The organism is Altererythrobacter sp. TH136 (genome assembly GCF_007065885.1).
Lineage (GTDB): Bacteria > Pseudomonadota > Alphaproteobacteria > Sphingomonadales > Sphingomonadaceae > Tsuneonella.
In genome coordinates this window covers 2,466,775-2,519,856 of the sequence record NZ_CP041409.1, presented here as the reverse complement: position 1 = coordinate 2,519,856, position 53,082 = coordinate 2,466,775, and the positions used below count along the sequence as shown (strand labels likewise).

General features: G+C 67.1%; 61 protein-coding genes (2 of these 61 cut by a window edge). 33 read left to right on the top strand and 28 right to left on the bottom strand.

Annotated features, from left to right (window positions below; all coding sequences use genetic code 11):
• A protein-coding gene (locus tag C0V74_RS12345; RefSeq protein WP_143252025.1) for an ionic transporter y4hA crosses the window boundary here: on the top strand, positions 1–668 show its 3' portion. Its footprint begins 406 nt before the window's first position; 668 of the gene's 1,074 nt are visible here — the last part of the coding sequence; the start codon falls outside the window, past its left edge; the stop codon is at positions 666–668.
• 52 nt (positions 669–720) lie between these two features.
• On the opposite strand, the gene C0V74_RS12340 is transcribed toward C0V74_RS12345, so the two are convergent.
• From C0V74_RS12340 to coxB, 4 genes are all read right to left on the bottom strand, one after another.
• Complete coding sequence (locus tag C0V74_RS12340) at positions 721–1,026, bottom strand: hypothetical protein (protein WP_143252024.1); 306 nt, start codon at positions 1,024–1,026, stop codon at positions 721–723.
• Positions 1,027–1,527: 501 nt separating this feature from the next.
• Positions 1,528–2,499: an alpha/beta hydrolase gene (locus C0V74_RS12335; RefSeq protein ID WP_168194207.1), complete on the bottom strand. Its 972-nt coding sequence runs from the start codon at positions 2,497–2,499 to the stop codon at positions 1,528–1,530.
• A gap of 73 nt (positions 2,500–2,572) precedes the next feature.
• Positions 2,573–4,309: a cytochrome c oxidase subunit I gene (gene ctaD, locus C0V74_RS12330; protein ID WP_143252023.1), complete on the bottom strand. Its 1,737-nt coding sequence runs from the start codon at positions 4,307–4,309 to the stop codon at positions 2,573–2,575.
• 30 nt (positions 4,310–4,339) lie between these two features.
• Positions 4,340–5,476, bottom strand: a complete 1,137-nt coding sequence (gene coxB, locus C0V74_RS12325) for a cytochrome c oxidase subunit II (protein WP_143252022.1) — start codon at positions 5,474–5,476, stop codon at positions 4,340–4,342.
• Between the two features lie 185 nt (positions 5,477–5,661).
• Between coxB and pyrE the strand changes: the two genes are divergently transcribed.
• The 7 genes from pyrE to ruvX are packed head-to-tail and all read left to right on the top strand — an operon-like array spanning position 5,662 to position 10,964.
• Complete coding sequence (gene pyrE / locus C0V74_RS12320) at positions 5,662–6,243, top strand: orotate phosphoribosyltransferase (protein WP_143252021.1); 582 nt, start codon at positions 5,662–5,664, stop codon at positions 6,241–6,243.
• Entirely contained in the window at positions 6,240–6,968 is a 729-nt protein-coding gene (locus C0V74_RS12315) for a pyridoxine 5'-phosphate synthase (RefSeq protein WP_143252020.1), read from the top strand. The genes pyrE and C0V74_RS12315 overlap by 4 nt, the downstream gene beginning before the upstream one ends.
• A gap of 10 nt (positions 6,969–6,978) precedes the next feature.
• Positions 6,979–7,380: a holo-ACP synthase gene (gene acpS, locus C0V74_RS12310; RefSeq protein WP_143252019.1), complete on the top strand. Its 402-nt coding sequence runs from the start codon at positions 6,979–6,981 to the stop codon at positions 7,378–7,380.
• Between the two features lie 38 nt (positions 7,381–7,418).
• Positions 7,419–8,276, top strand: a complete 858-nt coding sequence (gene lepB / locus C0V74_RS12305; protein ID WP_207974409.1) for a signal peptidase I — start codon at positions 7,419–7,421, stop codon at positions 8,274–8,276.
• Positions 8,273–9,358: an AI-2E family transporter gene (locus C0V74_RS12300; protein WP_143252018.1), complete on the top strand. Its 1,086-nt coding sequence runs from the start codon at positions 8,273–8,275 to the stop codon at positions 9,356–9,358. Before lepB ends, C0V74_RS12300 begins: the two co-directional genes overlap by 4 nt.
• Positions 9,358–10,497: a DUF3089 domain-containing protein gene (locus tag C0V74_RS12295; protein WP_143252017.1), complete on the top strand. Its 1,140-nt coding sequence runs from the start codon at positions 9,358–9,360 to the stop codon at positions 10,495–10,497. Before C0V74_RS12300 ends, C0V74_RS12295 begins: the two co-directional genes overlap by 1 nt.
• Positions 10,479–10,964 (top strand): Holliday junction resolvase RuvX, encoded by a 486-nt coding sequence (gene ruvX / locus C0V74_RS12290; RefSeq protein ID WP_143252016.1) that lies wholly within the window; start codon positions 10,479–10,481, stop codon positions 10,962–10,964. The genes C0V74_RS12295 and ruvX overlap by 19 nt, the downstream gene beginning before the upstream one ends.
• Here ruvX and ribB read toward each other — a convergent pair.
• The 7 genes from ribB to C0V74_RS12255 form a co-directional block, all read right to left on the bottom strand.
• Positions 10,961–12,244, bottom strand: a complete 1,284-nt coding sequence (ribB, locus tag C0V74_RS12285; RefSeq protein WP_143252015.1) for a 3,4-dihydroxy-2-butanone-4-phosphate synthase — start codon at positions 12,242–12,244, stop codon at positions 10,961–10,963. The genes ruvX and ribB overlap by 4 nt on opposite strands.
• 30 nt (positions 12,245–12,274) lie before the next feature.
• Positions 12,275–12,988, bottom strand: coding sequence for an NAD(P)H-binding protein (locus C0V74_RS12280; RefSeq protein ID WP_246845013.1), 714 nt, complete (start codon positions 12,986–12,988; stop codon positions 12,275–12,277).
• The gene (locus C0V74_RS12275; protein WP_143252014.1) at positions 12,969–14,129 is read right to left on the bottom strand and encodes a deoxyguanosinetriphosphate triphosphohydrolase; all 1,161 of its coding nucleotides are present in this window, start codon (positions 14,127–14,129) and stop codon (positions 12,969–12,971) included. The genes C0V74_RS12280 and C0V74_RS12275 overlap by 20 nt, the downstream gene beginning before the upstream one ends.
• 70 nt (positions 14,130–14,199) lie before the next feature.
• Positions 14,200–14,898 carry an amino acid racemase gene (locus C0V74_RS12270; protein ID WP_143252013.1) on the bottom strand — a complete coding sequence of 233 codons (699 nt, stop codon included), beginning with the start codon at positions 14,896–14,898 and terminating at the stop codon, positions 14,200–14,202.
• Between the two features lie 61 nt (positions 14,899–14,959).
• Positions 14,960–15,952 carry an alpha/beta hydrolase gene (locus C0V74_RS12265; protein ID WP_246844885.1) on the bottom strand — a complete coding sequence of 331 codons (993 nt, stop codon included), beginning with the start codon at positions 15,950–15,952 and terminating at the stop codon, positions 14,960–14,962.
• Complete coding sequence (locus C0V74_RS12260) at positions 15,949–16,953, bottom strand: SO2930 family diheme c-type cytochrome (RefSeq protein ID WP_143252012.1); 1,005 nt, start codon at positions 16,951–16,953, stop codon at positions 15,949–15,951. Before C0V74_RS12260 ends, C0V74_RS12265 begins: the two co-directional genes overlap by 4 nt.
• Positions 16,950–18,164 carry a parallel beta-helix domain-containing protein gene (locus tag C0V74_RS12255; protein ID WP_143252011.1) on the bottom strand — a complete coding sequence of 405 codons (1,215 nt, stop codon included), beginning with the start codon at positions 18,162–18,164 and terminating at the stop codon, positions 16,950–16,952. The genes C0V74_RS12260 and C0V74_RS12255 overlap by 4 nt, the downstream gene beginning before the upstream one ends.
• A 108-nt stretch (positions 18,165–18,272) precedes the next feature.
• On the opposite strand from C0V74_RS12255, the gene C0V74_RS12250 reads away from it, so the two are divergent.
• Positions 18,273–18,629, top strand: coding sequence for a hypothetical protein (locus tag C0V74_RS12250; RefSeq protein ID WP_143252010.1), 357 nt, complete (start codon positions 18,273–18,275; stop codon positions 18,627–18,629).
• Here the strand turns inward: C0V74_RS12250 and C0V74_RS12245 are convergent.
• From C0V74_RS12245 to C0V74_RS12220, 6 genes are read right to left on the bottom strand one after another with little or no spacing between them, the layout of a single operon-like run.
• Entirely contained in the window at positions 18,626–18,946 is a 321-nt protein-coding gene (locus C0V74_RS12245) for a hypothetical protein (RefSeq protein ID WP_131624901.1), read from the bottom strand. The two genes, C0V74_RS12250 and C0V74_RS12245, sit on opposite strands and share 4 nt — an antisense overlap.
• Complete coding sequence (locus C0V74_RS12240; protein WP_246844884.1) at positions 18,946–20,496, bottom strand: NAD(P)(+) transhydrogenase (Re/Si-specific) subunit beta; 1,551 nt, start codon at positions 20,494–20,496, stop codon at positions 18,946–18,948. The genes C0V74_RS12245 and C0V74_RS12240 overlap by 1 nt, the downstream gene beginning before the upstream one ends.
• Before the next feature lies 1 nt (position 20,497).
• Positions 20,498–20,779: an NAD(P) transhydrogenase subunit alpha gene (locus tag C0V74_RS12235; protein ID WP_131624900.1), complete on the bottom strand. Its 282-nt coding sequence runs from the start codon at positions 20,777–20,779 to the stop codon at positions 20,498–20,500.
• Entirely contained in the window at positions 20,779–21,153 is a 375-nt protein-coding gene (locus C0V74_RS12230; RefSeq protein WP_143252009.1) for a hypothetical protein, read from the bottom strand. The genes C0V74_RS12235 and C0V74_RS12230 overlap by 1 nt, the downstream gene beginning before the upstream one ends.
• Positions 21,150–22,280: an NAD(P) transhydrogenase subunit alpha gene (locus tag C0V74_RS12225; protein ID WP_246844883.1), complete on the bottom strand. Its 1,131-nt coding sequence runs from the start codon at positions 22,278–22,280 to the stop codon at positions 21,150–21,152. The genes C0V74_RS12230 and C0V74_RS12225 overlap by 4 nt, the downstream gene beginning before the upstream one ends.
• 11 nt (positions 22,281–22,291) lie before the next feature.
• A complete protein-coding gene (locus tag C0V74_RS12220) occupies positions 22,292–22,417 on the bottom strand; it encodes an aa3-type cytochrome c oxidase subunit IV (protein ID WP_131624897.1) in 126 nt (41 codons plus the stop codon).
• 147 nt (positions 22,418–22,564) lie between these two features.
• On the opposite strand from C0V74_RS12220, the gene C0V74_RS12215 reads away from it, so the two are divergent.
• Genes C0V74_RS12215 through C0V74_RS12205 form a run of 3 tightly spaced genes read left to right on the top strand, consistent with a single transcriptional unit; the run spans position 22,565 to position 25,337 of the window.
• On the top strand, positions 22,565–23,983 hold the full coding sequence (locus C0V74_RS12215; RefSeq protein WP_143252007.1) for a sigma-54 dependent transcriptional regulator: 1,419 nt from the start codon (positions 22,565–22,567) through the stop codon (positions 23,981–23,983).
• Positions 23,984–24,003: 20 nt separating this feature from the next.
• Positions 24,004–24,765 carry an SDR family oxidoreductase gene (locus C0V74_RS12210; RefSeq protein WP_143252006.1) on the top strand — a complete coding sequence of 254 codons (762 nt, stop codon included), beginning with the start codon at positions 24,004–24,006 and terminating at the stop codon, positions 24,763–24,765.
• A 56-nt stretch (positions 24,766–24,821) separates the two neighbouring features.
• Positions 24,822–25,337: a hemerythrin domain-containing protein gene (locus C0V74_RS12205; protein WP_143252005.1), complete on the top strand. Its 516-nt coding sequence runs from the start codon at positions 24,822–24,824 to the stop codon at positions 25,335–25,337.
• Here the strand turns inward: C0V74_RS12205 and folP are convergent.
• The 3 genes from folP to C0V74_RS12190 form a co-directional block, all read right to left on the bottom strand.
• On the bottom strand, positions 25,334–26,446 hold the full coding sequence (folP, locus tag C0V74_RS12200; RefSeq protein WP_143252004.1) for a dihydropteroate synthase: 1,113 nt from the start codon (positions 26,444–26,446) through the stop codon (positions 25,334–25,336). The genes C0V74_RS12205 and folP overlap by 4 nt on opposite strands.
• Before the next feature lie 21 nt (positions 26,447–26,467).
• Positions 26,468–27,607, bottom strand: a complete 1,140-nt coding sequence (locus C0V74_RS12195; protein WP_143252003.1) for a site-specific DNA-methyltransferase — start codon at positions 27,605–27,607, stop codon at positions 26,468–26,470.
• Positions 27,608–27,746: 139 nt separating this feature from the next.
• Entirely contained in the window at positions 27,747–28,418 is a 672-nt protein-coding gene (locus C0V74_RS12190) for a ribonuclease HII (RefSeq protein ID WP_143252002.1), read from the bottom strand.
• On the opposite strand from C0V74_RS12190, the gene C0V74_RS12185 reads away from it, so the two are divergent.
• The 6 genes from C0V74_RS12185 to C0V74_RS12160 all read left to right on the top strand — a co-directional run bounded on the left by C0V74_RS12185 (position 28,417) and on the right by C0V74_RS12160 (position 33,182).
• On the top strand, positions 28,417–29,613 hold the full coding sequence (locus tag C0V74_RS12185) for a PQQ-dependent sugar dehydrogenase (protein WP_143252001.1): 1,197 nt from the start codon (positions 28,417–28,419) through the stop codon (positions 29,611–29,613). The two genes, C0V74_RS12190 and C0V74_RS12185, sit on opposite strands and share 2 nt — an antisense overlap.
• A 48-nt stretch (positions 29,614–29,661) precedes the next feature.
• Complete coding sequence (locus C0V74_RS12180) at positions 29,662–30,201, top strand: N-acetyltransferase (protein WP_143252000.1); 540 nt, start codon at positions 29,662–29,664, stop codon at positions 30,199–30,201.
• A gap of 24 nt (positions 30,202–30,225) precedes the next feature.
• Entirely contained in the window at positions 30,226–30,771 is a 546-nt protein-coding gene (locus C0V74_RS12175) for a DUF1285 domain-containing protein (RefSeq protein WP_143251999.1), read from the top strand.
• Positions 30,768–31,367: a CoA pyrophosphatase gene (locus tag C0V74_RS12170; protein WP_143251998.1), complete on the top strand. Its 600-nt coding sequence runs from the start codon at positions 30,768–30,770 to the stop codon at positions 31,365–31,367. Before C0V74_RS12175 ends, C0V74_RS12170 begins: the two co-directional genes overlap by 4 nt.
• A complete protein-coding gene (locus C0V74_RS12165) occupies positions 31,360–32,538 on the top strand; it encodes a CCA tRNA nucleotidyltransferase (protein WP_143251997.1) in 1,179 nt (392 codons plus the stop codon). Before C0V74_RS12170 ends, C0V74_RS12165 begins: the two co-directional genes overlap by 8 nt.
• Positions 32,539–32,660: 122 nt before the next feature.
• Positions 32,661–33,182: a hypothetical protein gene (locus tag C0V74_RS12160; RefSeq protein ID WP_143251996.1), complete on the top strand. Its 522-nt coding sequence runs from the start codon at positions 32,661–32,663 to the stop codon at positions 33,180–33,182.
• 82 nt (positions 33,183–33,264) lie between these two features.
• Here the strand turns inward: C0V74_RS12160 and parC are convergent, their stop codons facing one another.
• Positions 33,265–35,565: a DNA topoisomerase IV subunit A gene (parC, locus tag C0V74_RS12155; RefSeq protein WP_143251995.1), complete on the bottom strand. Its 2,301-nt coding sequence runs from the start codon at positions 35,563–35,565 to the stop codon at positions 33,265–33,267.
• Positions 35,566–35,656: 91 nt separating this feature from the next.
• Between parC and C0V74_RS12150 the strand changes: the two genes are divergently transcribed.
• Together C0V74_RS12150 and C0V74_RS12955 are read left to right on the top strand one after the other, a co-directional pair.
• On the top strand, positions 35,657–36,202 hold the full coding sequence (locus C0V74_RS12150; RefSeq protein WP_143251994.1) for a type 1 glutamine amidotransferase domain-containing protein: 546 nt from the start codon (positions 35,657–35,659) through the stop codon (positions 36,200–36,202).
• A gap of 78 nt (positions 36,203–36,280) precedes the next feature.
• Positions 36,281–36,442 carry a hypothetical protein gene (locus C0V74_RS12955; protein WP_168194206.1) on the top strand — a complete coding sequence of 54 codons (162 nt, stop codon included), beginning with the start codon at positions 36,281–36,283 and terminating at the stop codon, positions 36,440–36,442.
• Here C0V74_RS12955 and C0V74_RS12145 read toward each other — a convergent pair.
• Genes C0V74_RS12145 through C0V74_RS12135 form a run of 3 tightly spaced genes read right to left on the bottom strand, consistent with a single transcriptional unit; the run spans position 36,439 to position 38,939 of the window.
• Positions 36,439–36,771 carry a 2Fe-2S iron-sulfur cluster-binding protein gene (locus C0V74_RS12145; protein ID WP_143251993.1) on the bottom strand — a complete coding sequence of 111 codons (333 nt, stop codon included), beginning with the start codon at positions 36,769–36,771 and terminating at the stop codon, positions 36,439–36,441. The genes C0V74_RS12955 and C0V74_RS12145 overlap by 4 nt on opposite strands.
• Positions 36,768–37,835, bottom strand: a complete 1,068-nt coding sequence (locus tag C0V74_RS12140) for a cysteine desulfurase family protein (protein WP_143251992.1) — start codon at positions 37,833–37,835, stop codon at positions 36,768–36,770. The genes C0V74_RS12145 and C0V74_RS12140 overlap by 4 nt, the downstream gene beginning before the upstream one ends.
• 9 nt (positions 37,836–37,844) lie before the next feature.
• Positions 37,845–38,939, bottom strand: coding sequence for an aminotransferase class V-fold PLP-dependent enzyme (locus tag C0V74_RS12135; RefSeq protein WP_143251991.1), 1,095 nt, complete (start codon positions 38,937–38,939; stop codon positions 37,845–37,847).
• A 91-nt stretch (positions 38,940–39,030) separates the two neighbouring features.
• Between C0V74_RS12135 and C0V74_RS12130 the strand changes: the two genes are divergently transcribed.
• Positions 39,031–39,687, top strand: coding sequence for an alpha/beta hydrolase (locus C0V74_RS12130; RefSeq protein WP_131624879.1), 657 nt, complete (start codon positions 39,031–39,033; stop codon positions 39,685–39,687).
• A 126-nt stretch (positions 39,688–39,813) separates the two neighbouring features.
• A complete protein-coding gene (locus tag C0V74_RS12125) occupies positions 39,814–40,503 on the top strand; it encodes a TonB family protein (RefSeq protein WP_143251990.1) in 690 nt (229 codons plus the stop codon).
• Positions 40,504–40,506: 3 nt separating this feature from the next.
• On the opposite strand, the gene C0V74_RS12120 is transcribed toward C0V74_RS12125, so the two are convergent.
• Positions 40,507–40,713 carry a hypothetical protein gene (locus C0V74_RS12120; protein ID WP_210413416.1) on the bottom strand — a complete coding sequence of 69 codons (207 nt, stop codon included), beginning with the start codon at positions 40,711–40,713 and terminating at the stop codon, positions 40,507–40,509.
• Between the two features lie 106 nt (positions 40,714–40,819).
• Here C0V74_RS12120 and C0V74_RS12115 point away from each other — a divergent pair, with 106 nt between their 5' ends.
• The 3 genes from C0V74_RS12115 (at position 40,820) to C0V74_RS12105 (ending at position 43,428) form a co-directional block, all read left to right on the top strand.
• Complete coding sequence (locus tag C0V74_RS12115; protein WP_131624877.1) at positions 40,820–41,236, top strand: DUF3597 domain-containing protein; 417 nt, start codon at positions 40,820–40,822, stop codon at positions 41,234–41,236.
• Positions 41,237–41,300: 64 nt separating this feature from the next.
• Positions 41,301–43,124, top strand: coding sequence for a DUF885 domain-containing protein (locus C0V74_RS12110; protein WP_143251989.1), 1,824 nt, complete (start codon positions 41,301–41,303; stop codon positions 43,122–43,124).
• 55 nt (positions 43,125–43,179) lie between these two features.
• Positions 43,180–43,428, top strand: a complete 249-nt coding sequence (locus C0V74_RS12105) for a hypothetical protein (protein WP_143251988.1) — start codon at positions 43,180–43,182, stop codon at positions 43,426–43,428.
• Between the two features lie 78 nt (positions 43,429–43,506).
• Here the strand turns inward: C0V74_RS12105 and C0V74_RS12100 are convergent, their stop codons facing one another.
• Positions 43,507–45,114, bottom strand: a complete 1,608-nt coding sequence (locus C0V74_RS12100; protein WP_143251987.1) for a phosphoenolpyruvate carboxykinase — start codon at positions 45,112–45,114, stop codon at positions 43,507–43,509.
• A 204-nt stretch (positions 45,115–45,318) separates the two neighbouring features.
• Between C0V74_RS12100 and C0V74_RS12095 the strand changes: the two genes are divergently transcribed.
• The 7 genes from C0V74_RS12095 to C0V74_RS12065 all read left to right on the top strand — a co-directional run bounded on the left by C0V74_RS12095 (position 45,319) and on the right by C0V74_RS12065 (position 50,709).
• A complete protein-coding gene (locus C0V74_RS12095) occupies positions 45,319–46,086 on the top strand; it encodes a response regulator transcription factor (RefSeq protein WP_143251986.1) in 768 nt (255 codons plus the stop codon).
• Between the two features lie 5 nt (positions 46,087–46,091).
• Entirely contained in the window at positions 46,092–47,663 is a 1,572-nt protein-coding gene (locus C0V74_RS12090) for a HAMP domain-containing sensor histidine kinase (RefSeq protein WP_143251985.1), read from the top strand.
• 10 nt (positions 47,664–47,673) lie between these two features.
• Positions 47,674–48,132, top strand: coding sequence for a serine kinase (locus C0V74_RS12085; protein ID WP_143251984.1), 459 nt, complete (start codon positions 47,674–47,676; stop codon positions 48,130–48,132).
• Positions 48,129–49,058, top strand: a complete 930-nt coding sequence (gene rapZ / locus C0V74_RS12080) for an RNase adapter RapZ (RefSeq protein ID WP_143251983.1) — start codon at positions 48,129–48,131, stop codon at positions 49,056–49,058. The genes C0V74_RS12085 and rapZ overlap by 4 nt, the downstream gene beginning before the upstream one ends.
• Before the next feature lie 109 nt (positions 49,059–49,167).
• Complete coding sequence (locus C0V74_RS12075) at positions 49,168–49,593, top strand: PTS sugar transporter subunit IIA (RefSeq protein WP_131624869.1); 426 nt, start codon at positions 49,168–49,170, stop codon at positions 49,591–49,593.
• Positions 49,590–49,868, top strand: coding sequence for an HPr family phosphocarrier protein (locus tag C0V74_RS12070; RefSeq protein WP_131624868.1), 279 nt, complete (start codon positions 49,590–49,592; stop codon positions 49,866–49,868). The genes C0V74_RS12075 and C0V74_RS12070 overlap by 4 nt, the downstream gene beginning before the upstream one ends.
• Positions 49,869–49,884: 16 nt before the next feature.
• On the top strand, positions 49,885–50,709 hold the full coding sequence (locus tag C0V74_RS12065) for an RNA methyltransferase (RefSeq protein ID WP_143251982.1): 825 nt from the start codon (positions 49,885–49,887) through the stop codon (positions 50,707–50,709).
• Here C0V74_RS12065 and C0V74_RS12060 read toward each other — a convergent pair.
• Both C0V74_RS12060 and C0V74_RS12055 read right to left on the bottom strand, forming a co-directional pair.
• Positions 50,706–51,434, bottom strand: a complete 729-nt coding sequence (locus C0V74_RS12060) for a hypothetical protein (RefSeq protein ID WP_143251981.1) — start codon at positions 51,432–51,434, stop codon at positions 50,706–50,708. The genes C0V74_RS12065 and C0V74_RS12060 overlap by 4 nt on opposite strands.
• Before the next feature lie 37 nt (positions 51,435–51,471).
• Entirely contained in the window at positions 51,472–52,857 is a 1,386-nt protein-coding gene (locus tag C0V74_RS12055; protein ID WP_143251980.1) for a DNA recombination protein RmuC, read from the bottom strand.
• A 92-nt stretch (positions 52,858–52,949) separates the two neighbouring features.
• Here C0V74_RS12055 and C0V74_RS12050 point away from each other — a divergent pair, with 92 nt between their 5' ends.
• Positions 52,950–53,082: the beginning of a four-helix bundle copper-binding protein gene (locus C0V74_RS12050; protein WP_143251979.1), read on the top strand. The gene runs 308 nt beyond the window's last position; 133 of the gene's 441 nt are visible here — the first part of the coding sequence; the start codon lies at positions 52,950–52,952; its stop codon lies off the right edge, out of view.

The window sequence follows — 53,082 nt, the reverse complement described above, 5'->3', positions numbered from 1 at the left end:
GCGCGCTCACTGTGCTCACGCTGGTCCTGCCGAACTTCACGCTGAGCGAAGCGGGTCCGGTCTACTCGACGTCGCAGCTCGCGTTCGTCGCCGTCGTCTCCTTCCTGCTCTACGCGACGTTTGTCGGCGTTCAGACTGTGCGGCACCGGGACTATTTCCTGCCGGACAAGGCGGTGGTGGCAGATCAGGAGATTCACGCCGCGCCGCCGTCCAACGCGCGCACGGCCGCGTCGGGGATGCTGCTGGTCCTGTGTCTCGGCGCGGTGGTCCTGCTGGCAAAGACGCTTGCCCCGGCGATCGAGGGCGCGGTGTCCGCGGCAGGCGCGCCGCGGGCGATCGTGGGCGTCATCATCGCCGCGCTGGTCTTGTTGCCGGAGGGCGTGGCGGCCTTGCGTGCGGCCCTGGCGAACCGTTTGCAGACGAGCCTCAATCTGGGCCTCGGTTCCGCGCTGGCGACGATCGGGCTCACCATTCCCGCGGTCGCGGCATTGTCGCTGCTGATGGGCCTTCCGATCGCGCTCGGCCTCGACACCAAGAGTGTCGTGTTGCTGTTGTTGACGTTGATCGTGTCCACGCTCACGCTCGGGACCGGGCGCACGACGGTGCTGCAAGGCGCGGTGCACCTGGTGATCTTCGCTGTCTATCTGTTCACGACAATCGTTCCCTGAGCAGCGGGCAGGCGCCCCGGCCGAAACCGGGGCGCCCCCAAGTCAGCCGCTGTCAGGCGGTCGCGTAGAAGGCGAAATACACGATGACGGCTGCTGCGATGGCGATGGCTATAGCAGCGACCGCGTAATCCTTCGTCCGGAAGCCATCGATGTGTTCAGCCCGGAACGCCGCGTAGCGTGCATGGATGCTCTCCTTGCTCGCCAGGCTGGCGACGTCGAACGCGCTTGCTTCCCTAGTGAACCACCGCTTCAAATCCTCGACCTCCGCTTCGGTGGTGTCGGGATAGCGCGCGATAAGGCTTTCGACATAGTCGAAGCGATCGGTGCCTGGCAGGGCACCGGTTGATGGTTTTTGCATGTCAATTCCTGGATCTTGGACGTGTGATGCTCCCGAAAGAGCGGACGATCAGGATTGAACAGGAGGCGCGCGGGGTGATGCTACGTGAAGGCGTGGCGGGGGTGCCGGAGGGCCGGTTTGCCGCGGCGGCAGCGGCGCTTTGGCCGCCACCGGGCTGTCGTACCCCACTGCGGCAAAGCGAGCGGGCGCCACCGCCAACAAAGGAACGGGCGCGGGGCTCGTTACCTCGGCGCTGTCGCGGCGGACTGGCAGAGCGACGTCGTAAGTGGCGGCGCTGAACGCCGAACCATGACCCCTCTGGATCGGCAGATCGCCTGCGGGCGCGGTCTGGAACAGGACCACACCAAGCATAAGCGCCAGAAACACGCGGAACTGGCGCTGGAGGAGGGAACTTGCCGTCACGAGCTTTGCTGTACCATACGTTCGGCTTAACGACACCTTAGGCCTCAAATGGCGGATCAGGCGCGCTGCGATGGGCGCCGGTCCCTAAGGGCCGTTCGGTTACAACCGCCCCAGCCAGTCCAGCAGCAGTCGGTTGACCTCTGCCGGTCGCTCCTGCTGGGTCCAGTGGCCGACGCCGGGTAGCACGTGACCCTCGACCCGGGGGGCGAACACCCGCATCAGTGCCACCGGATCGGCGACCGCGCCGAACAGCGTGGTGGCGGGATCGCGGTCGCCGCCGATGAACAGGCACGGCTGCTCGATCCGCTTCCCGGCCCAGCCTTGCAGCCATTCGTAATCCCGCTCGTGATTGCGATAGCGGTTGAGCGGCCCGCGAAAGCCGCTCTGGCTGAATTCGCGGCCGTAGAACTGGATGTCCTCGGTGGTCAGCCAGGCAACCGGCTGCGGATCGGGCAAGCCGTCGAGAAATTTCGCGCCGAGCGGCTTGTCGTAGTAGTCACCGTGGGGAACGTCGCCGCTGATCGAATACATCATCCGCTGGACGAAATGCTCGGGATCGGCCTCCGCCTCGGCCTCGGCGATGCCGGGCTCCTGGAAGTATTCCTGGTAGAAGAACTTGCCCTTGGACGTGAAGTGTTCGCGGAACACCTCCGTGAACGGGCGGTTGGGCACCCCGGCGAACGGCACCGACAGGCCAGCCACCGCGGACACCCGATCGGGGTTGGTGAGCGCGGTGTTCCAGACGATCGGCGCGCCCCAGTCGTGACCCACCAAGATCACCTGCTCGCCCGGCCGCAGCGCTTCGGCGAGTCCCATCAGGTCGGCCGCGATAGCTTGCAGGGTGTAATCCTCGACCAGCGGCGGCTTGTCAGAACCGCCATAGCCGCGGACGTCGATCGCGCAGGCGGTGAAGCCGGCTTGAGCGACAGGACCAAGCTGGTGGCGCCAGGAATACCAGCTTTCCGGAAAGCCGTGGACGAAGATCACCAGCGGACCGGAGGCTGATCCCCCCTCCTCGATGGCACACCGCAGGGACGCGTGGCCGGTATCGATCTGGCGCATCTCGGGCATTCGGTTCCTCCTTCAACGCAAACGGCCGGCCCTCGAGGTGAGGACCGGCCGCATGTTTCTTCCGCCGAAAGGCTCAGGCCGTGGCCGGGGCGCCGTCGGTGCGCCCGTCGCGGGGCATGTGGTTGTGATAATCGTGGTCGTCCTCGATCACCGGCAGCGTTTCGAACTGGTGGTACGGCGGCGGGCTGGACAGCGTCCACTCCAGCGTCGTGGCGCCTTCGCCCCAGTAGTTCGCCGCCGCCTTCTTGCCCGCGATGAACGCATACGCGATGTTCACGAAGAAGAAGATCATCGACCCCGCCATGATCATGTAGCCGATCGTGCTGACGTTGTTCCAGTACGTGAACGCTTCCACATAATCCGGGTAGCGGCGCGGCATGCCGTTCAGCCCCAGGAAGTGCTGCGGGAAGAAGATCACGTTCACGCCGATGAAGAAGCCCCAGAAGTGCAGGTGCGCGAGCAGTTCGGAATGCATCCGTCCGCTCATCTTCGGGAACCAGTAGTAGAAGCCGGCGAAGAGCGAGAACACCGCGCCCATCGACAGCACGTAGTGGAAGTGCGCGACCACGAAATACGTATCGTGCACCACGTCGTCGACGCCGCCGTTGGCGAGGTACACGCCGGTCACGCCGCCGACGGTAAACAGGAAGATGAAGCCGATCGACCACACCAGCGGGCTCTTGAACTCGATCGAACCGCCCCACATCGTGGCGATCCAGCTGAAGATCTTCACGCCGGTGGGCACCGCGATGACCATGGTGGCCGCGGTGAAGTACATCTTCTCGTTCACGCTGAGGCCGGTGGTGTACATGTGGTGCGCCCACACGACGAACCCGACCACGCCGATCGCGACCATCGCGTAAGCCATGCCGAGGTAGCCGAACACCGGCTTGCGGCTGAACGTCGCGACGATCTGGCTGATCATGCCGAAGCCCGGCAGGATCATGATGTACACTTCCGGGTGGCCGAAGAACCAGAACAGGTGCTGGTAGAGCACGGGATCGCCGCCGCCGCTCGCGTCGAAGAACGTCGTGCCGAAGTTGCGGTCGGTGATCAGCATCGTGATCGCCGCGGCCAGCACCGGCAGCGCCAGCAACAGGAGGAACGCGGTCACCAGCACCGACCACACGAACAGCGGCATCTTGTGCAGGGTCATGCCCGGCGCGCGCATGTTGAAGATCGTGGTGATGAAGTTGATCGCGCCCATGATCGACGCGGCACCGGCAAGGTGCAGCGAGAAGATCGCGAAATCGACTGCCGGGCCGACCGACCCGCTCGTCGACAGCGGCGCATAGACCGTCCAGCCGGTGCCCGCGCCAAGGCCGGTCGCGTCACCGGGTACGAACAGCGAGAAGCACAGCGAGACAAACCCTGCGACCGTCAGCCAGAAGCTGATGTTGTTCATGCGCGGGAATGCCATGTCCGGCGCGCCGATCATCAGCGGCACGAACCAGTTGCCGAAGCCGCCGATCATCGCCGGCATGACCATGAAGAACACCATGATCAGCCCGTGCGCGGTGATCAGCACGTTCCACGCGTGGAGGTTCGCCTCGAAGCTGGCCTCGCCGCCCCACATGCTCACCCAGCTGCCGAGCACCTGGATGCCCGGCTCGGCCAATTCGGCCCGCATCACGCCTGAAATCGCGCCACCGATGATCCCCGCCATGATGGCGAAGATCAGGTACATCGTGCCGATGTCCTTGTGGTTGGTCGACATGAACCAGCGCGCGAAGAAACCCGGCTTGTGGTCCGCATCGTGATGCGCGTGCTCATCGTGGTGAGCCTGGAAGTGGTCGGCGGTAGTGGCCATGATCAGGTCTTTCGAACGTACGTAGCTAAATCAGGCGGCGGGCGCAGCGGGGGTGGCGGCGGCGGCCGGAGCCGCGCTCGAGCCGGCAGCCGGCTGCTGGGCCGAGCTTTCGGGTTGCTGCGTCGGCGCGACCGCGGGAGCCGCCGGCGTTTCCGCCGGGCCGACAGTGCCGCCCTGCGACCGCAGCCACGCTTCGAACTGCGGCCGCGGGACTGCTTCGATCGCGATCGGCATGTAGGCATGCTTCGCGCCGCACAGTTCCGAACACTGGCCGTAATAGATGCCGGGCTCTTCGATCATCAGGCGCCGTTCGTTGAGTCGCCCGGGCACCGCGTCGATCTTGAACCACAGGCTCGGCACGGCGAACGAGTGGATGACGTCGGCCGCGGTCGTCTGAAGGCGGATCCATTCGCCGACCGGCACGACCATGCGGTTGTCGACCGCCAGCTGGCCCGGTTCGCCGCGACGCTTCGCCTCGTCTTCCGGCAGCATGTTCGAGATCACTTCGAACCCGCCGTTATCGGGATAGCTGTAGCCCCAGTACCACTGGTACCCGGTGGCCTTGATCGTCAGCGCGTTCTTGGGTGCGGTTTCGTACTGGGCCGAGATCAGGCTGATCGACGGGATCGCGATGCCCACCAGGATCAGCACCGGCAGCAGGGTCCACAGCACTTCGATGAAGGTGTTATGGGTGGTGCGCGAGGGGACCGGATTGCGGCCCCGGCGGAACCGCCACATCACGTAAAGCAGCAGGCCCAGCACGAACAGGCTGATGATCGCCATCAACCAGACGAGCACGTTGTGCAGCTTGGTCGCCTGGCGGCCGGTGGGCGAATACTGCTGCTGGAGGTCCAGCGCGCCGGCCGACGGCTGGCCCTTGATCCATTCCGGTCCCAGCGGCTTGTAGGCGCCGGCACCCGGAGCGACAGTCTCACTCGACGCATCGACCTTGTCATCGACCGCGCCTGCCGCGGCGGCTCCAAGCTGGTCGGCGGCGGGTGCCGCCTCAGTGGCCGAAGCCGGAGGGCTGGCGATCGCCGCCGGCGTGGCGGCCGTCGTTACGGTGGCGGGGGCCGCTTGCGCCGAAGCGACCTGCGGCGACAACGCCAGCAACAGCGCAGCCCCCATCGCGCTCAACATACGGGCGGTCGAATTGCCGAGATTCATCGGTGCGAAGCTTTCCGTCTAGCCTGTTGCATGCCTGGTTTCCCACCCCTCAAAAAACAGGCCGGAAACACCCCACTGACGGGGGTTTGGGCGGGCCTATACGCGCGCTTGCCCCATCCCTCAAGCGCTTCTAGGGAGATTTTCGACCGCCTTTCCCCACCCCTTGAGCCAGCAGCGAACCGCCGATGACCGACGAAGACGTGCTGCACGAATTCCGCAGCTCCGAAGCTCTGCTCGAAGGGCACTTCCTGCTGTCGAGCGGACGCCACAGCGCGCATTACCTTCAGTGCGCGCGGGTGCTGATGGACCCGGCGCGCGCCGACCGGCTGGCCCGCGCGCTGGCGCAGAAGCTGCCGCGGGAGCTGCGGGGGGCGATCGACGCGGTCGTCAGCCCGGCGATGGGCGGCCTGATCATCGGCCACGAGATGGGCCGCGCGCTCGGCAAGGACGCCATGTTCCTGGAACGGCCCGAAGGCACGTTCGAACTGCGCCGCGGGTTTCGCCTGCAGCCCGGCGCCAAGGTCCTGATGGTGGAAGACGTGGTCACGACCGGCCTGTCCAGCCGCGAGGCCATCGCCGCGGTCGCGCGCGAAGGGGGCGAGGTGCTGGCCGAAGCGGCGCTGGTCGACCGCTCGAACGGCTCGGTCGATCTGGGCGTGCCGTTCTTTCCGCTGATCGCACTCAACTTCCCGACGTATGCCGATGATGAAGTGCCCGCCGAACTCGCGGCGGTACCGGTGACCAAGCCGGGGAGCCGCAAGGCGTGAGCGCGCGGCTCCGCCTCGGGGTCAATATCGACCACGTGGCGACCATCCGTAACGCGCGCGGAGGGGATCATCCCGATCCGGTGCGCGCGGCTCAGATCGTCGCGGCATGCGGCGGAGACGGCATCACCGCGCACCTGCGCGAAGACCGGCGCCATATTCGCGACGACGATCTGCAGCGAATCCAGGACGCGACCGACCTGCCGCTCAACCTGGAGATGGCGGCGACCGACGAGATGCTGGAGATCGCGCTCCGCCACCGGCCGCACGCCGCGTGCATCGTGCCCGAGCGGCGGGAGGAACGCACCACCGAGGGCGGACTGGACGCCGCAGGCCAGCACAATCGACTCGCGCCGATCGTGGCCCGACTGAGCGATGCGGGCATCCGTGTCAGCCTGTTCATCGCCCCGGAAGAGCGGCAGATCGATGCCGCGCTGCGCCTGCGGGTCCCCGTGGTCGAACTGCACACGGGCGAATACGCGCACGCCGTGGGGGAACAGGTGCCGGTCGAGCTGCGGCGGATCGCCGACATGGCCGCGCTGGCCGCGAAGAACGGGATTGAGCCGCACGCCGGCCACGGCCTTACCTACGATAACGTCCAACCCATCGCCGCCATTCCCCAGCTCGCCGAGCTCAACATCGGGCACTACCTGGTAGGCGAGGCGGTGTTCGTCGGGCTGGAAGCGGCCGTCCGCCGAATGCGCGAGCTGATGGACGACGCCCGATGAGGCGGGGACGATGATCATCGGCCTTGGCAGCGACCTCACCAACATGGACCGGATCGCGAACTCGCTCGAGCGGTGGGGCGAGAAGTTCGAGGCGCGCTGCTTCACTGACGTGGAGCGCGCGAAGGCGGCCAAGCGTCCCTTCACCCGGGTGGGCACGTTCGCCAAGCGCTGGGCGGCCAAGGAAGCTTTCGCCAAGGCCATCGGCACCGGGTTCCGGCGCGGCGTGTTCCACAAGGACATCGGCGTGGTGAACGCCCCCAGCGGCGCGCCCACTCTGGCGCTGACCGGCGGCGCGGCGAAGCGACTTGCCGAATTGACCCCGGAACGCCATGAGGTGCGTATTCACCTCACCCTAACCGACGACCATCCATGGGCCCAGGCCTTCGTCGTCATCGAGGCTCTGCCCCTTTGAACTCCCCTCACCTTACGTCCCCAGGCGAACCGCACCCCGTGAGCGAACCCGACCACAAGCCGCGCGAGAAGATCAACTGGCTCGCAGAACTGCGCGGGCTGGCGCTGATGCTGCTCGCGGTGCTGGCGTTCCACAGCCTCGTTGCCAAGCCATTCTACATTCCGTCGACCTCGATGGTGCCGAACCTGATGGTCGGCGACCGGCTGGTGGTGTCGAAATATCCTTTCGGGTGGAGCTGGGTGTCCGCCTCGTTTCATGTCCTCCCGCGCAGCGACACGCGCGTGTGGCCTTCGACCCCGCAGTATGGCGACATCGTCATCGCCGTGCCGCCTGACCGCGACGAGGATTACATCAAGCGCGTCATCGGCCTGCCGGGTGACCGGATCGCGGTGGTGGGCGGACAGGTAATCCTGAACGGCAAGCCGGTGCCGCAGAAGGTGGAGCCGGATATCCGCATCCCCGCCGACGCGCAGCTGTGCGAAGGGCGCCCCTGCCTCGGCTATTGGGACAACTACCGGGTCCGCGGCAACGACGGTAAGGACTACTACGAAGTGCCCGCCCTGCGCGAGACTTTGCCCAACGGCGCGACGTACCTGGTGGTCGACCACGAACAGCAGATGCTCGACAACTATCCTGAAACGCTGGTCCCGGAAGGGCACGTGTTCCTGATGGGCGACAACCGCGACCATTCGGCCGACAGCCGCGCCGAAACCTGGGAGCGCGGCCTCGGCGGACCCGTTCCGCTGGCGAACGTCGGCGGCCGGGCGGAGTTCATCACCTTCTCGCTTGACGGCACCACCACCTGGAACCCGGCGTCGTGGTGGAGCTCGCTACGCGGAAACCGCGCGTGGAGCACCTTGCGTCCCGCCATTGCCGAGGAGCAGGCATCCCGATGAGCGATAGCGACCACCCGGAACTGCCGGAGCAGGCGGTCGGCGCCAGCCCGACGCAGATCAGCAACCCGCGCTTGCAGGAAGAGGCCCGCCGGGCGCTCGTGTGGGTGTCGGTGATCGGCTTCGTGGTCCTCGCCGTTTATCTGGCCCAGACCCTGCTGGTGATCTTCGGGGCACTGGTGTTCGCCGCGATCATCGACGGAGGCACGCGACTGCTTGGCCGGGTGCTGCCCATCGGGCGCACCTGGCGAGCCGCCATCGTCCTGCTGTTCGGCGCGCTGTTCGCAGCATGGCTGGTCCGGTTCGCCGGCACCCAGATCGCGGAACAGGCCGCCCAGTTTCCCCAGCTGGTGACGACGGAGCTTGGCCGGTTGGTCGGCGTGCTGCGCGACAACGGCGTGCAAATCGGTCAGGACGAGATCGAAGGGCTTGCGACACAGCTGTTCACCGGAGTCGGATCGGTTACCCGGGCGATCGGGGGCGTGTTCGGCGGCCTCACCACCCTGCTGTTGATCGTGATCATCGGCATCTACCTGGCAGTCGATCCCCGGCCGTACGAGCGGGGCCTGTCATGGATGGTGCCCGAACAACACCGCGGCAAGCTGGCCGACACGCTGGACCACATGGCCTACAGCATGCGGCGGCTGCTGGCGGGCCGGCTGCTGGGCATGGCCGCCGAAGGGGCGTTTACCTACATCGCGCTGACCCTGGTCGGCGTGCCGATGGCGGCGCTGCTGGCGCTGATCACCGGCATCCTGGCATTCATCCCCAACATCGGAGCGATCGTGTCGGGCGTGCTGATGGTCCTGGTGGGCTTTTCCGGGGGCACCGAGATGGGCCTGTGGACGATCGGCATCTACCTCGCGATCCAGAACTTCGACGGTTACGTGCTGGTCCCGATGATCGCCAAGAAGACGGTGGATCTGGCGCCGGCGCTGGTGCTCGGCTTCCAGCTGGTCATGGGCGTGCTGTTCGGCGTGCTGGGTCTCACCTTCGCCGATCCGATGCTGGCGATGATCAAGGTCGCGCTGGAGCGGCGGGCGCATCGGCTCGATAACGGCGATGCAGAGCCGGCGGCTGACTGATGGCGCGCAAGTTCCTGTACTTCGTCGCGATCGTCATCTTTCTGGTGATCGCAGGCGCCATCGCGCTCAACCTCTGGTCCAAGGAGGCGACCGAGCTCGCGTTCGTTCCTCGCAGCGAGTTCACGGCGCAGCCGGCGCTCGACAGTAACGCCTATGCCGATCCGGCCATGTGGTATGCGCGGCCGGGCATGGGCGCGGCCGATCCTGTGCGGTTCGTGCCGCAAGGCGCGCCGACGCCCGCTGCTGCGGATGCCGCCAAGTTCGCGGTCTTCTTCGTCCATCCCACCAGCTACATCCGCCCCGCCATCGGGGCCGACGCTCCGTGGAACGCCCCCATCGGCGACTCCGATGCGGAGACCCGCGCCCGGCTGTTCCTGCGCGGAATGGCCAGCCCGTTCGCCGCGGCGGACGAAGTCTGGGCGCCCAAATACCGCCAGGCGGTGATCGGCGCATTCCTGACCGACAAGGCGGAGGCGAACCAGGCGCTGGATCTCGCTTACCGGGACGTCGCTCAGGCGTTTGATTTCTTCGTCGCCACCGCTCCCAAGGACGAACCGATCGTGCTGGCCGGTCACAGCCAGGGCGCGCTGATGGTGTTGCGCCTGCTGCGCGAAAAGGTGATCGGCACGCCGCTCGCCCAGCGGATCGCGATGGTCTATCCGGTCGGCTGGCCGGTCTCGGTGGAGCATGACCTCCCGGCGCTCGGGCTGCCGGCCTGCGCGACCCCCGACCAGGCAGGCTGCATCGCCACCTGGTCGAGCTTCGCGGAGCCGGCCGATCCCGCGCTGCTGTTCGAGCGGTTCACCGCCACCCCGGGGTTCGACGGTCAGCCACGCGGCGACGGCGCGATCGTGTGCACCAACCCGCTCACCGGCACACAAGGCGGCACGGCACCGGCAGAAGCGAACCTCGGCACGCTGAAGCCGGCGAGCGACTTCTCTACCGGCGAACTGATCGTGGGTGCCGTGGCCGCGCGGTGCGATCCGGACACCGGCCTGCTGTTGATCGGCGATCCGCCGGACCTTGGCCCCGGAGTGCTGCCGGGCAACAACTACCACGTGTACGATATTCCGCTGTTCTGGGCGAACCTGAAGGCCGACGTCGCGCGGCGGCTGGCGGCATGGAAACCGGCCACCTGATCACCACCCGCGCCGCCGAGTTCGCCGCCGCCCTGCCGGATGGCGGGGTGCTGCTGGCACTCGATCTCGGCACTCAGACGATCGGCACGGCGTTGTGCGACGCCGGCTGGCGCTTCGCGAGCGCCGACAAGACCCTGCCGCGCGGAAAGTTCGGGCGGGACCGCGAGGTGCTCGCCGCCCTCGCCGCTGCCCGCGCGGTGCGCGGCTTGGTGATCGGCTTGCCACGCAACATGGATGGGTCCGAAGGCCCGCGCGCGCAGGCCAGCCGGGCATACGCGCGCAATCTGTCGGCCGCCCTCGCGCTGCCGATCCTGCTGTGGGACGAACGCTGGTCGACCAGCAGCGCAGAGCGCGCGCTGATCGAACAGGACATGAGCCGCGCCAAGCGCAAGGAACGGATCGACGCGCACGCCGCCGCCGTGATCCTGCAAGGCGCGATCGATGCGCTCGCCGGAGCCGCCTTCTAGCCTAGCGGTTGCTGACCAACGATGCTGAGGCCGTAACCCTCCAGCGCGACCAGCGAATGTTCGGTATTGGTCAGCAGGATCATGTCGTGCACCCCCAGCGCGCCAAGGATCTGCGCCCCGCCGCCGTAGTCGCGCTGCTCGGTCACCTGCGCCTCGTCCGCCGGCGGCTCGCTGCCCCGCGCGATCGCGCGGCTGACGTAATCGCGCGCGACGCGATTGATCAGCACGATCACCCCCGCGCCTGCGCGGCTGATCTGCTCCATCGCCTTTTCGATCATGCCACCGCGCGGGCCGTCTTCGGCAAAGATGTCATCGAACAGCGACAGCGAATGCATCCGCACCAACGTGGGCTTGGCCGGATCGATCGCGCCCTTGACCAGTGCCAGGGTCTCTTCGCCGGTGGCGCGGTTGTAGAACGAGGCTGCTTGCCATTCCCCGCCCCAGCGGCTGGTGAAGCGCCGCTCGCCGCGCCGTTCGATCAGGTGATCGTGCTTGCGGCGATAGGCGATCAGGTCGCGGATGGTGCCAATCTTCAAGTTGTGCACCCGCGCGAAACGGACGAGGTCATCCATCCGCGCCATGCTGCCGTCCTCGTTCATGATCTCGCAGATCACGCCGGCGGGGTTCAGGCCGGCAAGGCGGGAGATATCCACCGCCGCCTCGGTGTGGCCGGCGCGGACCAGGACCCCGCCATCACGCGCGACCAGCGGGAACACGTGACCAGGAGTGACAATGTCGTCGCGTCCCTTGGAGCCATCGATCGCGACCGATACGGTGCGCGCCCGATCCCCGGCCGAAATGCCGGTGGATACGCCTTCGCGCGCCTCGATCGAGGTGGTGAAAGCGGTCTCATGCCGCGTGCGGTTGTTGCGGCTCATCAGGTCGAGCCCCAGCAGTTCGACCCGCTGCTTGGTCAGCGCGAGGCAGATCAGGCCCCGCCCGTGCGTCGCCATGAAATTGATCGCATTGGGCGTCGCCATCTGCGCCGGGATGATCAGGTCGCCCTCGTTCTCGCGGTCCTCGTCATCGACCAGCACGAACATCCGACCGTTGCGCGCTTCGTCGATGATCTCTTCGGCCGAGACGATCACCGGTCGCTCGTCATTGGCGGAGAGAAATGCCTCCAGCTTGCCAAGGGTATCGGCGGTGGGATTCCACCGAGGCTCCAGGCAATCGCGCAAGGAGTTGGCGTGAAGTCCCGCGGCGCGCGCGAGCGCGGTGCGGCTCATGCGGTCTTGCGAAACGAGAGTGCGGACGCGTTCGATTGTGCTCATGCGAATCGCATATCACACTGAAATGTGTTCGACACACTATAATGTAAAAGAGGAAAGTTCCGGCAGGGTCGCCGCGGCACGCAGGAGTGCGTCGTTATCGTGCACGAAGCGTCCGCCCGCCTTGCGCATTGCCAAGGCGATAGCCGCCCGGGCGACCACTTCCGCCCGGATGGAACGGTACTGGCGGTAACGGCCCTGCATCGCGAGATCGGCCAACGGGCTGAGCCAACTGCCCAGCCGCTCGATCGGTCGCAGGTCGGCAACCCGCTGCCCTTTGAGCAATCCCGGCCGCAGGATGTCGAGACGCCTGAACCGCAATTTCCCGAGCTCGCGCTCGACTTCGCCCTTGGTGCGCAGGTAGCGGTTGGTGCTCATCGCATCAGCGCCGGTGGAGCTGACCGCCACCAGCCGCTCGACCCCCGCGGCCTTCGCCGCGCGCGCGGTGTCGAGGACGAGGTCGTGGTCCACCGCGCGGAACGCCTCTTCGTCCCGTCCTGCCTTGCGCCAGGTGGTACCCAGCGCGCAGATCAATGCCACGGGCCTCACCGCCTCGAACACTTCGCCCCATTTGCCTGGCTCGGAGACGAACATCTCCATCCGCGCACCCTGCGGCAACGGCGATTCGCGCCGCGCGACCGCCACCAGCCGCACGTCGGCCCGCCCGACCGCCAGTTTCATCACCTCGCTGCCGATCAGGCCGGTGGCGCCGACCAGCGCGATGCGCAGCGGATCAGACATTGCGCAGTCCATCGGGCGCACGGCCGAAGATGCGCACGCATTGATCGATGGCAAAGCGATCGGTCATTCCAGCAATGAAGTCGCTCAAGTGGCGGCTGCGTTCAGGCTCCTGCGCCGGCAACGCCGCTCGCCACGCCGCTGGCAAGGCCGTGGGATCCTGATCGTAGGCGGCGAACAGGCGCGAGACGACGTCGCGGGCGTACTCCGCAGCTGCGGTCTGTTCCGGATGGTAGTAGAGTTTGTCGTACATGAACCGCTTCAGCGTGCGCTCGGCAGCCGCCATGTCATCGGAGAATGCGGCGAGCGGCCCGGCATGGTCGCGCACCTCGGCAACGCTGCCCAGACCGGCGATGCGTGAACGGGTGGTGTCGAGCAGATCATTGACCATCGCGCCGATCTGGCTGCGGACCAATTCGCGCAGTCGCTGTTCGGGCGTAGCGCGCACAAAGCGCCGCTCCACCTCGCGGTAGCGATCGGCCAGCAGCGGCAGCTTCATCAGATCGTCGAGTGTCAGGAAGCCTGCGCGCAGACCGTCGTCGATGTCGTGGTTGTCGTATGCGATATCGTCCGCCAGCGCCGCCACTTGCGCCTCCAGGCTGGGCCACGCGCCCAGCGCGAGGGGGAATGCTTCGTCAAGCTCGGCCAGCGCCCAGCCGGGCGCCGCCACCGGGCCATTGTGCTTGGCCAGCCCCTCGAGCACGTCCCATGACAGGTTGAGCCCCTGATGATCGCAGTACGGACTTTCCAGCCGCATGAGCACCCGCAGCGTGTGCGCGTTGTGGTCGAACCCGCCCCGGCCGGCCATCGCCGCCTCCAGCGCTGCCTCCCCCGCATGGCCGAACGGCGGATGCCCGATGTCATGCGCCAGGCTGATCGCCTCCGTCAGGTCTTCGTCCAGCCCCAGCGCGCGGGCGATCACCCGGCCGATCTGCGACACCTCCAGACTGTGCGTCAGGCGAGTTCGGTAATGATCCCCGTCGGGTGCGATGAATACCTGGGTCTTGGACCGCAGCCGGCGAAAGGCGATCGAGTGGACCACCCGGTCGCGGTCGCGCTGGAATTCGCTGCGGGGGCCGCGCGCGCCGTCGCGGTCTTCGGGAAATTCGCGACCGCGTCCGGCGGCGGGATCGGCGGCGTATGGGGCAAGCGTCATGCCGGGCGGCGATAGGGGGGCGGCAGACTCCCGACAACGGGAACGCCTGCGGAACATCGTCGCGTGCCGGTCAGTTATCCGTGGCCAGCATCCAGTCCACCGCCGCGTTGCAGTGGATTCGGGTGGAATCGAACACCGGCAGAACGTTGGCATCGACATCGACGATCATCGCCAGCTCGGTGCAGGCGAGCACGACCGCCTCCGCCCCGTCCTGTTCCTTGCGGGTGATCCAGGTCTTCAGCGTCCGTTCGGCGTCGCGCGTGATCTTGCCGCGCATCAGTTCCTGGTAGATGATCCGGTCGATCTCCTCGATCATGTCCATGTCGGGCGGGAGCAGGTCGACCCCGTGCGCGACCAGCCGTTCGCGATAGAACCGCTCGGTCATCACGTTGCGCGTGCCGATCAGCACCGCGCCTGTGACGTTCGCCGCGTGCATCGCATCGCCCACGCATTCGGCGATGTGCAGCACCGGCACCCCCGCTGCCGCGGCAACCTGGTCATAGACCTTGTGCATGGAATTGGCGCAGATGATCAGCCCCTCGGCCCCCGCCTGCACCAGCCGCTCGGCCGATTGGGCGAGTACGTCGCCGGCGCGGCGCCAGTCTTCATCGCTGTTAAGGCCCCACAGGGGCTCGAAGTCGAGGCTTTCGATCAGCAGCGGCGCGCTCGCCATGGGCGAAGTCCGGGCCCGCACGCCGCGGTTGATCCGCTCATAGTAATCGCGCGTCGAGACCCAGCTCATTCCGCCGATCATGCCCAGCTTGCGCAACGTCCCGCCCTTCCCGTTCAGCCTGCGCCGGCCATAGGCGAGGGGCTTACCGCGAGTAAAGCTAGGCCGGGGGCGCCGATGAGGCGGGCGCGGCGGGCGTTGCGCCCTGCTCCAGCCATCGCTCCACGAGCTCCGCGCTCACGCCGGGCGCCTCTTCCATCGGGATGTGGCCGATGCCCCTCAAGACCTCGAACTTCGCGCCGGGAATCTGCTGTGCCAGCCAGCGGCCGGACGCGAGCGGGATCAACCCGTCGCGCTCTCCCCAGATGATCAGCGTCGGCGTGCCCTTGAGCCGGGCGAGTGCTTCCGGCGAGAAAGGCTGTTGCGCAGCGGCGAAACGCTGGGCAGTGGCCTGCCGATTGCCGGGATAGCGCAGCAGTTCCCAGTACCGGTCGACCATCGCATCGGTGACGATGGCCTGATTGGCGACCGACTGCCGCAGGCTGCGCTCGACCAGCCCGCGCGGAGTGATCTGCCCCATGAGCCACGAGAACCCGGGGGTGCGGGCCAGCGTGAAGCCGATGTTGCCCTTCGCCTCCCCGATGCGCGGTGCGCCCGCGGCATCCACCAGCACCAGCCCCGCAACCCGATCCGGGTAGGTCAGCGCGTATTCCAGCGCGATGCCGCCGCCCATCGAATTGCCGGCCAGGATAAATCGCTCGAGCCCCAACTTGTCCGCCAACTGGTCGACGTCCCGAGCGAACGCGGCGCGCGTGTCACCCTCGTCCTCCGCTGGACCGGTCAGTCCGTGACCACGCTGATCGAAGCGGATCACCCGGTGCGTCTTGCTGAGGCGGTCGGTCCACGGTTGCCAGGTGTGCAGATCGGCGTTCGACCCGTGGAGCAGGACGATGGGCGTGCCGCCGCGCGGCCCCTCATCCCGTAAGTGAATGCGCCGGCCATCCGCAAGCGCAACGAACTGCGATGGCGCCGCGGCGTATTTGGCCCGCATCGCGGCGGGATCGGTGTCGGGGGTTCGGAAGATCAGGAACAGCGCCAGCAGCAGCGCAGCCAGCGCCGCCAGCGCCGCCAGGCCAGCCAATACGCGCTTCACAGGCTGGCGATCCAGCGTTCGACCGCCTGCAGTCCTTCCTTGTCCACCGTGGATTTGCCCAATTCGGGCATCGCCACCCCGCCTTCCGTGCTGGCCATGCGATGAGCCAGGATCGATTCCTGCGGCTTGCCGGGCACGATGTCGAACAGAAGGTTGCCCGCGCCGCGTCCTGCCGCAACCGGCCGTTTCATGATTCCCAGCGCCTCGGGCGCCGACTGTTCCCACCGCAGATCGAGGCCGGAATTGGACGCGCCCGCACCGGGACGGTGGCAATGCGCGCAGTTGACATCGAGGTAGCCGCGCGCCGCATCCGCGGCGGTTGCCGCAGCGTGGTTCTCCCACACAGGCAGCGGACGGCTGACCTGCGGGGCGTCATCGAGCATTCCGCTGGCGGCAAAATCCTTCAGCCATGCGGCGGACAGGTTGCGCGCCTTGGGACCGATGGGGATCACCGCGCCGTTCAGCCCGTGACAGTCCTTGCACTGGTTTTTGTTGGGGACGCGGTACTCGATCGCGTCACCGGCGGGCGTGGTAACCGGCACCCGAGCGCCGGCGAGCGCCAGCTTCGCCTCGGTCTGCTCGGCATTCCACAAGTACGGCAGCGCGACCCACCCGCTGTCGCGGTGGAGCAGCACGCGCGTTTCGATCAGCCGGCGCCTGCCGTTCTCCTCGAACGCGAAGGTTTTAATGAGCGCCGCGCCGACCGGGAGCTGGAGCAGATTCTCGCCGTCCGCCCTCGCTTGTGCGCCGGCAGGAAGGTAGACGAAGCGCAGCTTCTCCGCGCCATCCGACCATAGCGGGGTATTCAGCCGATACCCGGTAACGCGCGCCGCCGGGGTTTGCGCTGCGGCATCTGCGAAAAATCCGAATTCGGACAGAGTCTTCGGGGATCCGTCGCCGGTGATCGCCGCATCGTTCGGCACCGCAACGGGCGCGGCGGCGTGCGTCACGGCGGCGGCTGCAGACAGCAGCGCCAGTCCCAGAACGGCGTTGCGGATCACGTGGCCAGCCGGGCCTCCAGGCTCGCCGGCGCACCATAACCCGTCAACACTTGCGCTCCATCGGGCGCGGACACCTGAAGTGGACCAGGCTTGATGTTCGTGACATCCAGCCCCTGACCTTGCCCGGACAGTCCCAACGTCCATCCCTTGATCGAGGGATCGACCCGCAACGCGGTGGTGCCGGGCTGGGCCAGCCCATCCCACAGCACCGGCGGCAGCGCGCCGCCAAAGGCCGCCAGTAGCTGCTCCTTGCCTTCGAACTGCGGATCGGTGCCGCCCGCATCGACGCGGTTGACGCCGACCGTCACGTTGCGCGGGTACGGGTTATAGGTCGTGTCGGTGAACGGCATCGGATACGCGACCACCATGACCGGCGCGGTCGGATTGTCGAGGATGGTGTTGCCTTCGATCAGGACGCCGTCGTTGGCCATCACCATCACCCCGGTGCCGCGGCGGACGCCGGCAACGATGTTGCCCTTCGGTGCAAAGTTGGCGGTGGTGTTACCCGCCACCAGGTTGTCGCGCACCACGGTGTTCCCGCCGCCCATCACCGGCAGGCTGGGCAGGTCGAACACCAGTATCCCGCCGGTGTTGCCGGTGACGTAGTTCGCCTCCACCAGTGCGTCGCGGCTGTTCTCGATCTCGATCCCGGCGACATTGAACCGCGCCACGTTGCCGCGCACGGTGATCGCCTTCGATTGGCCGACATAGATCCCTGCGTCGGAGGCACCCGAAACTTCGCACTCGGCGATGAGCACCCCGGTGCTCTCGACCGGGTAGAGGCCATAGGCCCCGTTGGTCTCCTTCGGACCGCCGGTCCAGGTCACGCGCACCCGCTGGTAGACGATGTCGTCCGCGCCCTTCGACTTGATGCCGTCGCCCTTCGGGTTCTCGACCGCGAAATCGCGCAAGGTGACCTTGTCGGACGTGACCAGCAGCCCCTCACCCGACCCCTTTTGGCTGGTGAAATCGAGCACTGTCGCGTTCATCCCCGCGCCGCGCACGGTGACATTGTCGACATCCAGACTGAGCCCGTCTTCGAGCGCGAAACGCCCCGCGCCCAGCACCACCTCGTCGCCCGGCTGCGCGGTGATCAGCGCCTCCTGCAGCCGCTCCTGCGCGCCATCGCCGGGGGCGATCGTGTGCGTTGCGGCAAGTGCGGGAGCAGCCGCGGTGGCGAGCGCCAAGATGGCGATTGGGGTCATCCTCATGGCACGCAAGCTGCTACTGACAGGCATGTTAGTCAACGGCGAACGCGTTCTTGCCAGACTCGCTCCAAAAGCGCACGATCGGAGCCGTTCCAGGGGAGGAGCAACATCATGACTGCCAAGTTACTGATCGGCGCCGCGCTGCTGGCCGCCGCCGCGCCTGCGCAAGCCGAGGCGTGGGATTTCGTGCTGGTCAACAAGACCGGCAAGACGGTCAAGGCCGTCGAACTCAGCAGCGCCGGCCAGGGTGCCTGGGTAGGCGAAGAGGTGATGGAAGAGCGGGAGAACAAGCCTGTCAGGCCGGGTGAAAGTCACACTGTCCACTTCGACAAGAAGGAGTGCACGCTCGACGTCCGGCTGACGTTCTCCGACGACGTCCAGGCCGTCTTCAGCAAATTCAACGCCTGCGACAACGCGTTTGGCGAATTCTCGTTCAAGGGCGAACTGCCGGTGGTGAAAGGCAGCTAGCCGAGGCCCACCGCGCACAAGCCGGCAGAACTGGCGGTGACCGCGACGACCTCGCTGTCGCCCACCCGTCGGACGCGTTCGACATATTCGCCGATCGTCACCGGCTTGTCGCGCTCGCCTGCCCGCGCCTTGAGCGCTTCCAGCTTGCGCAGTTGGTCGATCGTCAACCGATCGACCATCCGCCCGGCCATGCAATCGGCGTTGCGTTCAGAGAGGCCGGCGTCGACCAGCGCCGAGCGTACGCGGCTTTCCGCGATCGTCTGCACGCAGCCGCCAGTGGCAAGCGCCAGCGCGGTGAGGGAAAGCGCGGCGCGCATCAATCGAGCGCCTTCACGATGTTCTCGACCATCTTCTTCGCATCGGCGAGCAGCATCATCGTCTGGTCGAGGTAAAACACGTCGTTGTCGACCCCGGCGTACCCCACCCCGCCCATTGAACGCTTGATGAAGAACACCTGTTTGGCGTTGCCCACATCGAATACCGGCATGCCGTAGATGGGCGAAGACTTGTCGGTCTTCGCCGCAGGATTGACCACGTCGTTGGCGCCGATCACGAACGCCACGTCGGCCTGGGAAAATTCCGAGTTGATGTCTTCCAGCTCGAACACCTCGTCATACGGCACCTGAGCTTCGGCCAGCAGGACGTTCATGTGCCCGGGCATCCGTCCCGCCACGGGATGGATCGCATACTTCACCTCCACGCCCTTGGCCTTCAGCTTGTCGCCCATCTCGCGCAGGGCGTGCTGCGCCTGCGCGACCGCCATGCCGTAGCCGGGGATGATGATGACCTTTTCCGCCTGCTCCAGCATGTAAGCGGCGTCTTCCGCGCTGCCCGACTTGTATGGCCGCTGCTCCTTCGCCTCGCCCGCGACGGCGGCGTCGGCCCCGAACCCGCCGGCGATCACCGAGATGAAGCTGCGGTTCATCGCCCGGCACATGATGTAGCTGAGGATCGCGCCCGAGCTGCCGACCAGCGCGCCGGTGATGATCATCGCGGTGTTGTGCAGGGTGAACCCCATCGCCGCCGCCGCCCAGCCCGAATAGCTGTTGAGCATCGACACCACGACCGGCATGTCCGCCCCTCCGATCGGGATGATCAGCAGGAAGCCGATCGCAAAGGCGAGCGCCAGCACGATCCAGAACAGCGCCCCCTCGCCCGGACCGGCGTCCGCGGTGAGCATGTAAGCCCCCGTCAGCCCCAGGATTGCGACCAGCGCGCCCAGGTTGATCGTATGGCGACCGGGCAACAGGATCGGCTTGCCGCTCATGTTGCCGTTGAGTTTGGCGAACGCGATGACCGATCCGGAAAACGTGATCGCACCGATCGCGGCGCCGAGCAGCATCTCGATCCGGCTGACGCGCAGGATGTTGCCGTCCATGCCCAGGATGCCGAACGCGCCGGGATTGAGGAACGCCGCCACCGCCACCAGCACCGCGGCGAGACCCACCAGGCTGTGGAACGCGGCGACGAGTTGCGGCATCGCGGTCATGGCGATGCGCCGGGCGATGATCCACCCGACCGCGCCGCCCAGCGCGATGGCGGCGATGATCTCGGCCACCGTGACCCAGTCCACCCGCAACACATCTTGGCACAACCTAAACTCGTCACCGGCGGTCGCCACCGCACCGCCAGCGCACATGTCGCTGTACGGCACGTGCGTCACCAGTGTCGTGACGACCGCGATCAGCATGCCGGCCATGCCGAAGCGGTTGCCGCGCTGGCTGGTCGCGGGCGAAGAAAGGCCGCGCAGCGCGAGGATGAACAGCACGCCTGCCGCGAGGTACGCCAGCGCCACCCACGGGTTCACCGCGTGCGCCGCGTCGGCCACGATCGACAGGTCGGCGGTGCGGACCGGCTGGAGCGTCACCTCAGCGATCCTTTTTCTTGTACATCGCCAGCATCCGCGCGGTGACCGCGAACCCGCCGAAGATGTTGACGCTGGCCAACGCCACCGCCGCGAGCCCGAGCCACTTGGAACTGAAACTCCCCGCCGCGGCGCTGGCGATCAGCGCGCCGACGATAATCACGGACGAGATCGCGTTCGTCACCGCCATCAGCGGCGTGTGCAGCGCCGGGGTGACCGACCACACGACGTAATAGCCGACGAAGCAGGCCAGCACGAAGATCGACAGGATCGCGACGAAATCCATCAGCTTGCCCTTCCATAGCTTGGCATCGCCAGCACCAGCGCCGTCATAACCCGTGACAGATCATCGCCGCTAAGCATGAGCTCTCCCATCGTCCGCCCGGGGACGGCGAGCTGCAATGTGGTCACCATGCCGTCCTTCATGTGGGTCGAAAACCCGGTGATCGCACCGAGGGGGACGGACTCCGAACGCTCCCCCAGCCAATTTCCCACCTTGGTGATGACCAGCCGCCGGTCGGTCACGGCAATGTGTTCGCTGCCGTCCTCTTGCTGATGCAGGATCGTCTCACCGGAGGGTATCTGACGCGCGACCGCGTCGCGCAGCTTGGTGACTTTCTCGATTTCGCGGCGACCGGTATTGATGAGGTCATCCCTCATGCGCCGCGTTCCAGGAGGCGCTCGTTCACGACTGCTCCGCCGCGGGTCAGCCGCACGGCATCGCCGATCTCGGCGTCGAGTACCGGCCGGCCCTGATCCTTGTCCCAGAACGCAGACAGGAAGTTGTACAGGTTGCGCGCATACAGCGCGCTGGCGTCGGCCGGCACGGTCGCGGGCGTGTTGGCGAAACCGATGATCTTGACCCCGTGCTTCTCCACCATCTGGTCAGCGACCGATCCTTCGACATTGCCGCCCTGCGCCACGGCCAGATCGAAGATCACGCTGCCCGGCTTCATGGTTGCGATCTGCGCGTCCGAGATCAGCCGCGGGGCCGCGCGCCCGGGGATCAGCGCCGTGGTCACCACGATGTCCTGTTTGGCCAGATGCCCGCTGACCAGTCCAGCCTGCGCCTGCTGATATTCCGCGCTCATCTCGGTCGCGTAGCCGCCGCTGCCTTCGCCTTCGATCCCGGCGACGTTCTCGACGAACACCGGCTTGGCGCCCAGGGACTGGATCTGCTCCCGGGTTGCCGAGCGGACATCGGTGGCGGAGACTTGCGCTCCCAACCGCCGCGCGGTCGCGATCGCCTGCAGGCCCGCCACGCCCACGCCCATCACGAACACCTTGGCCGCCTGCACGGTGCCCGCGGCTGTCATCATCATCGGAAACGCCCGGCCATACACGTCGGCCGCTGCGATCACCGCCTTGTACCCGGCGAGGTTGGACTGGCTGGAGAGCACGTCCATGCTCTGGGCGCGGGTGATGCGCGGCATGAACTCCATCGCCAGCGCCTCGAACCCTGCGGCCGCATAGGCATCGACCCGCTCGCGCCTGCCAAACGGGTCAAACGTCGCGGCGACCAACGCGCCGGGGTTCGCGCCCGCCAGCGCCGCCGGATCGGGCGCCTGGACCGCCATGACGATATCCGCGCCTGACATTGTCTGCGCGGTATCGCCGACTTGCACGCCCGCTTCGGCATAGGCTGCATCGGTGATGCTCGCTGCAATCCCTGCCCCGCTCTCCACGGCGACGGTCGCGCCCAGGGCGATGAACTTCCGGGCGGTTTCGGGAGTGAGCGCGACGCGGGTTTCCGCGGGGGCGGTTTCCCGAAGGACAGCGATGCGCAACGCCGGCGCGGTCAGCTGGCGATGATCAGGACGACGATCGCCGCGATCGCCGCCAGGAGCGGCACGCTCCATTTCAGCAGCGCGATAAAGCTGCCGTACGTGCCCCGGTGCGCCTTCATGTCGTTGCCTGCGGCCATCTTCAGTCCCCGTAGCTTCGTTTGCTGGATTGGCCCGCTTCCTATCGCGCCGCACGCGCGTGCTCAAGCCCGCCCGCAAGTCTTAAGCCGACCTTTACCCCTGTCCCGTAATCGGTCGTTCTGTTTCGACGTGGGACGGGTGGGACAATGACCGAAGACGACGATCGCCTGCTGATGTTGATCGACGACGAGCCGGCGCAGAGCCGCCTGATCTCGGCGCTCGCCGCGCGCGAGGGCTGGCGGACGCTGGTGGTTACCGATGCGGAGACCGCGATCGCGACGCTGGGCACCCGGCAGGGGATGCAGCTTTCGGCCATCATCCTCGACCAGTGGGTGCCGGGTGACGACGCCTGCCAGCTGATCGAGGAACTGAAGGCCCGCCGCCCCGCTCTCCCTGTCCTGATGCTCACTGCCAGCGCGTCTCCGCTGCTCGCCGTCGAGGCGATGCGGGCCGGTGCGACCGATTATCTGATCAAGCCCGTCGCGCCCGACCGGCTGATGCAGGCGCTGCGCAGCGCCACCAAGCGCGAGTCGCCCCGCGACGAACTGCAGCCGTTGACAGAAAAGCTGGGCCAGGTGCTCGATTTCGATGCGATGATCGGCAACGCGCCGAACTTTCGCGCGGCGTTGGCCAAGGCGGCGAAGACCGCCCGCGGTCACGGCAACGTGCTGATCGAGGGGGAGAGCGGATCGGGCAAGGAGATGCTGGTGCGCGCGATGCACGCCGCCTCTCCGCGCGCCAAGGCGCCCTTCCGCCTGATCAACGCCCGCGCCGTGCCCACCAATTCGATCGAGTCGGTCCTGTTCGGGCACGAACCCAACGCTTTTCCCGGCGCGTTCGAGCGGCAGATCGGCGCGCTGCAGCAGTGCGACGGCGGCACGCTGTTACTCGACGAGGTGGACCGCCTGCCGCTGGACCTGCAGGAACGGCTGGCGGAGGTGCTGGCGACCGGCGTGGTGCGCCCGGTCGGCGCGCGGCACGGGTTCCGCATCGACCTGCGCGTGCTGTCCGCCAGCAACCTGCCAGTCGGCGCGCTCGGGACCGCGGGGTATTTTCACCCGGCTCTGCACGAGGTCCTGGCGCCAGTGACCATCACCCTGCCCCCTTTGCGGGAGCGGACCGGCGACATCCCCGCCCTTGCCCGCCACTTCCTGGCCCGCATCGGCGAGCAGCCCGGCCTGCGTAAGCTGACCATCACCGACGGGGCGCTGTCCCTGCTCGCCGCATTCGATTGGCCGGGCAACGTGCGCCAGCTGCAAACGGTGCTGTTTCGCGCAGCCGTGTTCTGCGATGGTGACGCGCTGACTGCCGACTGCTTTCCGCAGCTGTCCGACATGCTCGGCCAGCCCGCCGACCTGCGCGACCCCCGGCACGAGGGCGTGGGCGTGATGCTTTACACCGCCGACGGTAACCTGCGCCCGCTCGACGAGATCGAGGCAGACGTCATCCGCCTTGCCATCGGGCACTATCGCGGGCGCATGACCGAAGTCGCGCGCCGCTTGGGGATCGGCCGATCCACCCTTTACCGCAAGCTCGGCGATCTCGGGATCGACAACGCCGCCTGAGCGCACTAGCCGGCCGGGTCATGGACAGGCTCCAGTTCTCCGGCAAAACGATACTGGTCACCGGGGCCGGCAGCGGCATTGGCGCCGCAACCGCCCGCCTGCTCGCAGCGGCGGGTGCCGGCCGCCTGGTGGTGACTGACCGCGACGCCGCCGCCCTTGAAGCGCTGGATGTACCCTGCCCCGTCACACGGCTGGTCGGCGATGTCGCCGATGAGGCGCACTGGGCGGCGGTGGAGCCCCATCTGACGGGCCTGGACCATGCGGTGCTCAACGCAGGCGTGGCCAGCGGCTCGCCCATCGCCGAACTGGACTTCGCCGAGTGGCGCCGGGTGCTCGGGATCAACCTCGACGGCGCGTTCCTGTCGCTTAGGGCGGTCATGCGCACCATTGGCGATGGCGGCAGCGTAGTGCTGACCGCGTCGATTTCGGGGGTGAAGGCCGAACCTGGAACCGCCGCCTATGGCGCGTCGAAAGCGGGCGTCATTCAACTCGCCAAAGTTGCCGCCAGGGAAGGCGCAACGCGTAAGGTGCGCGTCAATGCCATCGCGCCGGGCGGCGTGGATACCCCGATCTGGGACCAGACCCCGTTCTTCCGCGCGCTGGTGGACGAACACGGCGGAGACCGGGCGGCGGCGCTGGCCGCAATGGCCCGAATGGCGACGCCGCTGGGGCGCTATGCCACCGCCGAAGAGATCGCCGGGCAGATCGCGTTCCTGCTGTCGGATGCCGCCGCCACGATCACCGGCGCGGTCCTGGCAAGCGATGGCGGATACTCGCTCTAGGAACGTCTCCGCTCGCCCCCCGTTCGATTGCGGACTTCATTCCGACCGGAGACCCCATGGACATCGTCGACTGCATCCTTGCCGATCACAACCGGCAGCGCACGCTGTTCGCGGCGCTTGACGAAGCGCGCGATGATCCAGCCGCATTGGGCAAGATCTTCAATCACTTGAAGACCTTTCTTGAAGCGCATGCCGAAGCGGAAGAACGACACTTCTATCCCACGCTGCTCAAGAAGGGCGATGGCGCGCTGGACTCCGACAGCGCGGAGGAAACCACCGAGGACGCGATCGACGATCACAACAAGATCGCCGAAGCCGCCGAAGAGGCTGTCCGCCACCCGCCCGGTTCCGACGCCTGGTGGGCCGCGGTCGACAAGTGCAACTACCACAACTCGGAACACATGAGCGAGGAGGAGCGGCAGGGCCTGACCGACTTCCGCCGCACCGTTCCGCTTCAGGAGCGCACCCGGCTGGCGATCCAGTATCTCGCGTTCGAAGCGAAGCACGCCGGATCGTACCAGCGGCAGGAAAAAGACCCCGACGACTACATCGAGAAGAACCAGGCAGCCTAGTCCGCCAGCGTCGAGAAGTCCGTCAGCGCCGCGTCGCGCAGGCCGCGCCATACGTTGCGGGCCTGCACCGTTTCGGCGACGTCATGCACGCGGATCAGTTGGACGCCCGCGTCCATCCCCTTGAGCGCGAGCGCCAGACTGCCGCCGAGACGCTGGTGAGCGGCAGCTTCGTTGCTGAGCGCTCCGATCATCCGCTTGCGGCTGGCGCCCAGCATCAGCGGCTGGCCGAGCGCATGGAACAGCGGCAGCGCGTTGATGAGCGCGAGATTCTCCGCCAGCGACTTGCCGAACCCGATTCCGGGATCGAGCACGATCGCGCCGGGCGCGACCCCTGCGGCGATCGCTTCATCGCGCCGGACCGCCAGCCAGTCGAACACGTCGAACACTACGTCATCATAGTCGGCATCGGCGTGCAGGTCCTCCGCCGGGCCCGGCGCATGCATCAGCACCACCGGGCAACCGCGCGAGGCCACCAGTTCGACCGAGCGGGGATCGTGGCGCAGCGCCGACACGTCGTTGACCATGTGCGCGCCGGCATCCAGCGCGGCTTCCATCACCGCTGCGCGCCGGGTGTCGATCGCCACCGCCGCACCCATCTGCGCGCAGTATTCTACCGCCGGGACCACGCGCTTGATCTCGTCGCCCTCCCACACCGCCGGAGCACCGGGGCGCGTGCTTTCGCCGCCGATATCGACCAGCGACGCGCCCGCCTCGAGCATGGCCGCCGCATGCGCCGCGCCATCCTCCGGCCGGTCGAGGAACTTGCCCCCATCGGAAAAACTGTCCGGCGTCACGTTGAGGATCCCGGCGATCTGCGGCTGGTCGAGCCGGATCGTGCGCTCGCCCAGCTGGAGCGCCGGGTGCGCAGTGCGCAGCGCCGACCATTGGTCCTCCGCGTCGTCGCCAAGCGCGGCGGGGAGCTGCGCGAAGGTATCGGCCGCGGTCGCCGGCGTGAAGCGGTGCCGCCCCACCACGCGGCCATCGCGCCGCACGATCGCGGCGAAGCGGTGCACGTAGACCAGCCCGCCGGCGAGGCGAACGGCGTCGCCCTCCTCGCTCTGCGGGCTCGCCGACAGGCCGATCGGCATCAGGTACAGGCGGTCGGACATCAGTAAGCCGTCTTTCGCCGATCAGTCTTCGACGCTGAGCAGATACGTCTGCCGCACCGCGTCGATTGGCTTCACCGCGCCGGCGCGTTCATAATGCCAGAAGACCCAGCCGTTGCAGCTTGGCGCGCCCTGCAGTTCCTTGCCCAGCCCGTGGATCGAGCCGCTGGCATCACCGCATAGCAGCGATCCGTCCGCGCGCACGGTTGCGGTCCAGCGTTTCTTCTTGTCGAACACCTTGGTGCCGGGCGGCAGCAGTCCCGCCTCGACCACCGCGCCGAACGCCACTTTGGGTGCGGAGCGCGGGCTTGCCATCGTGGCCAGCGCGCTTTCGTCGAGCGGCAGTTCCTTCGCGATGCGCCGCGTCGCGACCTCGCGATAGGCCGGCTCGCGCTCGCAGCCGATCCATTCGCGCCCCAGCCGCTTGGCCACCGCGCCAGTGGTGCCGGTGCCAAAGAACGGGTCGAGCACCACGTCCCCCTTCTCCGTGGTCGCCAGCAGGACGCGGTAAAGCAGCGCCTCGGGCTTCTGCGTCGGGTGCGACTTGTGCCCGTTTTCCTTAAGCCGTTCATGCCCGCCGCAGATCGGAATCACCCAGTCGCTGCGCATCTGCAGTTCGTCGTTGAGCGTCTTCATCGCGCGGTAATTGAAATGGTAACGCGCCTTCTCGCCCGTGCTCGCCCACAGCAGGGTCTCGTGCGCGTTGGTGAAGCGGGTGCCCTTGAAGTTGGGCATCGGATTGGTTTTCCGCCAGACGATATCGTTGAGGATCCAGAACCCCAGATCCTGCAGGATCGCGCCGACGCGGTAGATGTTGTGATAGCTGCCGATCACCCACAGCGCGCCGTCGGGCTTCAGCACTCGCTTGGCTTCGGTCAGCCAAGCGCGGGTGAACGCGTCGTAGGTCGCGAAGCTGTCGAACCGGTCCCAGTGGTCGGTCACCGCGTCGACATGACTGCCATCGGGGCGGTTGAGATCTCCGCCAAGCTGCAGGTTGTACGGCGGATCGGCGAAGACGAGGTCGACGCTGGCGGTCGGCAGGCGCTTCATCGCCTCGATGCAGTCGCCGGCCAGGATGGACCCCAGCGGCAGGTCCTTGGGCAACTCCGCAGGCGTCGCCCGACCGGGGCGCTTGCGCACCCGTACCTTCTCGATAACCCCCATCCCGTCTCGTCCCCCGATTCAACTTATCCACAGGGTGAGTCCAAGCGGACTCATCGTCAAGCCGGGAGTATCGGCGCTGTATGGTTAACGAAGAATCAATTTACACCGTCAGCCAACTGTCGGACTTAAGGTGTTGAACCTACGCTGCTTCTGCTGCCGCCAAATCAAACGAGGTGTTGCCGGAAAGACTCAAATCAATGGCATTTCGCACCGGCGCGAAGCTTTTGCGATGAAGCGCGCATGGTCCGTGCTCGTGCAGCGCCTTCAGGTGCGTGGGCGTCGAATAGCCAACGTTGGTGTCCCACCCGTAATGCGGGTGGCTGAGCGCATGTGCGCGCATGATCCGGTCACGGTGAGTCTTGGCGATGATCGACGCGGCCGAGATGCACGGCTCGCTTTCATCGCCTCCCACGATCGCGCGCGCGGGCCAGCGCCAGCCGGGCTGGCGCTTTGCCGGGGTCAGGTTGCCATCGACCAGGATTTGCAATGGATCGCATCCCACCACCTCGCACAGGCGGGTGACCGCCAGGGTCATCGCCAGCATCGTGGCGTGAAAGATGTTGATCTCGTCGATCAGCTCGACTTCGACCACCCCGATCCCGAAGGCGCAGCGGCGGCGGATCCGCCCTTCAAGGTGTTCGCGCTGCTCTCGGGTCAGTTTCTTGGAATCGTCGAGCCCTGCCGGTCGCGGCTTGCACAATGCCACTGCTGCGGCCACCACTGGACCCGCGAGCGGGCCACGCCCCGCCTCGTCCACCCCAACGATCAGCGGAGTGGACCCGAACTCTGGATAAGGTGTTCCTGACAGCATGACCAAACCTGCGACCCGTATCACCCTCCTATCCACTGCCGCGCTGGCTCTCGCAAGCTGCGGCGTGCAGGCAACCGGTGAAACCGCCGCCGATGCCCGCTCCACTCCGGCGCCCGCGAATGAAATATCGGTCACCAGCGGCAGGGAGTTCCGTACCCGCGAGTTCGGCGCGTTCGATGAGCCATGGGCTGCGGCCTTTGCCCCCGGCACCCGCGTGATCTTCGTCACCGAGCGCGGCGGCACGATGAAGTTCGTCGATACGGCCACCGGCCGGCTCGGCACGGTCAGCGGCTTGCCCAGGGTGGATTACGGCGGCCAGGGCGGCCTTGGCGACATCGCGTTTCTGCCAGGTGAAAGCAGCGCGACGCTGGGCAAGCGCACGATCTACCTGAGCTGGGCGGAGGCCGGCGATGGCGACACGCGCGGCGCGGTGGTCGGTCGTGGGCAGCTGGTGTGCGAGGAAGCGGACGCGTGCCGGATCGATGGCTTGCAGGTCATCTGGCGCCAGGCCCCCAAGGTCACTGGTCGCGGCCACTATTCGCACCGGATCGCTGTGTCGCCGGATGGCCGCTACCTGTTCGTTTCCAGCGGCGACCGGCAGAAGATGGACCCGGCGCAGGACACCTCCAACAACCTGGGGTCGATCGTGCGGCTGAACCTCGATGGCAGCCCGGCCACCGGCAATGCTTTCAGCGGGCAGGCGGGTAAGGCGCAGGACGTTTGGTCGTACGGTCACCGCAACGTGCTGGGCCTGCAGTTCGACGCGCAAGGGCGGTTGTGGGACCTTGAGCACGGACCTGCGGGCGGCGACGAGATCAACCTGGTCAGGAAGGGCGCCAACTACGGCTGGCCGGTGGTCTCGGAGGGCGATCACTATGATGGCAAAGTCATCCCTCCGCACTCCACCCGGCCCGAATTCGCCGCTCCCGCGATCAGCTGGAACCCGGTCATCGCGCCCGGTGACTTCACGTTCTATTCGGGGAAGCTGTGGCCGGAATGGAAGGGGCAGGCGCTCGTCGGCGGAATGAAGCCGACCGTGCTGGTCCGGGTAGCGTTCGACGGCGAGCGGGCGCGGGAGGTGTCCCGGGTCGACTTCGAACGGCGCATCCGCGACATTCTCGAGGGGCCGGACGGCGCCGTCTGGATCCTGGAAGACAAGGCGGGCGGTCGCCTGATCGAGATGCGGCCGGGTTAAAAGCCGCTCGACAGCGCGCGGCGACCCCCGTATCGGCGCGCGCCTCCGATGCCGTCAATTGTCCCCCTCTCGGCCGTCGACCCTGCTCTGGTCGAGGCGTTGCTCGATGCGGCGTTCGAGCCGGACCGGCGCGCGCGCACCGCGTATCGCATTCGCGAAGGCATGGATTGGCTCCCCGCCCTCAGCTTCGCCGCGCTGGACGATGAGGAGTATCTGGTCGGCTCGATCCAGCTGTGGCCGGTCGCGCTGACCAGCGATGCTGGCAGGCGCCATCCGCTGATCATGGTCGGCCCGGTCGCGGTGCTGCCGGCGCATCAGGGCGAAGGCTTCGGCAAGGCGCTGATCGCGGCGTCGCTCCACGCGCTCGATAGTCTCCGCGACGGGAGGAACCCGCCGCTTCCGCAGGTGCTGATCGGCGACGCACCATACTATGCGCCGTTCGGTTTTACGCAGGCGCCGGCTGGCTGGACCTGCCCGGGACCGTGGGACCCGGCACGGCTGCTGGTGCGCGGGCAGAGCCCCGCCTATCCGCCCGACGGGGAACTGGGGCCGTGGACCCCCGCAATGCCGAGCGGCTTGGCGAACTGACCGGCATCTGGCATCGCCCGCCCGATGCCATACGAGCCGCCTCCCGAGATTGCCGCCCTGTCGCTCGCGGAACTGGCCGAGGCGGTCGAGGCGCGCCGGCTGCCCCCGGTCGAACGGTGGGCTCCGGCTCAGACCGGCGACAGCCACATGACCATTCGCGCCGACGGCACATGGCTTCACGACGGCAGCCCGATCTCCCGGCCGGCGATGGTCCGCGCGTTCGCCTCGCTGCTGCTGCGCGACGCGGAGGGGCACTGGCTGATCACGCCGGTGCAAAGGCTCACGATAGAGGTGGAGGACGCTGCGTTCGTGGCGGTCGACGTGATCGACCGTGACGGCACCCTGGCGTTCCGGCTCAACACCGATGACATCGTCATCGCCGGACCCGAGAACACGCTCATCGCGCGCGGCGATCCCGCTACGCCGGCGTTCTACCTTGCAGTGCGGCGGGGCTGCGAGGCACGGCTGAACCGTTCGACTTATCAGCAGCTCGCGCAGATCGCGCTGGCGCAAGGGGATGACTGGCGCGTCACGAGCCAGGGAGCCGACTTTTCACTGGTGCCCGCATGACGCTGTTCACGCGGCTGGCGAGCCTGTTCGAAGCCGGACACGCGCGCGAGGTCGATCTGCTGCGGGATGCGATGGCGCCACCCCCCGGCGACTTGCGCGCAGCCGCGGTGCTGATCGCGGTCACCGACCGGCCGCAACCGGGCGTGCTGCTCACGCACCGGCCCGAAACGATGCGCGCCCACGCCGGGCAAGCGGCATTCCCCGGGGGCAAGCTTGATCCCGGCGAGGATGCCATCACCGCCGCCTTGCGCGAAGCGCACGAGGAGCTTGGCATCCATCCGCGCGATGTGCAGGTGATCGGTGCCTCCGATTCGTTTCACACCCGCACCGGATACGACATCACCCCCGTCCTCGCGGTCGTGCCCCCCGATCTGGAGCTGACCCCCAACCCCGCGGAGGTGGCGGGCTGGTTCGAGCCGCCGCTCGCTTACGTGCTCGATCCCGCCAACCGCGTGCCGCGCACGGTCGAATGGGACGGCGCCGAGCGAACCTATTTCGAGATCATGTGGCAGGATCATCGCATCTGGGGGGTGACCGCGGCGATCATCGGCAACCTGGCGCGCCGACTGGAGCTGGCCGAGGTGTTCGATGACTAGGCTTCCTGCCGCCGGATGGACCCGGCGCCCGGCGCTCGCGCGGCTGATCGAGGTGCTGGGCACCGGCAACGCCCGCTGGGTGGGCGGCGCGGTGCGCGACACGCTGCTGGGGATCGAGGCGCACGACATCGACGCGGCCACCCTGCTGGAACCGCGCGAAGTGATCACCCGGCTGGACGAAGCCGGCATCCGCTCCATCCCCACGGGGATCGACCACGGCACGGTCACCGCGATCGTCGATGGCGGCAACGTGGAGATCACCACCTTGCGCAAGGACGTCAGCACCGACGGCCGCCGCGCCACCGTCGCCCTCGCCACCGACTGGCGGGACGACGCCTCCCGGCGCGACTTCACGATCAATGCGCTCTACGCCGACCCCGTCACGCTGGAGGTGTTCGATTACTTCGGCGGCGTGGCCGATCTTGAAGCCGGCCGCGTGCGCTTTATCGGCGAGGCTGCCGCGCGCATCCGGGAAGATTACCTGCGCATCCTGCGCTATTTCCGCTTCCAGGCTCGGTTCGGATCGCGACTCGATGCCGGGGCGGAGAGCGCCTGCGCCGAACTCGCGCCCGGCCTCAAGGGCTTGAGCCGCGAGCGGGTGGGCTGGGAACTGCAGAACCTGCTCGTCCTCCCCGATCCCGCGCCCACCGTCGCCCGCATGCGCGATCTGGGCGTGCTAACGGTGGTGTTGCCCGAGGCCGGCAAGCCCGAGGTGGAAAAACTGGCCGAGCTCATCGCCCGCGAACAGGCGCATGGCTTTGCGCCCGACCCGATGCGCCGGCTCGCGGCGTTGCTCCCCGCCGCGCGCCCGGTGACGGAGGCCGTGGCGGCACGCCTGCGCCTGTCGCGTCACCAGCGCGATCGCCTGGCCTGCGCGGCGGCCCGCGACACGCGCGATGGCGAGGATCCGCGCGCCCTCGCCTATCGGATCGGCATCCCGTGCGCGATCGACCGACTGCTGCTGACCGGCGGCGACCCCGCGCCGCTCGCCGGGTGGGAGCCGCCTCGATTGCCGCTCAAAGGCGGAGAGATCGTCGCCCGCGGGGTGTCGGCCGGTCCGCAGGTCGCGCGTATCCTGCACGCGGTGGAACAGCGCTGGGTGGCGGAAAGCTTCCCCGATCGGCAGCGGGTGAGCGAACTGCTCGATGCCGAGCTTGCCGACGGTGGCTGAGGGGCTTCACCCCAGCTTCAGGCTGGTTGCCCCACCCGGGCGGAGGCAGCCGGTCGCGGCCAGCTGCCGAGCGGCACTTGGAGAGGAGCCGCATTCCAAGATTGCCAAGAAGACCAACGGAGATGATTTTGAAGACACTCGCCAAGTTCGCCGCCGCCCTCGTCGCGACCACGGTTCTTCCGGCCGCCGCGTTCGCTCAGCTTGCCACCGGGGTGACGGTCTATGGTCCCGATGGCAGCGCAGTCGGCACTGTCGCCAGCGTCGATGCCGGCACGGTGACCGTCGACACGGGCACCCACAAGGCCCCCCTGCCCGAGGATGCGTTCGGCACGAGCGACCAGGGTCCCACGATCACCGTCACCAAGGCGCAGCTCGACGAGATGATGGCGCAGCAGATCACCGCCGCCAACAGCGCGCGCGATGCCAAGCTCGTCGCCGGGGCCGCGGTGGCGTCGCCCACCGGCACGGCGCTGGGCACCATCAAGTTCGTCGATGGCGACGCGGTCGTGCTCGATAGCCCGTCCGGCGCGGTCGCGCTCAAGCGCGAACATTTCGCGCTCGATGCTGCCGGCGCGCTGATCGCCTTGTTCACCGCCGATCAGGTGGCAGCGGCGGCGGCGGATGGCGGCAGCAGCGCGCAATAAGCGAACGGGGCTCAGCCCCCTTTCGAGCACTTCAAGTGACAGAACGGGTCGCCGGCAGCACGCCGGCGGCCCGTTCGCATTCTCAGAACCGGTTGTTCTTGGGAAATCCGCGCGGCGGCATGCGCCCCGCCGCGCCCCGCGCGACCTTCCACTGCCACACCTCGTCCTCGGTGCGGGTGCGGCCCGTTTCGCCGCCCATCGCCCAGCTAAGCCCGTCCGCCAGCGTCAAAGTGATCGCGTCGCTCAGCCCACCGTCGCGATAGCGTTGCAAGGTCACGCCCGATCCGCGCGCCATGATCGGCATTTCCTCCAGGCTGAAAACCACCAGTTTGCGATTGTCGCCCACCACCGCGACGTGGTCATGCGCGGCCGCGATCTCGCGCACCACGCTGAGCTTCTGCCCCGGCTTGAGGTTGACCACCTGGCGCCCCTTGCGGGTTTCGGCGAGCAGTTCGTCGGTCACGGCAGCGAAGCCCTTGCCGCTGGTGGCGGCGAGCAGCAGCTGTGCCTTGGGCCGGTGGACGATCGCGGCGACGACCGTCGCTTCAGGATCGATGTCGATCATCGTGCGCAGCGGCTCGCCGAAGCCGCGCGCGCCGGGCAGCTTGTCGGACCCCAAGGTGTAGAACCGTCCGTCATCACTTGCGAGCAGCAGCTTGTCGGTGGTCTGCGCGTGCAGCGCGAAGGCCGGCCCGTCGCCGTCCTTGAACTTCCAGTCCTGATCGAGCGGCACGTGCCCGCGCGCGGCCCTGATCCAGCCCCTCTGAGACAGGACGATCGTTACCGGCTCTTTCTCGATCATCGCCGATGGATCGTACTCGACCGTAGCGGCGGCCTCGGCCACCGTCGTGCGCCGGCGGCCAAGCGGGGTATCCTCGGCATATTCCTTGCGGATGTTGGTCAGGTCGCGCTTCAGCCGCGTGCGCTGCCGCGCCGGGCTTTCCAAGAGGCGGTTGAGCTCATCCTGCTCCTTCAGCAGCCCGTCGCGCTCGCGCCGCAGCTCCATCTCCTCCAGCTTGCGCAAGGATCGCAGCCGCATGTTGAGGATCGCCTCGGCCTGCCGGTCGGTCAGTTCGAACTCGGCCATCAGCACCGGCTTGGGTTCGTCCTCGGCACGGATGATCGCGATCACCCGATCGAGGTTGAGGTAGGCGACGATATAGCCTTCGACCAGTTCCAGCCGCCGTGCGATCTGCTCCAGCCGATAGCGGCTGCGGCGCTGGAGGATGTCGATCTGGCTGGCCACCCAGTGAAGCAGGACTTCCTTCAGTCCCATCACCATCGGCGTGCGACCTGTACCGGCCTGGGCATCCAGCACGTTGAGGTTGAGCCCGAAGCGGGTTTCAAGGTCGGTCAACTTATAGAGCGATTCCTTCAGCAGTTCGGGATCGACGTTGCGGCTCTTGGGCACGAACACGATCCGCACCTGCTCGTCGCTCTCGTCGCGCACATCTTCCAGGATCGGCAGCTTGCGGTCGGCGATAAGCTGCGCGACCTGCTCGATCAGCTTGCCCTTGGGTACCTGGTACGGAATCTCGCTGACCACGAGCTGCCACTGGCCCGCGCCCAGCCGCTCGATGCCCGCCTCGCGATCAGCCTCGCTGCCCGCTTCCGCGGCGCGAAAGCGCGCGCGGATGCGGAAGCTCCCGCGGCCCATCTCGTAAGCGGCGGAAATGGTGGCGGCGCTGTCGACCACCAGCCCGCCGGTGGCGAAGTCCGGTCCGTGGAACAGCTCCATCAGCCGCGCGTGTTCGGCGTGGGGATTGTCGATCAGTTCCAGCGTCGCGTCGAGCACCTCGGCGACATTGTGGCTGGGGATGTTGGTCGCCATCCCGACCGCGATCCCGCTCGATCCGTTGGCGAGCAGGTTGGGGAACAGTCCGGGGAAAATCTCCGGCTCTTCCTCCTCCCCGTTGTAGGTGGGAATGAAATCGACCGTGCCTTCGTCCAGCCCCTGCATCAGCAGCAGCGCGGTACGGGTCAGCCGCGCTTCGGTATAGCGGTAGGCGGCGGCGTTATCCCCGTCGATGTTGCCGAAGTTGCCCTGCCCCTCGACCAGCGGATACCGCAGGCTGAAGTCCTGCGCGAGGCGGACCATCGCATCGTATACGCTCGCGTCGCCGTGCGGGTGGTATTTGCCGATCACGTCGCCGACCACGCGCGCGGACTTCTTGAACGCGTCTGTCGGGTTCAGCTTCAGCTGCCGCATCGCCCACAGCAGCCGGCGGTGAACCGGCTTCAGCCCGTCGCGCAGGTCCGGCAGCGAGCGCGCGGTAATCGTGGAAAGCGCATAGACGAGATACCGTTCGGACAAGGCGCTGTCGAACGGGGCATCGACGATCGCGTCGAACGGGTCTTTTTCGGCATCGAGGATGGCAGCCATGCGCGCGACCCTAGCAGGCGCACGGGTGAGCGCTCAACGCCGGAACGGTCGCCTATCCCCATGCGTAGGGTCGGCCAAAGGAGATACCCCAATGACCAAACGCATTATGATCGTCGCCACCGATGGGTTCGAGCAGTCCGAGCTCGAAAAGCCCAAGCAGGCGCTGGAAGACGCGGGCTTCGAAACCGTGGTCGTCGCGCCCCAGTCTGGCGAGATCAAGGGCTGGCAGAAGGACGACTGGGGCGATGCGACCGCGATCGACCAGACGCTCGATCAGGTCAGCGCCGATGACTTCGACGCCCTGCTGCTGCCGGGCGGGCAGATGAACCCCGACAAGCTGCGGATGGAAGACAAGGCCGTGCAGCTGGTCAAGGACTTCTGCGCCGCGGGCAAGCCGGTCGCCGCGATCTGTCACGGTCCGTGGCTGCTGGTCGAAGCGGACGTGGTGAACGGCAAGACGGTCACCAGCTGGCCGTCGATCCGCACCGACCTGGAAAATGCCGGGGCCAACGTGGTCGATCAGGAAGTGGCCACCGACGGCAATCTCATCACCAGTCGCAATCCTGATGACATTCCGGCGTTTAACCAGGCGCTGATCAGCGCCCTGCAAACAGAACGGGCGACCGCGGACGCATGACATAGCGCTGCGGGGCGGCGGAACCCCGTCGTCGGCTTCTTGTTACGCACACTAGTTTACGAAAACAAAGGGTTACAGATGTCCGCTATTCCCAGTTCCGCGATGCCGCACGCGTTTGTCCAGGAAGATGATGATCCGAGCGCAACTGAGCGCGTGGAAAATCAAGGCACCCCGTCGCGCGGTCTGCTGATCGGCGGCGCCGCGGTGGCGGCATATCTGCTGTACAAGGTGCTGCGCTAGAACCGCCGCATATCGCGCGCTTCGGCCGGCACCTGCAGCGACAATCCATCGAGGTCCGGCGACAGCTCTATCTGGCATGACAGGCGGCTGGTGCGGCAGGCGCCGACCGCCAGATCGAGCATGTCCTCCTCGTCTTCACTGGCAGGGGACAGCCGCTCGAACCAGTCGGGCGCGACGATCACGTGGCAGGTGGAACACGCCATCTGCCCCTCGCACGTTCCTTCGAGAGGCAACCCCTTCGCCTGCGCCAGGCGGAGGAGGTTGTCGCCGGGTAGGCCATCCGCCTCGATCGTCTGCCCGTCTGCCGTGGTGAATACGACGCGGATCATTGCGCGTCCGCCGCCGCGTTGATCATCGCTGCCGCCTCCTCGATTTCCTCAACCGTGGTATACCGCCCGAAACCCAGGCGGATGGAGTTCTTGGCCTGGCGATCGCTGAGGCCGATTGCCCGCAATACGTGGCTGGGCGCGCCCGATCCGCTGGCGCAGGCGCTGCCGGCGGAGAACATCACCTGGCGGCAGTCACTCATCAACCGGGCGACATCCAGTCCGTCCCGGCGCAAGTTCAGGTTGCCCTGCCAGCGTTCGCTCGCGCTGCCATTGACCTGCCATCCGGCAAACAACTCTCGTGCCCGGTGCCACAGTGTTTGAACATGCGCCGCATCCGCCGCCATGCGTTCGCGGGCAAGCTGGGCAGCCGCACCGAACCCGGCGCACAGCGCGGGGCTGAGCGTGCCCGAGCGGATGCCTTCCTGCAGGCCCCCGGTGATCTGCGGCGCAAGCTGAACCCCGTCACGCACCCACAGCGCGCCGATCCCCTTGGGTCCGTACAGCTTGTGCGCGCTGACCGCGATCAGGTCCGCCTCGGCCACGGGCAGCTTGCCAAATGCCTGCACCGCGTCGCTCAGGAACAGCGCGCCCGCCCCGCGCGCTGCAGCGTGCGAGCGGGCGCTCGGTTGGATGGTACCAATCTCGTTGTTGACCTGCATCACCGCGACCAGCCGTGTACCCGGGGCAAGCGGCATAGCTGGATCGGTCAGCCCTTCGGCATTGACGGGCAGTTCGTAACAGGCGCCGAGTGCCCGCGCCGTGTCGCGCACGGCGGGATGCTCGATCGCGGAATGAGCGACCGGCCCCTCGCCCGGAACCCCGCGCATGGCGAGGTTGATCGCCTCGCACGCGCTGCCGGTGAAGATCACCCGCCCGCCGTCCGGCAGCAGCGCGGCGACCTGGTCGCGCGCGTGTTCGACCGCCGCCTTGGCGGACCGGCCCAGCCGGTGCGGACTGTGCGGGTTGCAAAAACCCGCCTCCCCCGGACCGCCCAGCCACGGCAACATCGCCTCGCGGGCTTCGGGAGCGAGCGGGGTCGTGGCCTGATAATCGAGATAGATCATGCCACCGCCCTACACCCCCCGCGCCATGTCGAGCCATACGTCGCAGAACCGTTCAACCTCCGCGCGGGTGGTGGTCCAGCCGAAGCTCACCCGGATCGTGCGGTCGGCAAGGTCATCCGCCAGACCCATCGCGGTCAGGACATGGCTGCGCTTCATCGTCCCCGACGAGCAGGCCGAACCCTGGCTCACGGCGATGCCGGCCATGTCGAACCGCATCAACTGGGCCTGGGCCGAAAGGCGCGGCATGCCGATGGCGCGGATGAACGGCGTGGGATCGGACAGGCGATCCGACAACCACTCTCCGCCAAGCGCGCGGACGTCAGCGGCAAACGCGTCGAGCGGTGCCAGCACTGCCGGGTCGATATACGGGTCACAGCAAGCTTCCAGCGCGGCCGCCATGCCCAGCACGCCCGGCAGGTTCTCGGTCCCGCGCCGGTAGCCGCGTTCCTGCCCCCCTGCCGGATGAAGCAAGGCATAATCCTGCACCAGCAAGGCGCCGACGCCCACGGGCCCGCCAAACTTGTGCGCCGAAACGATCGCCATGTCCGCCATGCGGGGAAGCGGGAACTTGCCGGCGCTCTGGGCGCAATCGACCAGGATCAGCCCGCCGTTGTCGTGGATCACCTCTGCCGCGAAGCCGATGTGTTGCCGGTTACCGGTTTCCGAATTGACGTGCTGGACCGCGACCAGCGAGCGGTTCTCCGGATCATCGACGAGCAATTCCGACGGGCGGCTCTCGGTCGACAGCGCCAGCAGGTCCGCGGCGCCATCGTGCCGTACCGGCAGGGTCCATTCGGGCCGATCGCCGCGCAGCACTGCGTCGTGCTCGACCGCGCTGGCGATGTCATGAACGGCGTTCACCGCATCGAGCGCGAGCGCCGCCGCCTCGCTCGCGCCGGAAGTGAAGATCACCTCACCTTCCCACTCGAGCGCCGCCTTGACCCGCTCGCGCGCGTCTTCCAGCGCCGCGCGGGCCTTGCGCCCTTCGGCGTGGGGACTCGAGGGATTGGCCCACAGCGCAAAGCCCTGCTCCATCGCCGCGCGCGCTTCGGGGCGCAGCGGCGTGGTGGCTGCGTGATCGAGATAGATGCGGGGATTCGTCACGATTGCGATTTTCGCCTTCGGTCCTATATAGCCGCGCACCCGCGAGGCGCCACCCGCGTGCTGACGCGTTCCAGACAAAGCAGGTTCCGCAATGCCCCAAGTGATCTTCCCCGGCCCCGAAGGCCGCCTCGAAGGCCGTTACAGCCCCGGCCCGCGCCCGCGCGCTCCGGTGGCGATGATACTTCACCCGCACCCGCACGGCGGCGGCACGATGAACGACCGCATGGTGCAGCGTCTTTACAAGACGTTCGTCGATCGCGGGTTCGCGGTGCTGCGGTTCAATTTCCGCGGCGTGGGCCGCAGCCAGGGCAGCTTCGACAACGGCGTGGGCGAACTGAGCGATGCCGCCAGCGCGCTCGACTGGGTCCAGTCGGTGCACCCCGAAGCGCAGACCACCTGGGTCGCGGGCGTCAGCTTCGGCGCGCTGATCGGCATGCAGTTGCTGATGCGCCGCCCGGAAGTGCGCGGGTTCATCTCGGTGTCCGCACCGGCGTCGATGTACGACTTCAGCTTCCTTGCCCCCTGCCCCGCGAGCGGGATCTTCGTGCACGGCGCAGGCGACACCGTGGTTCAGCCAAGCTCGGTCGGCAAGCTGGTCGAAAAACTGCGCACGCAGAAGCACATCACGATCCATCATGACGAAATCCCGCGGGCGAACCACTTCTTCGAAAACGAGCTTGAGGACATGATGAAGTCGGTCGACAACTACCTCGACTTCCGCCTCTCGCCCGACTGCCCGATCCGCTAAGCCACTCGAATACCGGACATTTGGTGGCGCTTCGCAACTCGAAACCATTAGGTGGCATCAGGTAATGATGTAACATCGCTCGTACGACGCCGACTTCAGATCGGCGCAAGCGAGAGGAGCGATGCGATGGCATATATACAGCACACCAGCTGGCGTGATCGGCCGGGGGCGGTAGCGGCGGTGGTCGCGATCCACGGCGCGGTGGGGTACGCTCTGGTCACGGGCCTGACGTTCACCGGGATCGAGCAGACGGTGAAGCGGTGGCAGGCAAAAGATTATACCGAAGTCCCGCTGCCGCCCCCGCCCGAACCGACACCCGCCCCCGAACCGACGCTGGAGCCCAGCCAAAGCGTCACCGCCCCGATGGTCGTGGTGCCCATCCCGAAGCTCGATCTTAGCCCGCAGCGGCCTCCGATCGAAAGCACGCCGACGATGATCCCCAACCTCGACTTCGTGCCGAAGGTGATCCCCTCGGCCACCCCCGGCCCGGTGGTCACGCCCAAGCCGACCCCGCGCTTCAGCCCGGAAGCCGCGCGTCCACGCAACAACCCGGCAAGCTGGGTGACGGAGGCGGATTACCGGTCGAGCTGGATCAACCGCGAGATGATCGGCACCGCCCGTTTCCGGCTGCAACTGACCGCCGAAGGCAAGGTGCAGACTTGCACCGTCACCGGGTCGAGCGGCTATCCCGAACTGGATCAGGCGACCTGCGACCTCGTCTCCCGACGTGCCCGCTTCGATCCGGCGAAGGACGACACCGGCGCCCCCGTCAGCGGGACGTACTCGAGTTCGGTCAAATGGCAGCTGCCGGAGTAGGCGTTATCGCTGCTCGCCGATCTGCCCGATTGGCGAGCGGCCCTGGCTATCCGGCACGGTCCAGATCGCCAGGTTGACCAGCGCAATGGCGGCCAGCACCAGCATCAGCAGCGCCTGCTTGCGCATCCCCGGCTTGCGCCACAGGTAGACCGCCCCCGCGACAAGCGCGATGGCGGCAAGCACGAGCAGCGATAGCACGGTGGACAGCATCGCAGCGGCGATAGCGCACCGGCGCCGGCCGGAACAGCCAGAGCTGGCGCGGGTTTTCCCTCCTGCAGACGGTGGATCGGCCACCGCGACACAGGATTCCCCGATCATGAGCATTTTCGGCAAGATCAAGGACGCGATCTTCGGCAAGGCCAAGGCCGCGCCTGCCCCGACCGTCGACGTGACCCAGGCCCCCGGCACCCCTGCCCCCGACCCGGCGACCGCGCCCGGTTCGGCCGGCAGCGAAGGCGGCGGCCGCGGCAGCGCCGGCACGCCGATCATCGATGTCGAGAACCACCTCGATTCGATGCCGGGCGCGGATCGCCTCAACTGGCGCACGTCGCTGGTCGACCTGATGAAGCTGGTCGGCATCGATTCCGACTACGAATCACGCCAGGCGCTGGCGCAGGAACTGGGCCGCACCGATTATTCCGGATCGGCGGAAGACAACGTCTGGCTGCACCGCCAGGTGATGGCGGGGCTGGCGGCACAGGGCGGCAGGGTGCCGGCCGAATTCCTCGATTGACCTGAATTCCTTCAACGGATGGAGGCATTTGACAGCCGGTGCGCGGGCTTGCACACCGGCTGTCATGACATCTGCACCATTTCAGCTCTCCCGCCGCCAGACCCTTGCCGGGCTTGGCGGCCTTTCCGCGTTTGCCCTGACAGGGTGCAAGACGATGGCCGGTGTCGGTCCGGCGCTGGAGCCGCAGGCGCTGCTCGACGACATCGCCTGGAACCTCATCGAACATAACCCCGGCATCGCCACCGGCCAGGGGATCGACGTGGGCGACAAGGCGTATCTGCGCAGCCGGTTGGGCGACAGCTCCGCCGCCGGGCAACGTGCGCTGGCGCAAACCGTGCGCACCGATCTCGCGCGCGCACGCGCCGTGGACAAGACCGAGCTCGATCCCGCCACGCGCACCAGTTTCGAAGTGGTCGAAAGCGCCTACGCCACCGCGCTCGACGGGTTTGCCCTGCCGTATGGCGACGTCGCGGTCGGCGGGTGGCGCAATTCCCCTTACGTGGTGATCCAGAATGTCGGGGCCTATCTCGACCTGCCGCGCTTCATGGACCCCGAACACCCGGTCCGCGAACGCGCCGATGCCGAAGCGTACCTCGCGCGGCTCAACCAGATCCCCGCCGTGCTCGATGGAGAGCTGGGCCGCATCCGCGATGCGCGGGGCAAGGGGCTGGTGCCGCCCGCCTTCCTGCTCGACAAGGCGATCGCGGCGATGGAAAGCTCGATTGCCGACGCCCGCAAGCCCGACGCCGCCTATGTGACCGGGCTGACCAGCCGCACCGCCGACATTCCGGGCAACTGGGGCGAGCGGGCACGAGCGCTGACCGGACCGATCGTCGCCGCGCTGGAGCGGCAGCTGGCCGAGCTCAAGATCGAGCGGTCGCTCGCGGACAATGACCCCGGCATGTGGAGCCAGCCGCGCGGCGACGAATGGTACGCCTGGGGCCTGCGCGCCGCGACGACCACCCGCCTCACGCCCGACGAAATCCATGCCATCGGTCTGCGCGAACTGGACGAGATCCACGCCCGCATGGACACCCTGCTGCAGGGCGCCGGCTATGCGCAAGGTTCGGTCGGCGCGCGGATGCGGCAACTGGCCGAAGACCCGCGCTACAAGTTCAAGGAGGGTGATCCGGGCCGGGCCGAGATCATGGCGTTCATCAACGACCGCCTCGCCTGGATCAAGGCGCAGATGCCGCGCGCGTTCAACACTGTGGTGGATCCCGCGATGGAGGTCCGCCGCCTGCCGCTGGCCGAGGAACCGGGTGGTCCCGGCGCCTATGGCGGCGCGGGATCGAAGGATGGCACGATCCCGGGCAAGATGTGGATCAACCTGGGCACCACGGACCTGCACCGCAAGTACGACCTGCCCACGCTGACTCACCACGAGATGGTCCCGGGTCACATTTGGGAGGGAACGTATTCAAACAAGCTGCCGCTGATCCGCTCGATCCTGTCGTTCAGCGCGTTCTCCGAAGGCTGGGCGCTGTATGCCGAACAGCTTGCGGACGAACTTGGCGCCTATGACGACAACCCGCAATGGCGCCTAGGCTATCTTCAGAGCCAGGCATTCCGCGCCTGCCGGCTGGTGGTGGACACCGGCCTGCACCACAAGCGGTGGACCCGCCAGCAGGGCGTGAACTTCTTCGTCGAACGCAACGGCGACAACGCCCAGTCGGTCGCGAGCGAGGTGGATCGCTATTGCTCGTGGCCCGGCCAGGCGTGCGCCTACAAGACTGGTCACAGCGAGATCGTCCGCCAGCGGGCACGCGCACAAGCCGCGCTCGGCGCGCGCTACGACCTCAAGGATTTCAACCAGGCGGTGGTCGATGGCGGCAACGTGCCGCTCGACGTGCTCGCAAAGACCATCGACCGGTACATCGCTGCGTAAACGGACTGGCGCTCGCGCCTTCCGCAGCAAGGTGCTGCCCTAGTCCGCCCGCAACATGCTTGTGAAAGCTGCGCGGCTCGCGCCCTTCGACCTGGGCCAGGCGTTCCAGGTCGGCCATCTGTTCGCCAGTGAAGGCTCGGTCGCGGCCGCTATCGGGGTGCTGCAACCGATCGCTGCCAATCCGCACGGCAGCGCGTTGAGCCGGCAAGCGCAATCGACCATCGAGTTCCTGCGCACCCAGCCCGAAGGCGTGCCGGTCAACTTCGGATCGTACGTGCCCACTCCTGAAGTGGACATGGAATAGATCGCAGGCAGGCGCGCCAAGGCGCCCGCACGGCGGATCTCTCCGCGCGGGCGCCCTTACGCTGCGCTGTGCCGGATCTCAGGCCGCCTGCAGGCCGGGCGCGGAGTCCTTCACGCCCTGGTCGACGTAGGCATCGAACTGATCAAAGTTGTCGACGAACAGCTGCACCAGCTTTTGTGCGATGCGGTCGTACTCCTCGGGGTCGGCCCAAGCGGCGCGCGGGTCGAGCAGCTTGGTGTCGACGCCCGGCACCGCGACCGGCACCTCGAACCCGAAGTTCGGATCCTTGCGGAACTCGACGTCGTTCAACGACCCGTCGAGCGCCGCGTTGAGCAGCGCGCGCGTGGCCTTGATCGGCATCCGCTTGATGCCCGGCTCGCTCGCCTTGCCGCCCGACCAGCCCGTGTTCACCAGCCAGCACTGCGCGCCGCCATCGGCGATCCGCTTCTTCAGCAGGTTGCCGTAGACGCTGGGATGGCGCGGCATGAACGCGGCGCCGAAGCAGGTGCTGAAGGTGGCGGTCGGCTCGGTCACGCCGATCTCGGTGCCGGCGACCTTGGCGGTGTAGCCCGACAGGAAGTGGTACATCGCCTGGTCGGGCGTCAGCCGCGCGATCGGGGGCAGCACGCCGAACGCGTCAGCCGTCAACAGGATCACATTCGACGGCGGCGGCCCGAGGTTCTTCTCGCTCGTGTTCGGGATGAACTCGATCGGATAGGCGCCGCGGGTGTTTTCGGTCTTGCTGTCGTCGGTGAAGTCGAGTTCGCGCGTGGCTTCGTCCATGGTCACGTTCTCGAGGATCGTGCCGAACATCTTGGTGGTCGCGTAGATCTCCGGCTCGCCTTCGGCCGACAGGTTGATCATCTTGGCGTAGCAGCCGCCTTCGAAGTTGAAGATCGCCGTGTCGGACCAGCCATGCTCGTCATCGCCGATCAGCGTGCGGCTGGCGTCGGCGCTCAGCGTGGTCTTGCCGGTGCCCGACAGGCCGAAGAAGATGGCGCTCTTGCCGTCCGCGCCGATGTTGGCCGAACAGTGCATCGGCATGACGCCCTGCGCGGGGAGCAGGAAGTTCAAGAGGCCGAACACGCCCTTCTTCATCTCGCCCGAATATTCGGTGTTGCCGATCAGGATCAGCTTGTCGGTCAGGTTGACCGCGATCACGGTATCGCTGCGGCTGCCGTGGCGTTCGGGATCGGCCTTGAAGCTCGGCAGGTTGATGATCGTGTACTCGGGCGCGAAGCCGGCCAGCTCCTCTGCGGTCGGCCGGACGAGCAGCGTGCGGATGAACAGGTTGTGCCACGCCATCTGGTTGATGACCCGCACGTTGACCCGGTATTCCGGCTGGCTGCCGCCAAACAGGTCGGCGACGTAGAGCTCGTCCTGGTCCTTCAGCGCGGCGAGGAAATCGGCCTTCAGGTTGTCCCAGTGCGCCTGCGTCATCGGCTGGTTGATCGGGCCCCAGTTGATCGTGTCCTCGGTCACCGCATCGCGGACTACGAACTTGTCCTTGACGCTGCGGCCGGTGAACTTGCCGGTATCGACCAGCAGCGCGCCATCCTTGGTCAGGCGCCCTTCGCCCCGCTTCAGCGCATGTTCGACCAGCGCGGCGGTGCCGAGATTGGCGTGGATGGTCGCGCTGGTGTCGTATCCCTGGGCGGACAATGGCTGGGCGAGCGGGGCGTTCACGAGATGGTATCTCCTTCGGTGCCATCGCTGCTTCCGCCGATGGCTTTGAAAACACGAGAATTGTCGCGCGCAGGCACGCGCGCGGGACGTTGCCCCGGCGCATAATGGGCTAAGCGATTCTCGTCAAATTGGGTTCCCTGCCCCCGCCCGCTCGATCACCGGGCTTTGTTGTTTCGCCTGCGACTTCGGGCTAGTCACATCGCCATGGACGAGCATCCCGCGATCAGCGACGACCGGCAGCCCACCGATCATCAGCCAGGCGACCGGCGCACGATCGCGCTGGTGGACGATGACCGCAACATCCTGACCACGGTATCCATCGCGCTTCAGGCCGAAGGGTTCGCGACGCGCGTCTATTCGGACGGAGAGGCCGCGCTCAAGGCGCTGAACGAAAATCCGCCCGACCTGGCGGTGTTCGACATCAAGATGCCGCGGATGGACGGGATGGAACTGCTGCGCCGGGTGCGCGAACGCTCCGCCCTCCCCGTGATCTTCCTCACCAGCAAGGACGAGGAAGGCGACGAGGAAGCCGGGTTCGAGATGGGCGCCGACGATTACATCGCCAAGCCGTTCTCGCTGCGCCTGCTGATCGCTCGGATCCGCGCGCTGCTGCGCCGCAGCGGCCTTGGCACCCCTGAAGACATCGCCAGCGGCTCGCCCGAGCCGGGTCCGGTCATCGAGCGCGGGCGCCTGCGAATGGACCCGGCGCGCCACCAGGTGACGTGGGAGGACCGGCCGGTGTCCCTCACCGTCACCGAGTTCCTGATCCTCGAAGCCCTCGCCCAGCGCCCGGGCGTGATCAAGAGCCGCAACCAACTGATGGACGCCGCCTATCCGGACGACGTGTTCGTGGATGATCGGACGGTGGACAGCCACATCAAGCGGATGCGGCGCAAGTTCAAAAGCGTCGACGCCAGTTTCGGGGCGATCGAGACGCTCTATGGCGCAGGCTACAGCTTCGCCGATGGCTGACGCGGATGGCTGCTGACAGCGGCGCGGCCGCGCTCGCCTTCGTGCCCGGGCGGCGGCTGTCGCTCACCCCGCGCATCCTCATCATCAATCTGCTGCCGCTGCTGCTGCTGGGCGGCGGCGTGTTCTACCTCGACAGCTATCGCAAGCAGCTGCTCGACGAACGTTACAAGCTGGCCCGGGTAGAGGCGCAGATTACCGCCGAAGCACTCGCCGGTGCCAGCCGCGAGCGGCAGGAGGCGCTGCTGATCCAGATCGGCAAGGAGCAGAAGATGCGCCTGCGGATGTTTGACGCGCAGGGGCGGCTGTGGGCCGACAGCTTCGCTCTCGACGAGCCGAGCTTCGCGTTCGACACCCCGGGTGATGAAACCTGGCAGGAAAACTTCGCCCGCTGGCTGGACCGCGCGGTCGATGCGATCGTGGGCGCCGATCCCATCCCCAACTACATCGAATCCGAAAGCACCGATGCCGATGCCTGGCCCGAACTGAAGCGCGCCCGGGAAGACAACCTCACCCGGATCCAGCTGCGCGACGCGTCCGACGGCACGCCGGTGATCAATACCGCGGCGCCGGTCGGGTTGAAGGGCGCCACGCTGCTGACCACCCGCAACGCAGTCGACATCACGCTCGAGGTGCGCGAAGCGCGCGGGACGCTGATCAGCGCGGTGCTGCTGGCGCTGCTGATGAGCACGCTGCTGTCGCTGTACATGGCGCGCACCATCGTCACCCCGCTGCGGCTGCTGGCCAACGCCACCACCCGCGTGCGCCAGGGACGCGACCGCCAGGTGGAGGTGCCCCGGCTGCCCGCGCGGCATGACGAGATCGGCCAGCTCGCGCGCGCCATTTCCGACATGACCGCCACGCTGCGCCAGCGGATCGACGCGGTCGAACACTTCGCCGCCGATGTGGCACACGAGATCAAGAACCCGCTCGCTTCGCTGCGCAGCGCGGTCGAATCGCTCGCGCGGGTCGAGGACCCCGACCTGCGCCGCCAGCTCAACGACATCGCCGCCCATGACGTGCGCCGGATCGACCGCCTCGTCAGCGAGATTTCCGAAGCCAGCCGGATCGACGCGGAAATGAGCCGCGCGACGTTCGAAAGCATCGACCTGGTGGCGCTGAGCGACAACATCATCCGCCGGCGCGAGGCGCGCGATCTCAACGGTGGGCGGCCGATCTCGTTCACCTATCCGCGCGGCGGGGCCAGCGTCATGGGCGTGCCCATCCGGCTGGAGCGGGTGATCGACAATCTGCTCGACAATGCGGTGTCGTTCTCCCCCTCCGACGCGCCCATCGAACTCACGATCGACCGGGATGAAGCGCGCGTCCTGCTCAGTGTGTGCGACCACGGGCCGGGAATTCCCGAAGGCGCGCGCGAAAAGGTGTTTCGCCGGTTCCATTCCGACCGGCCGGAGGAGGAGGGCTTCGGCCAGCACAGTGGCCTCGGCCTGGCGATTGCCCAGACCATCGCGGAAGCACACGACGGCACCCTGCTCGCCGGGGCGCGTCCCGATGGCACGAGCGGCGCGTGCATGACACTCGCGCTGCCCGACGCCGCTGGCGCGGCTACGCGGCGATGAACCGGCGACCATGCCGCTGAGAGTGGCGACCGCGGTGGCGATCGGTGGCCGCGCGCTGCTGATCGAAGGGGTGCCCGGAAGCGGCAAGTCGAGCCTGGCGCTGGCGCTGATCGATCGCGGCGCGGCGCTGATCGGCGATGACGGTGTCACCCTCGAGCTTCGCGGCGCGATCGTGTGGGCCTCCCCAGCGCCGGCCACCGCCGGGTTGATCGAACTGCGCAACGTCGGGATCGTCAGCCTGCCGACGACCGAAGCTCCGGTCGCGCTGGTCCTGGACCTGCGCGATGACGCCCCCCGCTTCGTCGAACGGGCCGATCCGGTCGAACTGATCGGGCGGTCCCTCCCCCGCCTGGCGTTCGATCCGCGCGGCCCCGCTCCCGCGGTCCGCGCCGAGTATGCGCTGGCGCTGCACGGACACGCGGAGCCCGCTTCCCAAATCGCTGCGCAACCCTCACATGGGACAGGATGAGCACTCCGCCCCAGACTCCCTCCCTGCCGCCCCAGCGTGTCGTGCTCGTCACCGGGCTGTCGGGTGCGGGCAAGACGACTGCGCTGCGGGTGCTGGAGGATCTGGGCTGGGAGGCGATCGACAATTTCCCCGTCCGCCTGCTGGAGCGGCTGATCGGCGGCACGGTATCCGACGGGGAGCCGCGCCCCCCGCTGGCGATTGGATTCGATTCGCGCACCCGCGGGTTCGTGCCGAACGAGATCATCGCGCGCTGGAAAAGGCTCTGCCTGCGGACGGACCTCGACCTCACTACCCTGTTTCTCGATTGCAGCGGGGCGGAACTGGAGCGCCGCTACAACGAGACCCGCCGCCGCCACCCGATGGCGCAGGGCCGCGCGGTGATCGAGGGTATCCAGGCCGAACGGGAATTGCTCGATCCCCTGCGCCGCTGGGCGGAAGCGGTGATCGATACCACCACGATGTCTTCCAGCGATCTGCAGCAGGCGATCCGCGAACGCTTTGCCGACCAGCCGGAAGCGAACATGACCCTCACCGTCTCCAGCTTCGGCTTCGCGCGCGGCATGCCGCCGCTGGCCGACCTGGTGTTCGACATGCGCTTCCTCGACAATCCGCACTGGAATCCCGAACTGCGCCCCCTGACGGGGCTGGATGCGCCGGTGTCCGACCACATCCGCGCCGATCCCGCATGGGACGATGCGTTCGCGCGTATCCGCGATCTCGTCCTCACCCTGCTGCCCCGCTATGCCGCGCAGGGAAAAAGTTACGTCAATCTCGCATTCGGCTGCACCGGCGGGCGGCATCGCTCGGTGCATACCGCCGAGGCGATGGCGCAGGCCTTGCGCGGCGCGGGGTTTTCGCCCACTGTGGTCCATCGTAACCTTGGCTCGCGCGCTGCCGACCAGCTGGAAGGCTTACCGCAGTCGTGACGATCCAGGGATCAACTGGCCAGAGACCCACTGGCCTAACACGAACCGGCACCTCGGGCATGGTGGAGCCCGCTGCCGAACTGACGCGGAACGCGAGCACCCTGTACTCATGATCGGACTGATCCTGGTCACCCACGGCCGCCTGGCCGAGGAATTCATCAGCGCGATGGAGCACGTCGTCGGCCCTCAGCCGGCGGTGGCGACCATCTGCATCGGACCCAACGACGACATGGAAAAGCGGCGCAATGAAATCGCGTCCGCCATTGTCGAGGTGGACGCGGGCAGCGGGGCGATCATCCTTACCGACCTGTTCGGCGGCACCCCCTCCAACCTCGCCATCTCGCTGCTGGACGCCGGCCGGATCGAGGTGATCGCGGGCATCAACCTGCCGATGCTGATCCGCCTGGCTGGCGCGCGCAAGTCGATGAGCGTGACCGACGCGGTCAAGGCCGCGCGCGATGCCGGCAAGAGCTATATCACGATCGCGTCGGAGTTCCTCGCGGCCGGCTGTGACAAGAAGCAGGCCGCCTCTTGAACGAGCAGCGGCGCGAGTGTCTGATCGTGAACCAGCGCGGTCTGCATGCGCGCGCCAGCGCCAAGTTCGTCAACGCCGTTGCCGCCCTGCCCGATGGGTGTCAGGTCATGGTGACCAAGGACGGCAACGCGGCGGGCGGTGGCTCGATCCTGGGCCTGATGATGCTCGGCGCCGCCAAGGGCGACACCGTGGAGGTGGTCGTCACCGGTGCTGATGCGGAAACGGTCCTTGGCCAGTTATGCGATCTGATCGATGACGGCTTCGGCGAAGACTGAGGAAGGCGGGGCAAGGATGGCTCACCCCGGCCGGCGGCAAATCACCGGCTTCTCCAACCCCACCGTCAAGGCGCTGCGCGCGCTGCGCGAAAAGAAGCACCGCAAGGCATCGGGCAAGTTCCTGGCTGAAGGCCTGCGCCTGCTGACCGATGCGCGCGAAAGCGGGCACTTGCCTGAAGTGCTGGTGATGGCCGCCGAACACCAGGGGGGACGCGGCAATCACCCGCTGCTCGCCGCCCTCGAAGCCGATGTACTGGCCGCAGGGGGCGAGGTCATCGAAACCTCTCCCGACATCCTCGGGAAGATCACCGGCAAGGACAATCCGCAGGCCGTGGCCGGCGTATTCGCCGAATTCGACACCGGTTTGGCGAGGTTGAACCTGTTGTGCGCCGACATCTGGCTGGTGGCCCAAGCGGTGCGTGACCCGGGCAACCTCGGCACCATGCTGCGCACCGGCGATGCCGTAGGCGCCGGCGGGCTGATCCTGATCGACGATTGCGCCGATCCTTTTTCGGTGGAGGCGGTCCGGGCCAGCATGGGTGCGATATTCACGCAAAGTATTGCCCAGGCACGGTGGGACGAGTTCCTACCATGGCTGCGGCAAGGTCCCGGCCAGTTGGTCGCTGCCAGCTTGCGCGATGCGGTGCCTTATCGGGGAGCGGCATACCGCAGGCCTTGCCTGGTCCTTGTCGGCAACGAGTCCCGCGGGCTGCCTGAAGAATACGAGGCGGCCTGCGACCTGCGGGTGACCATACCGATGAAGGGCCGCGCTGACAGCCTGAACGCCGCGGTCGCCGCCGCGGTGCTGTCGTACGAAGTGCTCGCCAGCTTCGGTGACTAGTCGCCCGCGATCAGCTGGGTGAAGCTCCAGACGCCGTCACGGCTCGATGCGACGAGCCGGTAATCGATCAGCGAGCGAAGCTTGTCGGTGGCGACGTAAGCCACCTCCCCTCCGGCAGTCTCAACCTTCTGCATCGGCCGATCCGGTTGAAGCCCGTCGACCAGTTCGACAACGTCCCACGAGATTGCGCCCGTCGGCGCCGCTCCCCCGCCGGGCGCGGCATAGACCGGCACGTTCTCCCCGGTGACGATCATGCCCGACATCGGATCGACGGCACCGAAATCCTGCACGAAATACCACGGCAGGGTGATCCCGCCTTCTTTGTTGGCCGCACAGCCAAGCGTCAGCAGGGTGTCGAGCTTGCTCCAGAACAGTTCACCGTTCCTGGCGTGCAAGGCGCGCAAGCTGTCCACTCCGGCGCCGCCGCCGTAGTCGAGCATCACGTCGGGCGCCGCAAGCGCGGCGAGGCGGTCGATATCGCGCGCCTTTATCGCTTGGGCTAAACGAGCCCGAAATTCAGCGGCGCCCGGCTTGTCGCGGCATTCGTCCTGCGGGGCATACTTGCCTTGCGCGAGCTTGGGGGCCTGAGAACCATCGACTTGCTTCACCACCGTATTCGCGGCTTTCGAGATCGCCTCTGAAGGCGCGTCATCCTGGCTGCACGCGGCCAGCAGCAGAGATGGAACAAGCAGCGTTGCAAGCACGATCGGTCGGGAAGCCTTCATGCAGCTTTGGTAACGGCCAAGTTGCACCGGTTTCAACCTAATCTTTAGCCGCCACCTCGGCTTCCTGCTCGGGCCCGGAGACATAGCGCGGAGCCGCCTCCACTAACGGCACATCGTCGATCTCGCGCTTGCCGATCTCGATCCCCTTGTCGCGCAAGCGGCGGCCCGAGGTGAGCACGTTGCGTTCGAAGCTGCCGACGAAGTCGTTGTACTTGCGCACCGCACGATCGAGCCCGGCGCCAACACCCTTCATGTGTTCGGCCGCGATCGCCAACCGGTCATAGAGTTCTGCCCCTGCCTTGCCGATCTCGACCGCCTCGCGCGCGATGGTGTCCTGCCGCCAGACCTGCGCCACCGTCCGCGCGATTGCCACCAGGTTGGTGGGAGTGGCCAACAAAACCTTGTTGCGAAACGCAAAATCCCACAACTCCGGATCGTGCTCCAGCGCCGCTGCGACAAAATGTTCGCCGGGCACGAACATCACCACATAGTCGGGCGCATCGTCGAACTGGCTCTGATAGCTCTTCGCACCAAGCGTCTGCACATGGTTGCGCATCGACTTGGCATGCAGATCGAGGTGCCGCCGCCGCTCGTCGTCGTCCTCGGCCTCGAACGCCGCCTGGTAGGCATTCAGCGACACCTTCGCGTCGATCACCAACTTCTTCTGGCCCGGCACATTGATGATCGCGTCGGGCCGCAGCCGGCCTTCTTCGGTGTCCATCGAGTGTTCAAGGGTAAAGTCGGTATGTTCAGCCAGACCGCATTGTTCGAGCACGTTCTGCAACGCCCGTTCGCCCCACCGGCCGCGCGCCTTGGGTGCGTTGGTCAGCGAGTTGCCGAGCCGCTGCGCCTCGCGCCGGACCTGCTCCTGGCCCACGCGCATCGCCTCGATCATGCCGGCAAGTTGGCCGAAGCCATCGACCCGCTGCTTTTCCAGCGAGACCACCTGCTCCTCGTACGCCTTCAGCCGGTCGCCTACTGGCTGGAGCAGCGAGGCGATCGCTTCCTTGTTCGCCTTTTCCGCGTGACCGAACCGCTCCGCCGCGCGGGCGAGGAACATTTCCTGCGCTTTTCCAAGAACCTGGGCGCCGGTGTTCTCGAACTCTTTGAGCAGTTTCTCGCGGCTTTCCTCCAACAGACGTTTCTGTTCGGCAAAGCCAGCAGCCTGCGCCCGCAGCGCCGACAATTCTTCCCGAGCAGCATCGAGCGTCGTGGCAAGGGCATCGGCGCGGGCGGCCCGCTCGCTCATGGTGGCAAGTTCGGGCACCATGCGCGACAGCTTCTCATTGAGGAGCTTGCACTCGCCCTCGCGCTCGCCATGCCGGGTTCGCCAGTCCGCTACGGGACGCGACCCCAACAGCCACCCCACGACCACTCCCGCGCCCAGCGCGACGAATACGATGACAATTGCAAAAGCGTCCATCGGTGGGAACATAGATGGAACGCTGGCGTCAGGGAAGCCCCCGGCGGAACTATCCTCAACCCCGCGCGCTAGTCGGGCAAAGGAGAGTCGATATGTCGATCAAGGAAATGATCCGCGAACACCCGGACGTTCAAGGCGATGAGAACGAGAGCCTGCTCGAAGCGGTCAAACACGCGATGTACTGCGCGGCGATCTGCAACAGCTGCGCCGATGCCTGCGCGGCTG

What these genes read in the sequence shown, in the direction of transcription:
- C0V74_RS12340 (WP_143252024.1), bottom strand. Translation starts at nt 1,026, where the DNA reads ATGCAAAAACCATCAACCGGTGCCCTGCCAGGCACCGATCGCTTCGAC.
- C0V74_RS12335 (WP_168194207.1), bottom strand. Translation starts at nt 2,499, where the DNA reads ATGCCCGAGATGCGCCAGATCGATACCGGCCACGCGTCCCTGCGGTGT.
- ctaD (WP_143252023.1), bottom strand. Translation starts at nt 4,309, where the DNA reads ATGGCCACTACCGCCGACCACTTCCAGGCTCACCACGATGAGCACGCG.
- coxB (WP_143252022.1), bottom strand. Translation starts at nt 5,476, where the DNA reads ATGAATCTCGGCAATTCGACCGCCCGTATGTTGAGCGCGATGGGGGCT.
- pyrE (WP_143252021.1), top strand. Translation starts at nt 5,662, where the DNA reads ATGACCGACGAAGACGTGCTGCACGAATTCCGCAGCTCCGAAGCTCTG.
- acpS (WP_143252019.1), top strand. Translation starts at nt 6,979, where the DNA reads ATGATCATCGGCCTTGGCAGCGACCTCACCAACATGGACCGGATCGCG.
- C0V74_RS12300 (WP_143252018.1), top strand. Translation starts at nt 8,273, where the DNA reads ATGAGCGATAGCGACCACCCGGAACTGCCGGAGCAGGCGGTCGGCGCC.
- C0V74_RS12295 (WP_143252017.1), top strand. Translation starts at nt 9,358, where the DNA reads ATGGCGCGCAAGTTCCTGTACTTCGTCGCGATCGTCATCTTTCTGGTG.
- ruvX (WP_143252016.1), top strand. Translation starts at nt 10,479, where the DNA reads ATGGAAACCGGCCACCTGATCACCACCCGCGCCGCCGAGTTCGCCGCC.
- C0V74_RS12280 (WP_246845013.1), bottom strand. Translation starts at nt 12,988, where the DNA reads ATGGACTGCGCAATGTCTGATCCGCTGCGCATCGCGCTGGTCGGCGCC.
- C0V74_RS12275 (WP_143252014.1), bottom strand. Translation starts at nt 14,129, where the DNA reads ATGACGCTTGCCCCATACGCCGCCGATCCCGCCGCCGGACGCGGTCGC.
- C0V74_RS12255 (WP_143252011.1), bottom strand. Translation starts at nt 18,164, where the DNA reads ATGAGGATGACCCCAATCGCCATCTTGGCGCTCGCCACCGCGGCTGCT.
- C0V74_RS12250 (WP_143252010.1), top strand. Translation starts at nt 18,273, where the DNA reads ATGACTGCCAAGTTACTGATCGGCGCCGCGCTGCTGGCCGCCGCCGCG.
- C0V74_RS12245 (WP_131624901.1), bottom strand. Translation starts at nt 18,946, where the DNA reads ATGCGCGCCGCGCTTTCCCTCACCGCGCTGGCGCTTGCCACTGGCGGC.
- C0V74_RS12235 (WP_131624900.1), bottom strand. Translation starts at nt 20,779, where the DNA reads ATGGATTTCGTCGCGATCCTGTCGATCTTCGTGCTGGCCTGCTTCGTC.
- C0V74_RS12230 (WP_143252009.1), bottom strand. Translation starts at nt 21,153, where the DNA reads ATGAGGGATGACCTCATCAATACCGGTCGCCGCGAAATCGAGAAAGTC.
- C0V74_RS12220 (WP_131624897.1), bottom strand. Translation starts at nt 22,417, where the DNA reads ATGGCCGCAGGCAACGACATGAAGGCGCACCGGGGCACGTACGGCAGC.
- C0V74_RS12215 (WP_143252007.1), top strand. Translation starts at nt 22,565, where the DNA reads ATGACCGAAGACGACGATCGCCTGCTGATGTTGATCGACGACGAGCCG.
- C0V74_RS12210 (WP_143252006.1), top strand. Translation starts at nt 24,004, where the DNA reads ATGGACAGGCTCCAGTTCTCCGGCAAAACGATACTGGTCACCGGGGCC.
- C0V74_RS12205 (WP_143252005.1), top strand. Translation starts at nt 24,822, where the DNA reads ATGGACATCGTCGACTGCATCCTTGCCGATCACAACCGGCAGCGCACG.
- folP (WP_143252004.1), bottom strand. Translation starts at nt 26,446, where the DNA reads ATGTCCGACCGCCTGTACCTGATGCCGATCGGCCTGTCGGCGAGCCCG.
- C0V74_RS12195 (WP_143252003.1), bottom strand. Translation starts at nt 27,607, where the DNA reads ATGGGGGTTATCGAGAAGGTACGGGTGCGCAAGCGCCCCGGTCGGGCG.
- C0V74_RS12185 (WP_143252001.1), top strand. Translation starts at nt 28,417, where the DNA reads ATGACCAAACCTGCGACCCGTATCACCCTCCTATCCACTGCCGCGCTG.
- C0V74_RS12190 (WP_143252002.1), bottom strand. Translation starts at nt 28,418, where the DNA reads ATGCTGTCAGGAACACCTTATCCAGAGTTCGGGTCCACTCCGCTGATC.
- C0V74_RS12180 (WP_143252000.1), top strand. Translation starts at nt 29,662, where the DNA reads ATGCCGTCAATTGTCCCCCTCTCGGCCGTCGACCCTGCTCTGGTCGAG.
- C0V74_RS12175 (WP_143251999.1), top strand. Translation starts at nt 30,226, where the DNA reads ATGCCATACGAGCCGCCTCCCGAGATTGCCGCCCTGTCGCTCGCGGAA.
- C0V74_RS12170 (WP_143251998.1), top strand. Translation starts at nt 30,768, where the DNA reads ATGACGCTGTTCACGCGGCTGGCGAGCCTGTTCGAAGCCGGACACGCG.
- C0V74_RS12165 (WP_143251997.1), top strand. Translation starts at nt 31,360, where the DNA reads ATGACTAGGCTTCCTGCCGCCGGATGGACCCGGCGCCCGGCGCTCGCG.
- C0V74_RS12160 (WP_143251996.1), top strand. Translation starts at nt 32,661, where the DNA reads ATGATTTTGAAGACACTCGCCAAGTTCGCCGCCGCCCTCGTCGCGACC.
- parC (WP_143251995.1), bottom strand. Translation starts at nt 35,565, where the DNA reads ATGGCTGCCATCCTCGATGCCGAAAAAGACCCGTTCGACGCGATCGTC.
- C0V74_RS12150 (WP_143251994.1), top strand. Translation starts at nt 35,657, where the DNA reads ATGACCAAACGCATTATGATCGTCGCCACCGATGGGTTCGAGCAGTCC.
- C0V74_RS12955 (WP_168194206.1), top strand. Translation starts at nt 36,281, where the DNA reads ATGTCCGCTATTCCCAGTTCCGCGATGCCGCACGCGTTTGTCCAGGAA.
- C0V74_RS12145 (WP_143251993.1), bottom strand. Translation starts at nt 36,771, where the DNA reads ATGATCCGCGTCGTATTCACCACGGCAGACGGGCAGACGATCGAGGCG.
- C0V74_RS12140 (WP_143251992.1), bottom strand. Translation starts at nt 37,835, where the DNA reads ATGATCTATCTCGATTATCAGGCCACGACCCCGCTCGCTCCCGAAGCC.
- C0V74_RS12130 (WP_131624879.1), top strand. Translation starts at nt 39,031, where the DNA reads ATGCCCCAAGTGATCTTCCCCGGCCCCGAAGGCCGCCTCGAAGGCCGT.
- C0V74_RS12125 (WP_143251990.1), top strand. Translation starts at nt 39,814, where the DNA reads ATGGCATATATACAGCACACCAGCTGGCGTGATCGGCCGGGGGCGGTA.
- C0V74_RS12120 (WP_210413416.1), bottom strand. Translation starts at nt 40,713, where the DNA reads ATGCTGTCCACCGTGCTATCGCTGCTCGTGCTTGCCGCCATCGCGCTT.
- C0V74_RS12115 (WP_131624877.1), top strand. Translation starts at nt 40,820, where the DNA reads ATGAGCATTTTCGGCAAGATCAAGGACGCGATCTTCGGCAAGGCCAAG.
- C0V74_RS12110 (WP_143251989.1), top strand. Translation starts at nt 41,301, where the DNA reads ATGACATCTGCACCATTTCAGCTCTCCCGCCGCCAGACCCTTGCCGGG.
- C0V74_RS12105 (WP_143251988.1), top strand. Translation starts at nt 43,180, where the DNA reads ATGCTTGTGAAAGCTGCGCGGCTCGCGCCCTTCGACCTGGGCCAGGCG.
- C0V74_RS12095 (WP_143251986.1), top strand. Translation starts at nt 45,319, where the DNA reads ATGGACGAGCATCCCGCGATCAGCGACGACCGGCAGCCCACCGATCAT.
- C0V74_RS12090 (WP_143251985.1), top strand. Translation starts at nt 46,092, where the DNA reads ATGGCTGCTGACAGCGGCGCGGCCGCGCTCGCCTTCGTGCCCGGGCGG.
- C0V74_RS12085 (WP_143251984.1), top strand. Translation starts at nt 47,674, where the DNA reads ATGCCGCTGAGAGTGGCGACCGCGGTGGCGATCGGTGGCCGCGCGCTG.
- rapZ (WP_143251983.1), top strand. Translation starts at nt 48,129, where the DNA reads ATGAGCACTCCGCCCCAGACTCCCTCCCTGCCGCCCCAGCGTGTCGTG.
- C0V74_RS12075 (WP_131624869.1), top strand. Translation starts at nt 49,168, where the DNA reads ATGATCGGACTGATCCTGGTCACCCACGGCCGCCTGGCCGAGGAATTC.
- C0V74_RS12065 (WP_143251982.1), top strand. Translation starts at nt 49,885, where the DNA reads ATGGCTCACCCCGGCCGGCGGCAAATCACCGGCTTCTCCAACCCCACC.
- C0V74_RS12060 (WP_143251981.1), bottom strand. Translation starts at nt 51,434, where the DNA reads ATGAAGGCTTCCCGACCGATCGTGCTTGCAACGCTGCTTGTTCCATCT.
- C0V74_RS12055 (WP_143251980.1), bottom strand. Translation starts at nt 52,857, where the DNA reads ATGGACGCTTTTGCAATTGTCATCGTATTCGTCGCGCTGGGCGCGGGA.